At 72.7% G+C, this 43,822-nt stretch carries 35 protein-coding genes; 15 read left to right on the top strand and 20 right to left on the bottom strand.

The window, feature by feature from the left end; genetic code table 11:
* Nucleotides 1-79: 79 nt before the first annotated feature.
* The 4 genes from RM446_RS23185 to RM446_RS23170 form a co-directional block, all read right to left on the bottom strand.
* Entirely contained in the window at nucleotides 80-2,974 is a 2,895-nt protein-coding gene (locus tag RM446_RS23185) for a glycoside hydrolase family 9 protein (protein WP_311547551.1), read from the bottom strand.
* A 387-nt stretch (nucleotides 2,975-3,361) separates the two neighbouring features.
* The gene (locus RM446_RS23180) at nucleotides 3,362-4,510 is read right to left on the bottom strand and encodes a hypothetical protein (protein ID WP_311547550.1); all 1,149 of its coding nucleotides are present in this window, start codon (nucleotides 4,508-4,510) and stop codon (nucleotides 3,362-3,364) included.
* 628 nt (nucleotides 4,511-5,138) lie between these two features.
* Nucleotides 5,139-6,197 carry a hypothetical protein gene (locus RM446_RS23175; protein ID WP_311547549.1) on the bottom strand — a complete coding sequence of 353 codons (1,059 nt, stop codon included), beginning with the start codon at nucleotides 6,195-6,197 and terminating at the stop codon, nucleotides 5,139-5,141.
* A gap of 219 nt (nucleotides 6,198-6,416) precedes the next feature.
* Complete coding sequence (locus tag RM446_RS23170) at nucleotides 6,417-7,061, bottom strand: TetR/AcrR family transcriptional regulator (RefSeq protein ID WP_311547548.1); 645 nt, start codon at nucleotides 7,059-7,061, stop codon at nucleotides 6,417-6,419.
* A gap of 174 nt (nucleotides 7,062-7,235) precedes the next feature.
* On the opposite strand from RM446_RS23170, the gene RM446_RS23165 reads away from it, so the two are divergent.
* From RM446_RS23165 to RM446_RS23150, 4 genes are all read left to right on the top strand, one after another.
* A complete protein-coding gene (locus RM446_RS23165) occupies nucleotides 7,236-8,138 on the top strand; it encodes an ABC transporter permease (protein ID WP_311547547.1) in 903 nt (300 codons plus the stop codon).
* A gap of 1 nt (nucleotide 8,139) precedes the next feature.
* Nucleotides 8,140-9,048, top strand: coding sequence for an ABC transporter ATP-binding protein (locus RM446_RS23160; RefSeq protein WP_311547553.1), 909 nt, complete (start codon nucleotides 8,140-8,142; stop codon nucleotides 9,046-9,048).
* A gap of 121 nt (nucleotides 9,049-9,169) precedes the next feature.
* On the top strand, nucleotides 9,170-9,799 hold the full coding sequence (locus RM446_RS23155) for a TetR/AcrR family transcriptional regulator (RefSeq protein WP_311547546.1): 630 nt from the start codon (nucleotides 9,170-9,172) through the stop codon (nucleotides 9,797-9,799).
* 314 nt (nucleotides 9,800-10,113) lie between these two features.
* Entirely contained in the window at nucleotides 10,114-11,103 is a 990-nt protein-coding gene (locus tag RM446_RS23150) for a LacI family DNA-binding transcriptional regulator (RefSeq protein ID WP_311547552.1), read from the top strand.
* A 180-nt stretch (nucleotides 11,104-11,283) separates the two neighbouring features.
* Here RM446_RS23150 and RM446_RS23145 read toward each other — a convergent pair whose 3' ends face one another.
* Nucleotides 11,284-11,715: a PPOX class F420-dependent oxidoreductase gene (locus tag RM446_RS23145; protein WP_311547545.1), complete on the bottom strand. Its 432-nt coding sequence runs from the start codon at nucleotides 11,713-11,715 to the stop codon at nucleotides 11,284-11,286.
* 417 nt (nucleotides 11,716-12,132) lie between these two features.
* On the opposite strand from RM446_RS23145, the gene RM446_RS23140 reads away from it, so the two are divergent.
* Nucleotides 12,133-13,332, top strand: coding sequence for an MFS transporter (locus tag RM446_RS23140; RefSeq protein ID WP_398695765.1), 1,200 nt, complete (start codon nucleotides 12,133-12,135; stop codon nucleotides 13,330-13,332).
* A 333-nt stretch (nucleotides 13,333-13,665) separates the two neighbouring features.
* Entirely contained in the window at nucleotides 13,666-14,058 is a 393-nt protein-coding gene (locus RM446_RS23135) for a 3'-5' exonuclease (protein WP_311547543.1), read from the top strand.
* Nucleotides 14,059-14,161: 103 nt separating this feature from the next.
* On the opposite strand, the gene RM446_RS23130 is transcribed toward RM446_RS23135, so the two are convergent.
* Nucleotides 14,162-14,722 (bottom strand): TetR/AcrR family transcriptional regulator, encoded by a 561-nt coding sequence (locus RM446_RS23130; RefSeq protein ID WP_311547542.1) that lies wholly within the window; start codon nucleotides 14,720-14,722, stop codon nucleotides 14,162-14,164.
* Between the two features lie 86 nt (nucleotides 14,723-14,808).
* Between RM446_RS23130 and RM446_RS23125 the strand changes: the two genes are divergently transcribed.
* Entirely contained in the window at nucleotides 14,809-15,270 is a 462-nt protein-coding gene (locus RM446_RS23125) for a nuclear transport factor 2 family protein (RefSeq protein ID WP_311547541.1), read from the top strand.
* Between the two features lie 75 nt (nucleotides 15,271-15,345).
* Here the strand turns inward: RM446_RS23125 and RM446_RS23120 are convergent, their stop codons facing one another.
* From RM446_RS23120 to RM446_RS23105, 4 genes are all read right to left on the bottom strand, one after another.
* Nucleotides 15,346-15,861, bottom strand: coding sequence for a DUF6879 family protein (locus RM446_RS23120; RefSeq protein ID WP_311547540.1), 516 nt, complete (start codon nucleotides 15,859-15,861; stop codon nucleotides 15,346-15,348).
* A gap of 366 nt (nucleotides 15,862-16,227) precedes the next feature.
* Nucleotides 16,228-18,156, bottom strand: a complete 1,929-nt coding sequence (locus RM446_RS23115; protein WP_311547539.1) for a tetratricopeptide repeat protein — start codon at nucleotides 18,154-18,156, stop codon at nucleotides 16,228-16,230.
* Nucleotides 18,157-19,041: 885 nt separating this feature from the next.
* On the bottom strand, nucleotides 19,042-20,772 hold the full coding sequence (locus tag RM446_RS23110) for a DEAD/DEAH box helicase (protein ID WP_311547538.1): 1,731 nt from the start codon (nucleotides 20,770-20,772) through the stop codon (nucleotides 19,042-19,044).
* A 159-nt stretch (nucleotides 20,773-20,931) separates the two neighbouring features.
* Entirely contained in the window at nucleotides 20,932-21,903 is a 972-nt protein-coding gene (locus RM446_RS23105) for a LysR family transcriptional regulator (RefSeq protein ID WP_311547537.1), read from the bottom strand.
* Nucleotides 21,904-22,103: 200 nt separating this feature from the next.
* Between RM446_RS23105 and RM446_RS23100 the strand changes: the two genes are divergently transcribed.
* From RM446_RS23100 to fahA, 6 genes are all read left to right on the top strand, one after another.
* Nucleotides 22,104-23,402, top strand: a complete 1,299-nt coding sequence (locus tag RM446_RS23100) for an MFS transporter (RefSeq protein WP_311547536.1) — start codon at nucleotides 22,104-22,106, stop codon at nucleotides 23,400-23,402.
* A gap of 166 nt (nucleotides 23,403-23,568) precedes the next feature.
* On the top strand, nucleotides 23,569-24,531 hold the full coding sequence (locus RM446_RS23095) for an MBL fold metallo-hydrolase (protein WP_311547535.1): 963 nt from the start codon (nucleotides 23,569-23,571) through the stop codon (nucleotides 24,529-24,531).
* Between the two features lie 35 nt (nucleotides 24,532-24,566).
* On the top strand, nucleotides 24,567-26,270 hold the full coding sequence (locus RM446_RS23090; protein WP_311547533.1) for an FAD-dependent monooxygenase: 1,704 nt from the start codon (nucleotides 24,567-24,569) through the stop codon (nucleotides 26,268-26,270).
* Nucleotides 26,245-27,447 (top strand): homogentisate 1,2-dioxygenase, encoded by a 1,203-nt coding sequence (locus tag RM446_RS23085; RefSeq protein WP_311547532.1) that lies wholly within the window; start codon nucleotides 26,245-26,247, stop codon nucleotides 27,445-27,447. The genes RM446_RS23090 and RM446_RS23085 overlap by 26 nt, the downstream gene beginning before the upstream one ends.
* Nucleotides 27,444-28,415, top strand: a complete 972-nt coding sequence (locus RM446_RS23080; RefSeq protein WP_311547531.1) for a hypothetical protein — start codon at nucleotides 27,444-27,446, stop codon at nucleotides 28,413-28,415. The genes RM446_RS23085 and RM446_RS23080 overlap by 4 nt, the downstream gene beginning before the upstream one ends.
* Before the next feature lie 99 nt (nucleotides 28,416-28,514).
* On the top strand, nucleotides 28,515-29,744 hold the full coding sequence (fahA, locus tag RM446_RS23075; protein ID WP_311547530.1) for a fumarylacetoacetase: 1,230 nt from the start codon (nucleotides 28,515-28,517) through the stop codon (nucleotides 29,742-29,744).
* Nucleotides 29,745-29,883: 139 nt separating this feature from the next.
* Here the strand turns inward: fahA and RM446_RS23070 are convergent, their stop codons facing one another.
* The 7 genes from RM446_RS23070 to RM446_RS23040 all read right to left on the bottom strand — a co-directional run bounded on the left by RM446_RS23070 (nucleotide 29,884) and on the right by RM446_RS23040 (nucleotide 38,973).
* Entirely contained in the window at nucleotides 29,884-30,816 is a 933-nt protein-coding gene (locus RM446_RS23070; RefSeq protein ID WP_311547529.1) for a glycoside hydrolase family 16 protein, read from the bottom strand.
* A gap of 356 nt (nucleotides 30,817-31,172) precedes the next feature.
* On the bottom strand, nucleotides 31,173-32,444 hold the full coding sequence (locus RM446_RS23065) for a Gfo/Idh/MocA family protein (protein ID WP_311547528.1): 1,272 nt from the start codon (nucleotides 32,442-32,444) through the stop codon (nucleotides 31,173-31,175).
* A gap of 47 nt (nucleotides 32,445-32,491) precedes the next feature.
* Nucleotides 32,492-33,538 (bottom strand): ABC transporter permease, encoded by a 1,047-nt coding sequence (locus RM446_RS23060; RefSeq protein WP_311547527.1) that lies wholly within the window; start codon nucleotides 33,536-33,538, stop codon nucleotides 32,492-32,494.
* The gene (locus RM446_RS23055; RefSeq protein WP_311547526.1) at nucleotides 33,535-34,593 is read right to left on the bottom strand and encodes an ABC transporter permease; all 1,059 of its coding nucleotides are present in this window, start codon (nucleotides 34,591-34,593) and stop codon (nucleotides 33,535-33,537) included. Before RM446_RS23055 ends, RM446_RS23060 begins: the two co-directional genes overlap by 4 nt.
* 124 nt (nucleotides 34,594-34,717) lie before the next feature.
* Nucleotides 34,718-36,478 carry a sugar ABC transporter ATP-binding protein gene (locus RM446_RS23050; RefSeq protein WP_311547525.1) on the bottom strand — a complete coding sequence of 587 codons (1,761 nt, stop codon included), beginning with the start codon at nucleotides 36,476-36,478 and terminating at the stop codon, nucleotides 34,718-34,720.
* A gap of 64 nt (nucleotides 36,479-36,542) precedes the next feature.
* The gene (locus RM446_RS23045) at nucleotides 36,543-37,634 is read right to left on the bottom strand and encodes an ABC transporter substrate-binding protein (protein ID WP_311547524.1); all 1,092 of its coding nucleotides are present in this window, start codon (nucleotides 37,632-37,634) and stop codon (nucleotides 36,543-36,545) included.
* 151 nt (nucleotides 37,635-37,785) lie between these two features.
* Nucleotides 37,786-38,973, bottom strand: a complete 1,188-nt coding sequence (locus RM446_RS23040; protein ID WP_311547523.1) for an ROK family transcriptional regulator — start codon at nucleotides 38,971-38,973, stop codon at nucleotides 37,786-37,788.
* 496 nt (nucleotides 38,974-39,469) lie between these two features.
* Here RM446_RS23040 and RM446_RS23035 point away from each other — a divergent pair, with 496 nt between their 5' ends.
* Nucleotides 39,470-39,964 carry a hypothetical protein gene (locus tag RM446_RS23035; protein WP_311547522.1) on the top strand — a complete coding sequence of 165 codons (495 nt, stop codon included), beginning with the start codon at nucleotides 39,470-39,472 and terminating at the stop codon, nucleotides 39,962-39,964.
* Between the two features lie 32 nt (nucleotides 39,965-39,996).
* Complete coding sequence (locus RM446_RS23030; protein WP_311547521.1) at nucleotides 39,997-40,584, top strand: class F sortase; 588 nt, start codon at nucleotides 39,997-39,999, stop codon at nucleotides 40,582-40,584.
* 20 nt (nucleotides 40,585-40,604) lie between these two features.
* On the opposite strand, the gene RM446_RS23025 is transcribed toward RM446_RS23030, so the two are convergent.
* From RM446_RS23025 to RM446_RS23015, 3 genes are all read right to left on the bottom strand, one after another.
* Nucleotides 40,605-41,333, bottom strand: a complete 729-nt coding sequence (locus RM446_RS23025; protein WP_311547520.1) for a maleylpyruvate isomerase family mycothiol-dependent enzyme — start codon at nucleotides 41,331-41,333, stop codon at nucleotides 40,605-40,607.
* A 76-nt stretch (nucleotides 41,334-41,409) separates the two neighbouring features.
* Entirely contained in the window at nucleotides 41,410-42,159 is a 750-nt protein-coding gene (locus tag RM446_RS23020) for a YqjF family protein (protein WP_311547519.1), read from the bottom strand.
* Nucleotides 42,160-42,198: 39 nt separating this feature from the next.
* Nucleotides 42,199-43,626 (bottom strand): MFS transporter, encoded by a 1,428-nt coding sequence (locus RM446_RS23015; protein WP_311547518.1) that lies wholly within the window; start codon nucleotides 43,624-43,626, stop codon nucleotides 42,199-42,201.
* Between the last annotated feature and the right edge of the window lie 196 nt (nucleotides 43,627-43,822).

The raw sequence follows: 43,822 nt of genomic DNA, 5'->3' as shown, positions 1-43,822 counted from the left end.
GCCGGCGTGTTCCCCCCCCAACGCGCCCCGCCCCCCCCCCTCCCCCGGGGCCGGCCCGGCCGAGGCGGATCCGGGCCTGTCAGGCGCAGCTCTCGCCGTTGACGGTGAAGTCCTCGGGAGCGGGGTTGGAGCCCCCGTGGCTGCCGTTGAACCCGGCGCTGACCGAGGACCCCGGAGCGATGTCGGAGTTCCACGACAGGCCGGTGGCCGTGACGGCGTCGCCGTCCTGGGACCACTCGGCGTTCCATCCGTGCCCGAGCCGCTGGCCCTCGGCGAACGCGAAGCCCAGCCTCCAGTCGCGGATGGCCGAGTCGCCGGTGTTGGTGATCGTCACCGACGCGCTGAACCCGCCGTCCCAGCTGTTGGCGGTGTAGTCGACCTCGCAGGCGGCCCCGCCGCCGGTGTCGCCCGGCTCGGTGGTGAACGCGGCACTCGGTCCGGGCTCGGACTCGTTGCCCGCGCCGTCGCGGGCGACGACGTGGACGGTGTAGTCGGTGTCGGCCTCCAGCCCGGTCAGGGTGAAGGAGGTGCCCTCGGCGGAGCCGAGCTTCGCGGCGGAGCCGCCGTCCACCCGGTAGACGTCGTAGCCGTCCACCCCGCTGCCGCCTTCGTCGGTCGAGGCGTCCCAGGTCAGGCTCGCCTCGGACGAGGTGACGTCCGAGACCGCCGGTTTGCCCGGTGCGGAGGGGGCGGTCTCGTCGTCCGGTGCGTCACCGGAGCCGGTCTGGTCGGCGACGAAGGACGACACGAACGCCAGCGGCGCGTTCCAGTTGATGGTGAGCTCGTTGGTGGCCCAGGACTCGATGTCGTCGATGTAGCAGAACTGGGGAGCGCAGCCCTCCAGCTTGTCCTCCGCGACGGGGTCCCAGGTGCCCGGCTGCGAGTTGGGTCCGCCCGAGAGCGTGCCGTCGGGCGGGTTGGGCAGGTCCGGGTCGAGCTGGTGGGCGTACCAGCGGCTGTGCTGGTTCTGCGCGGCGTTCTCGCCGTAGCCGGTGACATAGGACTGGCCCAGGGCGTTGCGGCCCAGGATGTAGTCCATGCCCTCCAGCACGCCGTCACGGTAGGCGTCGTCACCGGTCAGGTCGTAGGCCGCGGCCATGACCACCATGTTGTTGAGCACCTGGCTGTTGGAGCCCCACACGAACTCGTTCTCCGGCGGAGCGTAGGGCAGGCCGAAGGGGTGGTCCCGCAGCGTGTCCAGGTAGCCTTCGGCGCCGGCGGTCACCGTGTCGGCCACGCGGTCGCGGTCGTCGAGCTCGTTGGGCACCAGCGCCAGGTCGATCCGGCCGAGCGCCGCCACGGCGCCCCAGGAGATGCCTCCGGCGGTGAAGACGTCCTCGGTGTGCAGCGGAGAGTCGAGCACCGCATCCTCGTAGGACTGCTCGCCGGTGGTGATGAACAGCTCGGCCGCGGCCCAGTAGAACTCGTCGGAGACGTCGTCGTCGTTGTAGGGCCCGCCGCCGACGCCCTCGGCCGGGGCGTAGACGTCCGGGTTGGCCTGTGCCGCCTGCCACGCCGTCTCGGCGGCCGTGAGGCACCGCGCGGCGAAGTCGGCGTCGTAGGACTCGAACACGCGGGCGCACTGCGCGCCGGTGGCGGCGAGGTTGAGCGTGGCCGCCGTGGACGGCGGCTGAAGGTAGCGCGGCTGCGGGTCGTCGGCCGGCATCAGCGGCAGGCCGGTCCACTCCGCGTCGTGGATCTTGTGGTGCGCCATTCCGGCGAGCTCCTCGCCCTCGGGCACCTGCATCTTCATCAGGAAGTCCATCTCCCAGCGCGCCTCGTCCAGCACGTCGGGGACGCCGTTGCCCTGCTCGGGGATCGGCAGCGTGCCGTCCTCCAGGCGCCCCGGACGCGCGGACTCGGCGTAGGAGGTGCGCTCCCAGACACTCATCACCTGCGCCGCGGAGATGCCGCCGTTGACCACGTACTTTCCGTGGTCTCCGGCGTCGTACCAGCCGCCGGAGACGTCCAGCTCGTAGTCGCAGCCGGAGTCGGGTGCGCACGGCACGCTCAGGTCTCCCTGGTTGGGCTCGACGCCGACGTGGCCGGCCGCGCGGCCGTAGCCGGGCATCAGGGAGTCGTCGATCTCGATGCCGCTGCGCTGTGGGTAGTAGAGCGAAAGAGAGTCGGAGCGCAGGGCCTTGTAGGCGCTGCCGGAGATGTCGAAGGGGTGGCTGGTGTGCTCGCCGACGGTGAGCGTGTACCCGGCCCCCTCGGTGGTGTAGTCGCCGAAGTCGATGGAGTGGACGTTCTGCCCCGAGCTCTGCTCGCTGCCCTGCGGCTCGGTCCGCCCCTCGGCGACCGCCTCGCCGTCGGCGTCGTTCAGCGTCCAGGGCCGAGCGGTGGCGGCGTCGGTGACCAGCGTGGCGTTCTTGGGCCCGTCCGGCAGGTAGCCGACCTGGTTGACCTTGATCGGCGGACCCGTGTCGGGCTCGTAGACGGGCGGATCGGCCCCGTCCTGGAGGGAGACGTCGTCCAGGCAGAACGTCCAGGCGTCGGCCTCGCCGCCGATCTGGAAGGCCAGCTGGGCGTCCTCGATGGTCGAGTCGGCGGTGAAGGCGTAGGTGAAGGTCTGCGCCTCTGCGGTGAGAGCCGGGTTCTCGGTCAGGTACGCCGTGTAGGGGTCTACCGGCTCCTGGATCAGCGCGCGGATCGTGGTCCCCGGTTCGGCGCTGGCGGTGAAGGTCAGTTCGTAGGACTCGCCGGAGGTGAGGGAGAGGCCGTCCTGGCCGACGATCGCGTCCCAGGCGTTGGCGGTGCCTCCTTCGACGTCGGCGCACAGCCGGCCGTCGACGACCTCGGCGGGAGCGTTCTCGGTGTTCCACCAGCCGGTCTTGCCGTCGTCGAAGGAGCCGTTGGCCACGAGCTCGGCCGCGTGCGCCGCGGGAGCTCCGGCCAGCAGGGACACTGCGAGAGCGGAGGCGGCCGTGACCGCCCCTGCGGCGAATCCGCCGCGGGATGGGGATGGGCTCATGAGAGTCCTCACGTTGGGGGATGTGGGGGATCGCGAAGAGAGAGGGGGCGGGGACTCGCCGATGTGCTGTTGTCGTGATGTGGGAGCGCTCCCACGCCTCATGGATCGTGACAGTGCGGCGGGGGTGTGTCAATGGACACACGCACCGCCGCCGCTCGGAAGGCCGCCTCGAACCGCTTCGATTCCACAGTCGTGCATCCGGCGTGAACTCGCGGTCCGCGGGGCAGCGCGGGCGCGCATAACGAACCGGTCTCGACTCGCGCCGTCCGGTCCGGGAATGAGGCCCGCGAGCGCACATCTCCGTCGATCTTGTAGCCATCGTCACTGGAAATCGTTTTCCTTCACGATAGCTACAAGATCAACGGGGGTCGGGTGCTCAGCAGGCTGTCAGTCGGGGGGCTCGGCGGGCACGGGGGGCTCGGTGGAAATCTCAGGCGGCCGGCAGCCGTGCCGCTTTGCCGACGCCTCGGCGAAGGTGCGCAGATCGGCGTGCTCGCTTCGGGTCAGCGGGGTGTCGATGAGGCCGCGATCGCTGTCCTCGACCAGCTCCGCCATGTACACGGCGTCGCCGAGGGCGCCGCCGCAGTCGGCCGAGCCCCACGCGCCGAAGTTCGTGGCGCCGGTGGCCTCGTCCCACTCCCCGTACCTCGCCTCGCTGTGGTCGCGCACGAAGGGGCCGTAGTAGGACCGCAGCACCAGCGAGCCTTCGAGAACGCAGCTCTCGGTCGGAGCGGTGCGGGCGGCCGTCTCCAGGACCCACGGCTGCGAGGTCACCCCCTCGCAGGTGCCGTCGGCGCGGTCGGCCGGCAGATGCTCAGCGGTGGCGTTCGTGGAGCCGACCTCGCCGATCCTGCCGCCGGGATCGCCGTCGCAGCCGGTGGCCTGCGCCGCCCGCTCCGCGGCCCCGGTGGCGATACGGACGAGGCCGCGCCGCACGGCGGGGTCGGCGGTGTCGCTGTCGGTGAGGCGGGCGGTCACCAGGATGCCGGAGCCGTGCCGGCGGTCCCAGGCCGGGCAGTCGAGCAGGACGGAGGTGCCGAGCTTTCCGTAGTCGTCTCCGTAGGCCGGAAGACCGGACTCGTCGGGAACGAGGAAGCCGGACCAGCCGCCGGGCAGCGGTACCGGCAGCGGGCCGTCGAGTCTCTGGAAGACGTAGTGACCGAGCGGGTCGCGGCTGCCGCTCGCCGACTCGATCTGCACGCTGAGGTCGTTGGCCTGGCAGACGGTCGCGAGGCCGTCCGGTTCCACCACGGTCGGTGAGACGTCGTAGGTGTTGCTGCTGAGGTCGAGGTCGTTGCCGCCGAATCCGCTCGCGGTGGTACCGGTCAGCGCCAGGACCTCGTCCACCGGCAGCATGCCGCCGCACGCCTCGGCCAGCCGGGCGCCGGGCGTCTGCTCCTTGATCCAAACGTAGGCGCCGCAGCCGCCGGCGAGGAGGGCGGCCGCGGCCGCGGCCGCCGTGATGCGCCTGGCCCGCACGCCGAGATCGCTCCAGCCCACGTCGCTCCTCTGCTGCTGATCCCGGAAACCGGCCAAGCGGACAGAGTAGTGGCACACGTCGCACTTCGTGCAACGCGGGGTTCCAAGCGGCAGCGGACGGTGAGGCGGGCCCGGGCGCTGGACCGCCTGGCCGCGGGCGGCCTGATCGAGGTCGACCGGGAGGAGACCGTCGACGGTCGGCCCGCCGGTACCTCCGCATCACCGGCGACGGGCGTGAAGCGGTCACCGCGGAGGCGCGGCGCATGCGGCAGGCTGCGGCCGTCGTCATCGGCGCGCCGGCCGTCCTCTGCGGGACGGCGACCGCATGAGGGCCGGAGGCAACGGCACCGGGCAGGCCTCCGGCGGCACCGGCCGCACCCGGCTGGAGCGCAGGTACGACCTGCTGCTGCGCAGCTACCCCGACCGCTATCGCGCCGCGCACGGCTCCGAGATCGTTGGCACCCTTCTGGAGGCCGCGGAACCGGAGCGCAGCCGCCCTACGCTTCGCGAGGCGCTCGCGCTGGTCCGCGGCGGACTGGCCGTTCGTGCGCGCCGGGCGGTAGACCATCCGCTCCGCGGTGGCTGGACGGCCTGCACCTGGGCGTGTTCCTGCTCGCCCTGTTCATCCTGGTTCGCGCCGCGCGAATCAACGCCGCCTTGGGCGGCGCATGGTTTCTGGCCGTCCTCAGCCGCGTGGCGGGGCGGGCAGTTCGGGAGGGGCGCAGCCGTGCCGCTTTGCCGACGCCTCGGCGAAGGTGCGCAGATCGGCGTGCTCGCTTCGGGTCAGCGGGGTGTCGGCGAAGCTGCGACCGCTGTCCTCGACGGGATGCACCGAGTACACGGCGTCGCCCTGGGCGCCACCGCAGGCCGCCGAGCCCCACACGGCGGTGGAGGTGGCACCGGTGGCCGACTCCCAACCGCCGTATCTCTGCTCGCCGGCGTTGCGCACGTAGGGGCCGTAGACGGACCGCAGCTCCAGCGCGCCTTCGAGCACGCAGGATTCGACCGGCGCGGTGCGCGCCGCCGTCTCCAGAACCCACAGATGCGATGCCACGCCCTTGCATGTGCCTTCGGCCCTGTGGGCTCGCAGGTGCGCGACGGTGGCGTCGGGGGAGTCGACCTCGCCGATCCTGCCGCCGGGCTCGGCTTCGCAGCCGGTGGCCCGCGCCGCGCGCTCCGCGGTCCGGGTGGCGACACGGGCGGTGTCGCGCAGTACGGCGGAGTAGTCCCAGGTTTCGACGTTCACCAGGATGCCGGAGCCGTGCCGGCGATCCCAGTTCGGGCAGTCCAGCAGGACGGAGGCGCCGAGGCTGTCCCCATCGGCGTCGCTGACGAGGAAGCCGGACCAGTCGGCGGGCAACGGGACCGGCAGCGGCTCGCCCGGGCCGTTGTAGTTGCCGGTGACAACAGGTTCGCCACCGCTGCTCGCGGTCTCGATCCGCACGCGGACAGAGTTGGCCTCGCAGAACGTCGGGAGGCCGTCCGGTTCATCCACGCTCGGCGAATCGTCGTAGGTGTTGCTGCTGAGTTCGAGGTCGTCGCCGCCGAATCCGCTCGCGGTGGTACCGGTCAGCCCAAGGACCTCGTCCACCGGCAGCATGCCGCCGCACGCCTCGGCCAGCCGGGCGCCGGGCGTCTGCTCCGCCACCCACGCATAGCCGCCGTAGCCGCCCGCAAGCAGCGCCGCCGCGGCGGATGCCGCCACGGCGCGTTTGCCCCACGGGTTGATACCGCTCCAGCCCATACAGCTCCCATGACGTTGCACCCGGACACCGGCGAGGCAAGCAGCGTAGTCGTACTCGTCGCACGTCGTTCAGCCCCGGGGTCTTCGTATGGCCGTGCAGCGAGACGCGGGGCGAGGGATTCGGCCGGGACCTGATACTGAGCTGAAGAGGCCGAAAGGCCGACGCCCCGGTTCGCCGGGCCGACGGCCCTTTCGGGCTCTCCGGTGTACCGGGAGGCCTCACTCGGCGGAGCGCTCCGGCGGGCCGTGCGCGCCGATCAGGGCGGCGGTGGCGCCCTCGGCCAGGCTGTCCAGGTAGTCGGCGGACGCGGGCCTGCGGGTGACGGCGACGCGCCAGTACAACGGTCCGAAGACCATGTCGAAGGCGAGTTCGGCGTCGGTGTCGGCCGGCAGGTCGCCACGCTCGACCGCGTTCTTCACGATCACCGCGCTGAGCCCCTGCTGGGTCTCCCGTAGTGCGTTCTCCAGAGTTTCGGCTATGTCGGGGTTCCGAGCCGCTTCGGCCAAAAGGTCGGGTACGATCTGCGATGCCAGAGGGTGGCGCATCGCCTGGGCGCCCGCGTCGAGCAGTTCGCGTATGTCGCCGCTCAGCGTTCCGGTGTCAGGCACCGGCATCACCTTCACCGCGGCCGCCGAGACGACCTCGACGACCATTTGCAGCTTGGAGTTCCAGCGGCGGTAGATTGCGGTCTTGCCGACGCCCGCCCGTCTGGCCACGGCCTCGATGGACAGGCGCCCGTATCCGTGCCTGGCGAGTTCGGTGAAGACGGCCGCCTGGATCGCCAGCGTGACATCCTTCTGCAGAACAGCGGCTCCCGCGGGTGCGCGCCGCCCTCGCCGGGGCTGGTTCTCTGCATTGGACACACGGCCATCCTAACGCAGGACGAAACGGTTGCGTTCTGTCCTCGATCGATCTACGCTGGCGGGGCGACGAAACGGTTGCGTTCTGACGTGATTTCGCAGGTGAAGCACTGGTCGGGAGCTGTCGCGGCGCCCCCATCCCTTAGTTTCTGAGAGCAACCCGAAGTGAGCAGAAGCGTGGCACAAGACGGAATCACCAGGGATCGGCCCGATCCCGACTCAGCGGACCTGGCAGCCAGGCACGGCCTGTCGGTCAGCGGCGCGCGGCCGGGCCTGGTCGAGTACATCCGCAGGTTGTGGCAGCACCGGTACTTCATCGGCGAGTTCGCGCGAGCGCGGTCGAGCGCCAAGTACACTCGTGCACGCCTCGGCGGGCTCTGGTTCGTCCTCACCCCGCTGCTGAACGCGGCCGTCTACTACCTGATCTTCGGCCTGCTCCTCGGCACCAGCCGAGGCGTGGCGGACTTCGTCTCGTTCCTGGTGACCGGCGTGTTCGTGTTCACCTTCACCCGCAACACGGTGACGAGCGGCGTGAAGTCCATCTCCGGCGAGCGCGGGCTGATCCGGGCCCTGCACTTCCCCCGGGCGGTGCTGCCCATCACTCAGGTGACCATCCAGCTCCGCCAGATCGCGATCTCCATGGTGGTGCTGATGGTGATCGTCGTCGCGCGGGGGAACTTCCCCGACTGGGGCTGGCTGCTGGTCGTGCCCGTCCTGGTCCTGCAGCTGCTGTTCAACACGGGGCTGGCCATGTGGGCCGCCCGGCTGGGCAGCAAGTCGACCGACGCCGCCCAGTGGCTGCCGTTCGTGCTGCGTGCCTGGATGTACGGGTCGGGCGTGCTCTACTTGGTAGAGGACCGGGCGGCGAACGCACCCGCGTGGGTGCTGAACCTGCTCGACATGCAGCCGGCCGCCGTCTACATCGACCTCATGCGATTCGCGCTGATGAACACCGAGAACTTCGGCACCGAGTACCTGCCGGCCCATGTCTGGCTGCTCGCCCTCGGCTGGGCGCTGCTCTCGCTGTTCGCCGGGTTCGTCTACTTCTACCGGGCTGAGGAGGAGTACGGCCGTGACTGACGTGTCCGAACAGGCCCAGCAGAGCGGGCAGGCCGAGGCGGAGCAGAACCGGCCGCCCACGGTCATCGTGGACAACCTGCACATCGTCTACCGGCTGCGCGGCTCCGCGGCCGGCGGTAAGGGAAAGGGCGGCGGCAAGGGCAAGGCCGAGCTGCGTGCCCAGGCTGCCGCGGCCCGGCAGGAGCAGCAGCAGGAGCGGCGGCGCAGCGGCCGCGGGCGCGCCTCCCGGGCGCTGCGCCGCCTGACGGGGCGCACCGACGCCTCGGAGAAGAAGGGCGGCCGCACGGTGCACGCCATCAAGGGCGTGAGCTTCACCGCGTACCGGGGCGAGGCCATCGGCGTGATCGGCTCCAACGGCTCCGGCAAGTCCACGATCCTGCGCGCGATCGCCGGGCTGATGCCGGCCGAGGCCGGTCGCGTCTACACCGAGGGCCAGCCCTCGCTGCTGGGCGTCAACGCCGCCCTGATGAACGACCTCAGCGGCGAGCGCAACGTCATCCTGGGCTGCCTGGCGATGGGAATGACGCCGCAGGAGGCCTACGAGAAGCGCGAGGACATCATCAAGTTCTCCGGCATCAACGAGAAGGGCGACTTCAGCTCGCTGCCGATGCGCGCCTACTCTTCGGGCATGGCCGCCCGGCTGCGCTTCGCGATCGCCTCGGCCAAGAACCACGACGTGCTGATGATCGACGAGGCGCTGGCCACCGGCGACCGCAAGTTCCGCAGGCGCTCCGAGGCCCGCATCCGCGAATTGCGCGGCGAGGCGGGCACGGTCTTCCTGGTGAGCCACAGCAACAAGTCCATCCGCGACACCTGCGACCGGGTGCTGTGGCTGGAGAGCGGCAGCCTGGTCATGGACGGCCCCACCGACGAGGTGCTGGAGGCCTACGAGGAGTTCATGAACGGCTGAATCCCGTTGATCTTGTAGCCATCGTGAAGGAAAACGATTTCCGTTTGCGATGGCTACAAGATCGACGGCGGTGGGCCGGGTGCAGCCGCGCCGCTCGGGCGCGTATGGGATTGTGGGCTCCATGCCACGCCCTTCGCCGACCAGGCAGGCGCCGCGCCGCGGGCGGCCCGGGTACGACCAGGAGACGGTCCTTCGCTGCGCCATAGACCTGTTCAACCGCCGCGGATACGACGGCACGAGCGTCGGAGACCTCGCCCGTGAACTGGGGCTGACCAAGTCGGCCATCTACCACCACTTCCCGAGCAAGGCCGACCTGCTGAAGGGCGCCCTCAGTGAGGCGCTGGACGCGCTGGCGGTGGTCATCGACACGGCCGCGGCCAGCGAGGACGGGGAGCAGGGGAGCGCCTACGACCGCCTGGTCTCCGCGGTGCGCCAGGCCGTTCATGTGCTGGTCGGCCACCTTCCGGCGGTGACGCTGCTGCTGCGCGTGCACGGAAACAGCGAGGTCGAGTCGGACGCGCTGCGCCGGCGCCGGGAGATCGACGCGAAACTCGCGGACCTGGTGCGCGCCGCGGCCGACGAGGGCTCGCTGCGCGCCGACATCCCGCCGGAGCTGACCAGTCGGCTGCTGTTCGGAATGGTCAACTCACTGGTCGAGTGGTACCGGCCGGACGGCCGCCACGACGCCGCGGCGATCGCCGACGCCGTGACGCGCCTGGCCTTCGAGGGGCTGGCGCCGCGCGAGCGGTAGGCGGGTTGCGAGCCGGTCCCCCCGGCTCGCCGGGGGGTGCGGGCGTATGTCGGCACGCACGTCAGGCGTCTGTCCGAGGCGGCCGTCCGGCGTCCAAGGGGCGGCTCGCCCGCCGCCGCCGGACGGGCGCTGAGGGGCGGTGTAGGGCCGGGTGGCGGGCTTGTCACGTGCTAGCCTCGAGGACGTCCCGCAGGCGGTTATCCTCGCGCGGGTAGCGGGGATCCTCCGCCCCGCTCGCAGCCGGCCAGGGAAGAGGCAGGGTGCCGGACTCGAAGAGCGCATCCGGGGCGGCAGCGCCCAAGCGGCGCCCCACCATGGGCGACGTCGCCGCGCACGTGGGGGTGTCCAGGCAGCTGGTGTCGCTGGTCATGCGCGGTCAGGCCGGTCCCAGCGACGAGACCCGCCGCAGGGTCCGCGAGGCCGCCGAGGAGCTGGGATATCGCCCGCACACCGCCGCACAGCTGTTGCGCCGCACCCGCAGCCGACAGATCGGGGTCCTGTTCGACATGGACCAGCCGCACAACGTCGAACTGGTCGAGGGCCTCTACGCCTGCGCCCAGGACGCCGGCTACGGGATCGCGCTCAGCGCCGACGTGCCCTGCCGCGACGAGCGGCAGGCCATCGAGGAGCTGCTCGGGCTGCGCAGCGAGGCCCTCATCCTCACCGGGCTGTCCTCCGACCCTTCGCCCGAGCTGGCCCGGGTGGCCGAGCAGGTGCCCGTGGTCGAGATGAGCCGCAGCGCGTCGGTACCGGGGGCCGACCTTGTGCGCACGTCCGAGGCGCCGGGCATGAGCAGGGCCATCGGCTACCTCGCCGACCTGGGCCACCGCGACATCGTGCACGTCGACGGCGGCGCCGCGCGCGAGGCCGAGGAGCGCCGCGGCGGCTACCGCGACGCCATGCGCCGGCACGGGCTCGCCGACCGCGCGCGAGAGCTTCCCGGCGCGTTCACCGAGGAGTCGGGCGCCCGCGCCGCCCGCGAGCTGCTGGCCCGCGACACGCTGCCCACCGCGGTGGTCACCGCCAACGACCGCTGCGCCCGCGGCCTGCTGGACGTTTTCGTGCGCGCCGGCGTGCGCGTTCCGCAGGACGTGTCGGTCATCGGCTACGACGACAGTCGGCTGGCCCACCTGTCGTTCCTCGACTTGACGTCCGTGCGCCAGGACTCCGCACAGCTCGCCGAGCTTGCGGTGCAGGCGGTGACCGAACGCCTCGACGAAGGGCGCGCGAGCGCCAAGGAGTTCGTGATCACCCCGACGCTCACCGTTCGCGGCACCACGGGCCCGGCCCGGGCCGAGCCGTAGGAGAGGCCACGGCGGGACCGCTCCGCCGGGGGCCGTTCGCGCCTTCGGCGCAGGCGGCTCCCCATGCGGCCCGCCCTCGCCGGGCCGCCGCGCCCGCCCTTCGGCACCCGTCGGCCCGCCCGCTGTGCCCCGTGTCGGAGCCTGTCGCCCCGGTTGCCGACGGCTGTCGGCGCCGGGGCGTCAGCGGATCCGCTCGCCGTACACCCGCTCGACCGCCATCGCCATGAGGACCCTGCGGTCGGCGACCATCACCGACCGGTACTCGTCCCAGTCCGGGTGCTCCCCGGCCGCTCGGCGGTAGTAGTCCACCAGCGCCTCGACCTCGGGGCCCGCGGGGTCGGTCCCCGGACCGGTGAGCTCCACCGGGCCCTCGGCGGTGGCCCATGCCCATCCGTCGGGGCTGGTGGCCTCCAGTGCGGCGCGCGGGTCGCGGCGCAGATTGGCGGTCTTGGCGCGGCCCTCGGTCATCGATACGTATATGACGCCGGACTCCCGGTCGTAGAAGGGCCGCACGGGCGAGAGCTGCGGGCGCCCGTCCGCCTTGATCGTCGCGAGGACTCCGAGCCGGCTTTCCGCGAGCAGGTCGCGCGGACTGAACGTCGTCTGTGTCATATCCGGGGCAAGCGCGCCCGGTCCCGCGCTATTCCCGCTGAGCGGCGAGGCGACTGCGGCGATCGCGCCCGCTCAGCGTGCGCCCTGCCCGCGGGACGACCTCGGCGGCCGGTGGGAAGCAGGTCTCACGGGCCCGTGACCGACCTCATCGACGTGGGCGGCAATCTCCGGATTGCCGCTCTTGGCACGTGCTAGGTATGCGTGGTTCTCTGGACGGGCGTACTTCGCGGCCTCCGCCGGTAGCGGAGCCGCGGCGGTGAACGGGCCTCCGGCCGCCCCGGGGCCGCAGTTCCCGGTGTCCCCGACGCCCCCCGCCCGCACGCCCGCGTGCCGTGCCACCGGCAGCGGGCCCCTGAACCGCGTGAATTCATCGCAAGCGAAAGGCCTAGCCCACCCATGCGCCTCGCCCTGCTCGCCATGGCAATCGGAGCCTTCGGCATCGGAACCACCGAGTTCGTCATCATGGGGCTGCTGCCCGAGGTCTCCGCCGATCTGCACGTGTCGGAGTCGACGGCCGGCAACCTCATCGCCGGATACGCCATCGGCGTCGTCATCGGCGCGCCGCTGCTCACCGTTCTGAGCACGAGACTGCCGCGCCGCGGCGCGCTGCTGCTGTTCATGGGCATGTTCGCCGTCGGCAACCTGCTCACGGCGCTGGCTCCGGAGTTCGGCGCCGTGCTCGGCTTCCGGGTGCTGACGGGGCTGCCGCACGGGGCCTACTTCGGCGCCGCGGCCGTCGCGGCGGCCCAGCTGGCCGAACCGGGGCGGCGGGCGCGCAACGTGGCCCGCGTGTTCCTGGGACTGACCATCGCCAACATCGTCGGGGTGCCCGTCGGCACCTGGCTCGGCCAGGAGCTGGGCTGGCGGGCCACGTTCGGGGTCGTCGCGGCCATCGGGCTCGTCGCCGTGGCCGGAATCGCGCTCTGCGTACCCAGGCTGGCCAAGCCGGAGGGCGTCCGGCTGCGCCACGAGCTGACGGGCCTGGGCAACCGGCAGGTCGTCCTGGGCCTGCTGACGATCGTGCTCGGCTGCTCCGGGGTGTTCGCGGTCTACACCTACATTGCTCCGACGATGAAGGCACTGGCCGACTACACCGAAGCGGGCGTGACCGGCGTGCTGGCCCTGTTCGGGGTCGGGATGACGCTGGGTTCGCTCATCGGCGGCCGGATGGCCGACCGCGCCCTGCGGCCCTCGGTCTACGGCACCCTCGCCTCGCTGGCGCTGGTACTGCTGGCGTTCTCCTTCCTGGCCCGCAACCCGTGGACGGCGGCGCTGGCGGTCCTCCTGCTGGGAATGGCCTGCTTCGCGACCGCCACGGTCATCCAGGTGTTCCTGATGGTCAAGGCCGAGCACGCGCCGACCCTCACCTCCGCGTCCCACCACGCGGCGTTCAACCTCGCCAACGCAATCGGCGCCTGGATCGGGGGCGCGGCCATCGGCGCGGGTCTGGGCTACGGCGCCCCCGCCCTGGCCGGTGCCGCGATGGCCGGGTTCGGGTTGTCGCTGGCCCTCGCCGCCGGACGCCTCGACCGCCCCCGCCCGCAGCACGCGGCGGGGGAGGACCCGGGCCCGCCGGAAGCCGACCTCGTCTCCGCCGGCAGCGGCTCCGCTCGCTGACCGCGCGCGGCGGCCGCTCCGGAACCGACCGGCGGCCCCCGGGCCCGGGCCCGGGCCCGGGGGCCGCCGGAGGAACCGGTGGCCCGTCGATCTTGTAGCTATCGTAAAGGAAAGCGATTTCCGTTTGCGATGGCTACAAGATCGACGGTGATGTTCGGTGGTTGCCGCCCTAGATCAGCGAATCCAACGCCTGCAGCGCGGCGTCTCGCCGTAGCCGGTCGTGGAAGTGCTGATTGCGGTAATTGCGGAGGCAGCTGTAGCGGGAGGTCTCCGGGCCGCAGTCGCAGTTGCGGACCCGTTTCTCCGCCACTCGTTCGGCGGGTCCGGGCGTGGGTGGACGCCGGCATCGAACCGGCCGACATCGCGGTCACGGTCCGCTTCCACGCGCCCGCTAAGAAGGTGAAGGAGGCCCTGAAGGAGGAAGGGCTCGCCTCGGTGCTGCTGAGCTCCGATCCGAAACCGGACACCGAAGGCGTGCGGGTGGGCTCCTGGTACGCGCTCAAGGGCCTGGAGTTCCGCTGCGTGGCGGTGGCCGGGGTGTGCGAGTGGGCGCTGCCCCTGGCCAAGGCCGTCACCCCGCAGGAGGTCGATCCGATCCAGCACGCGACCGACATGATGAGTGAACGCTGCCTGCTGTTCGTCGCCTGCACACGGGCGCGCGACCGCCTGCACGTGTCGTGGCACGGCACGCCGAGCGAGTTCATCGAAGAGGCGGAGATCGCCTGAACTGCGGGCAACAGCGCCGGGCGGTGGCGTGGCCCGCCCGGCGGCGAAGAGCACGCCCCCTCCGCGCGGGGATCCGCTCTGCCCCGGAGCGGCCGCCGGAGGTTCAGCGCAGGAGGGCCTCGGCCGCTGCTCGCGCGTCGCGGGCGGACGCGGCGTCGCCGGTGATGCCCGCGGTGACGATGGCGCCCTCGGCGAGGAGGTACACCGGCTCGACGGCCGTGCTGCCCGCCGCCTCGACCCAGGCCGCGATCTGGTCGTGGAACGCCCGCTTGTGCGAGCGGACCTCGTCGAGGACCGCCGGGGAGGACGAGCCGAGCTCCCCGTGCGCGTTGACCCAGGCGCAGCCGCGAAAGCCCGGCTCCGCGAACCACCGGCCGAGCCAGTCGAAGACCGCCAGGACCCGGGAGCGCGGGTCGTCGAGCCGCTCCACGTGCTCGGCCAGGCTCGCTCGGCACCGCCGGTCGCGCCGCCGGAGCATCGCGACGACCAGGTCCTCCTTGGTGGCGAACAGGGAGTAGATCCGCTTCAGCGGCAGACCGGCCGCCGAACGGATCTCGTCCATCCCGACCGCTCGGACTCCCCGCTCGTAGAAGAGCGACTCGGCGGCGTCCAGCAGGGCCTCGCGGTCCAGGCGGTGCTGCTCCGCGCTGATCGGGGCCGGCATCACAGACTCCTTGACATCGAGAACGACCGTTCCCTAGCGTAGCCGCACCTGTCGAGAACACTTGTTCTCCATCGTGGGAGGCTGCCGTGCCCGAGACCCGTCCTCCGTACCCGCCGTTCGACGACGAGGCCGCGGTGCGGAAGGTCCAGGCCGCCGAGGACGCGTGGAACACCCGCGACCCCGAGCGCGTGGCCCTGGCCTACACGCCGGACTCGGTCTGGCGCAACCGCGACCGGTTCCTCACCGGACGCGAGGAGATCGCGGCGTTCCTGAGGGCCAAGTGGGAGCGGGAACTGGACTACGCCCTGCGCAAGAGCCTGTGGAGCTTCCACGGCAACCGCATCGCGGTCCGCTTCCAGTACGAGTGCCACGACGCCGCAGGCCAGTGGTGGCGCAGCTACGGCAATGAGCTGTGGGAGTTCGACGGCAACGGCCTGATGCGGCGCCGGGAGGCGAGCATCAACGACATCGCGATCGCCGAGGCCGACCGCAGGATCTTCGGTCCCCGGCCGGAGGGTGAGCAGGGCCTCGACATACCGCTCCAGTGAGCGGTTCCGCCCTCCGGCTTCGCCGACGGGCCGAGGGACACCGGGTCCGCGGGCCCCGAGCGGCCGCGCCGAGTTTCACGCAGGCTTGTACTCCTCGTGCGGAACGGCGCGCGCCCATACCGCCTCGAACGCCGAACGGACCAGGGACAGTACCTCCGGTTCGGTGCGCACTTCGCGGTCGACCACCTCGCCGACTCCGGAGAAGTACGTGAAGGATATCGTGGAGTCGTCGAACATCCACAGGTCGGAACCGGGAAGTGCGATGTCGGCCGCATTGCGCCGAGGAAGCCACCGCACCAGTTCCCCGGCAGCGACATTCGGGAACGTGACGTCGTATTCGTACTTGATGTAGTCGGTAACCGGTTCCGATACGATGCGCGCCCGCCGCATCACCACGCCGCGCCCCGTCGTCTCGGCCACAATGTCCAGAAACGGATTCCACCACGATTCCCGGTCGGCAGAGGGGTCGAGGCGCTTGCCGCTCTGCCACGCGATGAACTCCGGGTCGCTGGGCTGGTACGCGTCACGCATCTCCAGATGGACGGCGGAGTGCTGGGCCTTTGCCAGGCCGTCAAGGACGGGATGTGCCATTTCTACTACTCGCTGCCGGGGTTCGGGATGTACTGGCGCATTACCTCCGGAAGGCGGACGATCTTTTCGTGGCTCGGTACCTCTGTGGAATGTCCGGGGATCGAACCGATCTCCTGGCACGCCTGCGTCTCTTCGTCGGTGGCCCTGTAGGACTGGATCATCAGATCTCCCGTGTCCTCGTCCAGCCAGATGGTGGGTGAGTCTGTCGCCGGAGTGCCCGGAATTATCCCGAGAAACCGCAGTCTCATGGCTACCCGCTCCCCATGTTGATCCGATCGAAGTCACCTTCTCAACTTTTACCCAGGGCGAGTCGGCCGTCAACAGCGCGCATAGGCCGACTCGTTTTTCGGCTAGGCGAAACGAGCTTCAGAGGGTGTCTCCAGTTTCCCCAGTGTCCTCAGGGGCGCCGAGGCGGCCGATCGCGGTTTCGACGTCGGCGGCACGGGGGTCCTCGAAGGAGCGCAGGATGTCCAGAGCCGCGCCGAGATGGTGCCGCGCCTTTCCGTTGTCGCCGAGCGTCGCGTAGGCCCTACCCATTCCGGTCAGCGCGGCGGCTTCGCTGTCCCGGTCCTCCAGGGAACGGAACACCTCCAGCGCCTCCGCGTAGGCGCCGACCGCATCGGTGTGCGACCCGGTGTCGGTCAGGACTCGGGCCAACGAAGAACGGCCGTAGGCGCCGCTCAAGGGCTCGCCGGTCTCGGCGAACAGGGATATCGCGGTGCGGCAGTGCTCCAGGGCCGCATCGGTTCGGTCGATCGACCGCTCGTATTCGGCGAGGCTGAGCAGCGCCATACCCTCGCCCCGCCGGTCGTGCGCCGCGCGGAATGCGGCGATCGCCCGGTCGATCAGATCCAGGCCCTCGGTGTCGCCGTCCCGCTCCCAGCGGAGCGCACCGAGTCTGCGCAGCGCGAAGCCCTCGATCCAAGGCGAGCCCGCCTCGCGTGCGAAGTCCTGTGCGGCCGTGTAATGCTCCAGCGCAGCTTCGGCGTCGTCGAGTAGGAGGTTGACTGTGGCGCAGGCGAGGTGGTTGCGCGCCTGTCCCTCGCTGTGGCCCAGGATCCGGGCTGATTCGAGGCCGACCTGCTGGATCCCGCGCCACTCGTGCCAATGCCGGTGAATCTCGAAGAGGCCGGAGGTGTTGGCGGGGATCCGCCACGCGAGATCGTGCATACCGCGGTCGAACGCGGCCTGTACCGCGCGCACGAGGTTGGGGCGTTCCTGCTCGAACCAGGAGAGCGCGGCTGCGGGTTCATCGAAGTTCGCAGCGTCCACTGACGAGTCTTCTCCGGGGATCTCGACGGGTCGGAACGCGGGGGCCCACGCCAGTACCGCGTTGGTCGCGGTGCGCAGGTACCACCGGGTGACCCGCCCGAGGACCGTGTCGGCTTCGCCGACCGGTTCCTCGTCGTCGAGGCGCTCGGTCGCGTAGGCGCGCAGGAGATCGTGTATCCGGTAGCGCTCGTGGCCGGTGCGCTGCACCAGGTTCGCCCGGGCGAGCCCGTCGACGATCGTGCGCGCTCGGCGCAGGGACAGGGACGCCCCCGCGGCGCACGCCGCTACCGAGAAGTCGGGCCCCGGATGGGCACCCAGAGAACGGAACAGCCGCGCGGATTCGGTAGGCAGAGCGGTATAGGAGGCGGCGAAGACCGCGCGGATGTCGCTCAATTCGTCCTCGGGGGTGATGAGAGTGTCGAGGCGCTCGTGCTCGGCCGCAAGTTCTGCGGCGACGTCGTTCAGTGCTGAGCCGGGACGACTCGACAGCAGTTCGGCCAGCACACGCAGCGCTAGCGGCAGGTGCGCGCAGTGGGACACCAGGGCCAGTGCAGCCTCGGGCTCGGCGTCCATTCGGGCGTCGCCCAGATTGGCTCGGAGCAGCGCGAGGGATTCCTCGGCGGTGAGCGTGCTCAGGTCCATGCGTCGCGCTCCCTCCCGCGTCACAAGGCCGGCAAGCGTGCTGCGGCTGGTGATCAGGACCCGACAGGATGGTGAACCCGGCAGAAGCGGACGGACCTGGGCGGGCGAGACGGCGTCGTCGATGAGGACGAGGACGCGCTTGCGGTCGAGCAGGGTGCGGTATAGGGCCGCCCTGCTGTCGAGGTCGAGCGGGATTCCGTCCGCCGGTACGCCCAGCGCCTGAAGAAGCGCTCCGAGGGCCGCCAGGGCGTCCAGCCGCGGGCCGGGGCCGTGGCTGCGCATATTCACGTACAGGTCGCCGTCCGGGTAGTGGGAGCGGACCCGGTGTGCCCAGTGGAGCGCCAGCGCTGTCTTGCCGACTCCGGGGGCTCCGTCGATCATGGAAACACTCCCTGCCCCGTCCGGCTGGACGGCCGCCGCCGCGCCCTGGCCTGGGAAGGCCGCGGCCGGGGCATCGAGCCAGGCGATCTCCGGCCTGCGGTTCACGAACCCGGTGAGCGCGAGCGGAAGTTGGCGGGGTACGGATACGCCCCGGGGAGCGCCGGTTGTCACATGAACGTCGCCGTGAACGGCGTGTGCCTGGACCACGGCGCCCGTGTCCCCCCGGACGTCGTTGCGGACCTCCGCAGCGGCTGCGTTCGGGACATCGAGGGGGGACGGTGCGTCGCGAGTGTCGTCTTCGCGTTCCATCGCTCGCTATCCGGGGGTGAGCGGACTGCGGTGGGGTCCGGTGGGTCGGACGCAGATCGGGTGTGCGGGCGTTTGCCTTTCAGGTTTCCCCGTGGCGGCAGCGCATACCGTCCTGGGCGCGACCGGAAAGGGAGCGCCCGCACTGGGCGCCGGGGTCGCGGTCACGCCGACCGGGGTGCGCGCCGGTCTGGGCGCGCTCTTCTTCTCGGGGGCGGTGTTGGCCGGGGTCGGCTTCGGCGTGGTTCCTGGGGGCGCTTCGCACCGTGCTCCCGCCGGTCGGCTCCGGCGAGGGCGCGGGCCTGACGTCGGCCATCTGCATCCTCAGCCACCTCGCGCTGTGCCTGCCCGCCGTGACCGACGCCTGCGGCGCCGCGCCGCGCCGAATGTCGTACCCGCATGGCACGCTCGTCCCGATCGTCGGCCGCAACGCGGACCGGCGCGCGGTCGGGGCCTGCCGGCGGGGGACGGATCCGCCGGCGGGTGCCCCGCGGCCCGGCCCGAAACCCGGCCCGCTGGCCCCGCCACCCGCGACCGGCCCGCCTCCCGCTGTTCGCCTCCGGCGGCCTGTCGGCCGCCCTACTGCTTGGCGTCCTTGTCGCGCCGCACGATCGTCTTTCGGCCCTTGATGGTGGTGTTCTTCAGCGCCGAGATGACGTCATCGGCGGCACCGTCGGGCACCTCCACCAGCGAGAAGCGCTCGGCGATCTCGATGTGGCCGATGTCGCGGCCGCGCAGCTCGGATTCCCCGGTGATCGCACCCACGAGGTCCTGCGGTCGCACCTTCGCGCCGCGGCCGGCCCCGATGAACAGGCGCGTCATCCCGCCGGCGGGCCCGCGGCCGCCCCGCTGTCCGTCGCGCTCGCCGCGCCGTCCCCCCTCGCGGCGGGCGCCGCGGCCCTTGTCCTTCTGCTCCGGCTTGATGCTGACCTCGGGGATCTCCTCCTCGTTGTCCACCGCGCCGCCGGTGGACTCGTGGGCGAGCTTGACCGCCGCCAGCGCCACCTCCATCACGTCGAACTCGTCGGCCAGCGTCTCGACCACCACGCGGAAGTGCTCGCGGTCGTCCTCGGCGTCGTCGTCGAGCAGCGACTCGCGCAGCGCCCCGCTGGTCAGCTCCAGGCGGCGGGCCCGGATGTCGGCGACGGTGGGGATCTTCTCGACCGTGATCGTGTAGTCGGTGGCCCGGCGGATGCTCTTGAGCATGCGGTGCTCGCGCGGCTCCACCAGCGTGATGGCCACGCCCTCGCGGCCCGCCCGGCCCACGCGGCCGATGCGGTGCACGTAGGAGTCGGGCGCCGAGGGCACGTTGTAGTTGACCACGTGCGACAGGTGCTCGATGTCGAGCCCGCGCGCCGCCACGTCGGTGGCCACGACCAGGTCGGTGGTTCCGGCGCGCAGCCGCCCCAGGGTGCGGTCGCGCTGCTCCTGGCTCATCCCGCCGTGCAGTGCCTCCGAGCGGTGCCCGCGCCCGTTGAGAACCTCGGTGAGCTGGTCGACCTCCTCGCGGGTGCGGCAGAACACGATCGCGGCGGTGGGCGACTCGACGTCCAGCAGCCGCCCGATGGCGGCGGGCTTGTGCGCCCGCGGCACCACGTAGGCACTCTGGCGCACCAGCGGCGCCTCGCCGACCTCGCGGGTCTCGCGGGCGATCTGGATGCGCACCGGGTCGGTGAGGTTCCCGCTGGCCATCTGCTCGATGCGCGGCGGCATGGTCGCCGAGAACAGCACCGTCTGGCAGCCCTTGGGAATCTCCTCCATGATCGCTTCGATGTCCTCGGCGAAGCCCATGTCGAACATCTCGTCGGCCTCATCGAGCACCGTCATGACCAGGTCGCCCAGGTCGAGGGTCCCCCGGCCCAGGTGGTCCAGCGCCCGCCCGGGGGTCGCCACCACGACGTCGACCCCGCGCTCCAGCCCGCGGATCTGGCGGCCGATGGGCTGCCCGCCGTAGACGGGCAGCACGCGCACGCCCATGTCGCGGCCGTAGCGGTGGACCGCCTCGCAGACCTGCACGGCCAGCTCGCGGGTGGGCACGAGCACCAGCGCCATCGGAGCCGCACCCTCGCGCCCCTCCGGCCGCTCGGCCATGCGCTGCAGGATCGGCAGCGCGAAGGCGGCGGTCTTGCCGGTGCCGGTGGCGGCCTGGCCGAGCAGGTCGCGCCCCTCGACCAGGTGCGGGATGGCCTCGCGCTGGATGGGAGTGGGCTCCTCATAGCCGAGCCGCACGAGCGCGCCGAGAAGCTCCTCCCGCAGCGGAAGGTCGGCGAAGCCGGGAACGGCGTCGGCGTCGGCGTCGGTGGTGGCCATGATGGGACTCCTCGTGCGGGCTACGGCGTGAACTGGTCGGTGTCGGCGGCAGACGCCGCCAGGGAATGTTCCCACTTCCCGGGCGCTTCGCGGACCCCGGGCGGGCGCATGCGGCCGTGCGATCGCCCTCACCGTGCCGCTTCCCGCGGCGGCGGCCGCCTACGCCTCGGACTCCCGCGACTCGAACGGCTCCGGCCGGGCGCCGGCGGGCAGCGCGGCCCGGCGGCAGTAGCGCAGGAACTCCTCGGCGCGGCGGTTCAGGGCCACCGCGCGCGGCCAGGCCAGCAGCACCGCCTCGGTGCGAACGGGCTCGGCGATCTCCTTGATGGCCACGCGGAACCCCTCGTAGGTGCGGTCGTTGGAGGGGCGCTGAACCAGGATACTGAAGCCCATCCCACGCCCGACCAGCGCGCGGGCGACCTCGTAGCTGGTGGGGCGGTAGCGCACGCGCGGCACCAGGCCGAAGGAGTGGCACAGCCCCAGCGCGTGGTGCGAGCTTGGCGCCGCGTCCAGCAGCACCATGGGCTCCTCGGCCAGCTCGTGCAGCGACACGGACTCCCGCTCGGCCAGGGGGTGGTCGGCGGGGAGCAGGATGTGCGGGCGCATGGTGAACAGCTCGGCGCGCTCCATCTCCGGCAGTACGTCCATGTCGTAGATGACCGCCAGGTCCAGCTCGCCGCTGAGCAGGCGCCGCTGGAGTACGTCCTGGGTGTCCTCGGCGAAGTCCACGGTCAGACCGGGGTGCAGCGCCGAGAACCCCTGGAGCAGCGGAGGCAGCACCGTGGGCGCCAGCGTGACGTAGCACCCCAGCGACAGCACCCCGGCCAGTGCACCCTCGCCCGCGCCCGCCTCGCCCTCCAGATCCTCGGCCTGGCGCAGCAGACGGCGCGCGCGGTGCAGCACCTGGGTACCGGTGGGGGTGAGCGTGACGCCGTGGGCCTTGCGCCGCACGCACAGCTGCACTTTGAGCGCGCGCTCCAGGTCGTTGAGCGCCAGCGACACGGCCGGCTGGGAGATGTGCAGGCGCTGGGCCGCCTCGCTGATCGTTCCGGCCTCGGCGATCGCGACGAAGTAGGCCAGCTGGCGCAGAGAGAACCGCGGAGCACCACTCATAAGTTCCACTGATGCCACTCCCAAGTTTCCTATGCTTTACCAATGCAGTGATGGGGATCACCCTAGAGGGAGAGCGGTGGCCCGAGGCACACCGGACGCGCCCGAGCGCGCCCGGATCCGCCGATCGGGCACCGCGGCAACCGGCAAGTCCGGACCGTCGACCCGCTAGCCGGCTCGCCCGCACCGGGCGGACCGCCGAGTTCTGCGAGGTGCCGCCCATGACCCCCGCCCCCTCCGCGCCCGCGGCCGCGAGCACGGCCCCCGTCCGCCCGCTCAAGGTCGCCGCCGCCAGCTTCATCGGCACCGCGGTGGAGTGGTACGACTACTTCATCTACGGCAGCGCCGCCGCGATCGTATTCGGACCGCTGTTCTTCCCCGAGTTCTCCTCGGCGGCCGGAACCCTGGCCGCCTTCGCCACGTTCTCCGTCGGCTTCCTGGCCCGCCCGCTGGGCGGAATCGTCATGGGCCACTTCGGCGACCGGGTCGGCCGCAAGTCCATGCTGGTGACCTCCCTGATCATGATGGGTGCGGCCACCGTTGCCGTCGGACTCCTGCCGACCTACCAGGACATCGGCGTGTGGGCGCCCGTGCTGCTGGTGGCGCTGCGCTTCGTGCAGGGCCTGGGCGTGGGCGGCGAGTGGGGCGGCGCCGTGCTGATGGCGGTCGAGCACGCCCCGCCCGAACGGCGCGGCTTCTACGGCAGCTTCCCGCAGATGGGTGTGCCCGGCGGGCTGATCCTGGCCAATCTCGTGTTCCTGTCGACGTCGGCGGTCGTCAGCGACGACGCCTTCCTCGCATGGGGCTGGCGGGTGCCGTTCCTGCTCAGCGCCGTGCTCGTCGCCGTGGGCCTGTTCATCCGCTTCCGCATCACCGAGAGCCCCGACTTCGTCGAGGTCAGCCGCAGCGGCCGGCGCGAGCGCATGCCCATCGCCTCGGTGCTGCGTCACAACCCCAAGCAGGTGCTGCTGGCGGCGGGCGCGTTCATCGGCAACAACACGGTCGGCTACATCTTCATGGCCTACGCGCTGTCCTACACCACCACCGTGCTGGGCCTGGACCGCAGCCTGATGCTGGGCCTGACTCTGGCGGGAGCGGTGGTCTGGCTGGCGGCCATCCCCTGGGCGTCGGCCATGAGCGACCGATTCGGCCGGCGCCGGGTGCTGCTGTCGGGATCGGTGGGCCTGGCCGCCTGGGTGCTCGTGTTCTTCGCGCTCATCGACACCGCCGGCACCGGGCTCATCCTCGTCGCGATGGTCGGCACCGCGTTCTTCCTCGGCGCCACCTACGGGCCGCTGGCCGCACTGTTCTCCGAACTGTTCAGCGCCCGGGTGCGCTACAGCGGCGCGTCGCTGGGCTACCAGATCGGCTCGATCCTGGGCGGCGGCCTGGCGCCCACCGCTGCCACCGCCCTGTACGCGGCGTGGCAGTCGTCCTGGCCGGTCACGGGCTACCTGTTCGCGGTGTGCCTGCTCAGCCTGGCCTGTCTGGCGGCGCTGATGCGACCGGCGCGCCGCTGAGCCCGACGCGCCCCGATCGGCTCCAATCGAACCCGTACCCGCATGCGGATCCGAAGACCCGCCCGAACCCGGGACCCGCACCCGGCACCGATCCGACCCGCACACACCGACCGCCGTGCGCGGCCCACCGGCCCGCACCGGCACCGCAGCAGGAGGAGAGATCCCGATGGCAGCCAAACCCTTCGCGTCCTCGGCCGACCTCGGCGAGAAGGAGCAGACCCTGGAGGTCCTCGCGGACGGCGTCTACGCGCTGACCGCCCAGGGCGACCCCAACATCGGCGCGATCGAGGGCGAGGACTTCCTGGTCTGCTTCGAGGCCCTCGCGACGCCCACCGCCGCACGCGAGTGGCTGGCGCGGCTGCGCGAGCACACCGACAAGCCGGTGCGCTACCTGGTGCTCTCGCACTACCACGCGGTACGTGTGCTGGGCGCCAGCGCCTTCGGCGCCGACGTGATCGTCGCCCACGAGAAGACCCGCGGGCTCATCGCCGAGCGCGGCGAGGCCGACTGGGCCAGCGAGTTCGGCCGCATGCCGCGCCTGGCCAAGGACCCCGACTCGGTGCCCGGCCTGACCTGGCCCACCATGACCTTGTCCGACCGCGCCTCCATCGAGCTGGGCGGCGACCGCGGGCGGCTGGAGCTGCGCTACCTCGGCCGCGGCCACACCGAGGGCGACATCGTCGCCTGGCTGCCCCAGCAGCGCATCCTCTTCGCCGGCGACCTGGTCGAGGCCGAGGCCGCGCTCTACACCGGCGACGCCTTCCACTACGACTGGGCCGGCTCCACCCTCGACGGCGTCGCCGCTCTGCGGGCCGAGGCGCTCGTCGGCGGGCGCGGGCCCGTCACCCGCGGACGCGAGGCGGTCGACGCGGCCGTCGCCCAGACCCGCGACTTCCTCCGCACCATGATCGTCGAGGTGGGCGCCGTGCACGCGCGCGGCGGCACCCTCAAGGAGGCCTTCGCCGCCGCGCACGCCGCCCTGGTCGACGGCTACGGCCACTGGCCCATTTTCGAGCACTGCCTGCCCTTCGACGTCTCGCGGCTGTGGGACGAGCTGTCGGGGACCGAGCGCCCCGTGGTCTGGACCGCCGAACGCGACCGCGAGGTCTGGGACCGGCTCCAGAGTTGAGCGCCCGCCGGAGACAGCGAGCGAACGGAGGCGACATGCCCGAGCCACCCGTCCCGCCCCCCGCTCCGCCCGCCGACCCGGGCGCGGCGCCCGAACCCGTGCTCGTGCTGGGCGCGGGGCCGGTCGGCCAGACCGCGGCGCTGCTCCTGGCGCGCTGGGGCGTGCCGGTCACCGTCGTCGACGCCCGCCCCGAGCGCGCCGCCGCGGGGTCCAAGGCCATCGTCCAGCAGCGGGACGTGCTCGACGTCTGGGCGACCCTGGGCGCCGACGCGGTCGCCGAGGAAGGGCTCACCTGGGACACCGCCCGCACCTTCTACCGCGACCGCGAGCTGTTCAGCGTCCGGCTGCGCGACCGCGGCGCCTCGCCGCTGCCGCCGTTCGTCAACCTCTCGCAGTCCCGCACCGAGCGCATTCTGGACGAGCGCATGGCCGCCGCCGGGCTGGCTGTGCGCTGGAACCACGAAGTCACCGCCATCGACCAGGACGCCTCCGGCGTACGGGTGCGGTGCGCGGCCCCCTCCGGCGACGTCGAGCTGCGGGGCTCCTACGCGCTGGCGTGCCTGGGCCCGCACGGGCGGGTGGCACGCGAGGCGGTCGGCGCCGACTTCGGCGGAGCCAGCTTCGACGACCGCTTCCTCATCTGCGACATCCGGGCCGACCTGCCCGGCTGGGAGCGGGAGCGGCGGTTCTACTTCGACCCGCGATGGAACCCGGGCCGCCAGATCCTCATCCACCCCTGCCCCGACTCGGTCTTCCGCATCGACTGGCAGGTGCCGCCCGACTTCGACCTGGAGCGCGAGGAGGCCCAAGGCGGGCTCGACCGGCGCATCCGCCAGATCATCGGCGACCGCCCCTACGAGATCGTGTGGCACTCGGTCTACCGGTTCCACACACGGGTGGCCGATCCGATGGGCGCCGGCCGGGTGCTGCTCGCCGGCGACTGCGCGCACCTGGTCGCCCCGTTCGGTGCGCGCGGCCTCAACTCCGGGGTGCACGACGCCGAGAACGCGGCCTGGAAGCTGGCGTTCGCCCTCAAAGGCTGGGCCGACCCGCGCCTTGTCGAGACCTACGCCGCCGAGCGGCTGGCCGCCGCCCGCGACAACGCCGAGATCACCGGCGCGACCATGCGCTTCCTGGTCCCCCGCACCCCCCGGGAGCACGCGCACCGGCTGAGCGTGCTGGAGAGCGCGGCCGCCGACCCGCGGGCGGCCTCGCGGGTCGACTCCGGGCGGCTGTTCGAGGCCTTCTACTACACCGAATCGGCGCTGACCACCCCGTGCGCGAGCCGGCCCTTCCCCGGTCGCCCGCCGCGCGGCGAACCCCCGGTGCCCTGTCCGGGCGTGCTCGTGCCCGACGTCCCCCTCAGCCTCGCGGGGCGGCCCGAGATCACCCGGCTGCGCACCCTGGCGCGCGAGGGCGTCACCGTGCTCGCGTCCAGCGCGCGGGGCGCGCGGGCGGCCCGAGCCGCCGCGCAGCGGGCCACACCCGCCCCGGTCAGCGCCCTGGTCCTCGCCGAGGCCGACCCCACGGGCGCGCTGGCCGCCGCACTGGACGCCCGTTCCGGCGAGGTGTGGCTGCTGCGCCCCGACGCCCACATCGCCGCGGTCTGCGACGAGGACGACACGGCGGCCGTCACCGCGGCCGTCGAGACCTGCCTGGGCGGGGCCGCACCCGTCCCCGGGCGGGTTCGGCAACCAGGAGAGGAGCAGGACGGTGGCGTACTACCGGCGAGTGGGTGAGGTACCGCCCACGCGGCACACCCAGCACCGCACGCCCGAGGGCGGGCTGTACTACGAAGAGCTGATGGGCGAGGAGGGGTTCTCGTCGGACTCCTCACTGCTGTACCACCGCAACATCCCGTCGGCGATCGTCGACGCGCGCCCGTGGGAGGTGCCCGACCAGGCGCGCACGCCCAACGCGCCGCTCGTGCCGCGCCATCTCAAGCTGCACGGGCTCTTCGGCGAGGATTGGAAGTCCGCCGACGCGGTGACCGGGCGCCGCCTGGTGCTGGGAAACGACGACGTGCGCATCAGCTACGTCGCGGCCGGGCAGCCCTCCGACCTCTACCGCAACGCCATCGGCGACGAGTGCGTGTACGTGGAGTCGGGCCGTGCCACGGTCGAGACCGTGTTCGGGGCCGTCGAGGCAGGGGAGGGCGACTACGTGGTGCTGCCGCGCGCCACCACGCACCGGTGGGTCCCCGAGGGCGGCGAGCCGCTGCGCGCCTACGCCATCGAGGCCAACAGCCACATCACCCCGCCCAAGCGGTACCTGTCGCGGTTCGGCCAGTTCCTGGAGCATGCGCCCTACTGCGAGCGCGACCTGCGCGGCCCGTCCGAGCCGCTGCTGGCCGAGGGCCGCGACGTCGACGTGCTGATCAAGCACCGCGGCAGCGGCGCCGGCGGCATCGCCGGCACCCGCTACACCTACCCGGCCCACCCCTTCGACGTCGTGGGCTGGGACGGCTGCCTCTACCCGTACGTGTTCAACGTGGCCGACTTCCAGCCCATCACCGGGCGCGTGCACCAGCCGCCGCCCGTCCACCAGGTCTTCGAGGGGCACAACTTCGTCGTCTGCAACTTCGTGCCCCGCAAGGTCGACTACCACCCGCTGTCGATCCCGGTGCCCTACTACCACTCCAACGTCGACTCCGACGAGGTCATGTTCTACTGCGGCGGCGACTACGAGGCCCGCAAGGGCTCGGGCATCGGCCGGGGATCGATCTCGCTGCACCCGGGCGGGCACTCCCACGGGCCCCAGCCCGGCGCCTACGAGGCCAGCGTGGGCGTGCAGGCGTTCGAGGAGCTGGCCGTCATGGTCGACACCTTCCGACCGCTGGATCTGGGCGAGGGCGGCCAGGCCGCCGAGGACCCGGGCTACGCGTGGACGTGGGCCGGCGGCCGGAGGCCGCAATGAGCCCGGGACGCGCACAGGGCGGCGGCCGAGCGGGTGAGGCGGCGGCCGCCGGGGCGGCCAGGGCGGCCGCACCCGCCGGCCCGCCTCCGCTGTATACAGCGCTGCTGGACGACGCCGCGCTGTTCCCGCCGGGCGAGGCACCGATGGCCGAGGCCGTGGGCGCGCACCTGCGCTACCGCCTCGGCCCGCAGGCGCCGCTGACCGGGCCGTTCGTCGTGGCGGCCGGGCGCCTGGCCGAGCTGGGCCGGGCCCTGCGCGAGCACCCGGGCACGCCGCTGGCGGTGTGCGTCACCGTGCCCGAGGGGCCGGGCGGGCTGGGGCCGGCACTGGAGGCGGCCGCGGCGCTGCCCGCGGTCGAGCCGGTCGCGGTCGAGGTCGCCTCCGCTTCGGCCGCCGCCGGCGGCCGAAGCGGCGCCGACGGAGGCGGGGCCGCCGCGGCCGTGGCGCGCGCGGCCGCCGCGCTCGACCGGCACCTGCCCCGGCACGCGACCGGCTACGTCGAGCTGCCGCGCGGCGCCGACCCCCGCCGGTGCTTCGACGCCCTCACGGGGACCGCGCACCGTGCCAAGCTGCGCACCGGCGGCACCCGGGCCGACGCCTTCCCCGGCGAGGACGAGCTTGCCGGTGCGCTGTGCGCCGCCGCGGAGCGTGGCCGGGCACTCAAGTGCACCGCCGGGCTGCACCACGCCGTCCGGCACACCGACCCCCGCACCGGATTCGAGCACCACGGGTTCCTCAACGTGCTGCTGGCAGTGCACGCCGCGCTGCGCAGCGGCGACCGCGCGGAGGCCGCCGGGGTGCTGGCGCTGCGCGACGGTGCGCGCGCGGCGGCAGCGGCGGCCGCGCTCGACGCGCACGAGGCCGGCACCGTCCGCGGCCTGTTCTCCTCGTTCGGTACCTGCAGCGTGTTGGAGCCGCTGGGCGACCTGGTCGCCCTCGGCCTGCTCTCACCCGCGGTACTGGAGTGATCATGCCGCCTCCGCCGGAGTGATCCCCCGCCCGCGCCTCCCCCGCAGCGGGTGCGGCGCGGCCGCCGACCGCACCTTCGACCCGAGAGGACCCCATCCGTGCGCGTTCCCCAGACCTGGCTCGGCGTCGCCCCCGACGACCCCTTCGGCCCGGCCACCCTGCCCTACGGCGTCTTCAGCCCTGCCGACGGCGGCCGCCCCCGCGTCGGCGTGGCCGTCGGCGAGTGGGTGCTCGACCTGGCCGCGGCCGCCCACGCGCTCGACGCGCCCTTCGCCGAGGCCGCCGACGCCCCGGTGCTCAACCCCCTGATGGCCCGGGGGCCCCAGACCTGGCGCGCGGTGCGCTCGACGCTGACGGCGTGGCTGAGCGACCCCGCGTACGAGGAAGCGCTCCGCCCGCACCTGGCCCAACGTTCGGGCGTGCGGCTGCACCTGCCCTTCGAGGTGGGCGACTACGTCGACTTCTACTCATCGGAGCACCACGCGGCCAACCTGGGCCGCATCCTGCGGCCCGGCCAGCCGCCGCTCACCCCCAACTGGAAGCACCTGCCCATCGGCTACCACGGCCGCTCGGGCACCGTGGTGGTCTCGGGCACCGAGATCGTGCGGCCCATGGGCCAGCGCAAGCCGCCGTCCGCTGAGCGGCCGGAGGTCGGGCCGTCGGCGCGGCTGGACGTCGAGGCCGAGGTCGGGTTCGTCGTGGGCGCGCCCGCTCCGCGGGGCGGCCGGGTGCCGGTGTCGGCCTTCGCCGAGCACGTGTTCGGGGTGTTCCTGGTCAACGACTGGTCCGCGCGCGACCTGCAAGCTTGGGAGAACGTTCCGTTGGGGCCGTTCTTGGGCAAGTCCTTCGCCACGTCGGTGTCGCCGTGGGTGGTTCCCCTTGAGGCCCTGGAGGACGCCCGCGTGGCGCCGCCGGAGCGCGACCCCGAGCCCCAGGAGTACCTGCGCGACGCCGCGGGCGAGCCGTGGGGGCTGGACCTGCGGCTGGAGGTGCGGCTCAACGGCCACACCGTCTCGCGCCCGCCGTTCTCGGCCATGTACTGGACGCCGGCCCAGCAGCTCGCGCACCTCACGGTCAACGGCGCATCGCTGCGCACCGGCGACATCTACGCCTCGGGCACGGTCAGTGGCCCGGGGCCCGGCGAGCAGGGGTCACTGATCGAGCTCTCCTTCAACGGCGCCGAGCCGCTGGAGCTGCCCGGCGGCGGCACCCGCGGGTTCCTGGAGGACGGCGACACCGTCTCCATCTCGGCGAGCGCGCCGGGGCCCGGCGGCGCGGTGATCGGGTTCGGCGAGGTCGTCGGGCGTGTGCTGCCCGCGCAGGGCTGAGCGGACAGCACGCGGCCGCGACGCGGCCCGGGCCGGGGCGCACGCGCGAGGCGAGGCGCCCCGGCCCGGGGACGCGGACACGGTATCGGGGGTCGCCCCGGCTGATCCGGGGCGTCCCGGATCAGCTGAGGCGTCCCGATCAGCCGAGGTCGTAGACGCGCACGTAGTCGACCTTCATCTGCTGGGGGAACTGCGTGCTGGCGTCGGGGGCGCCGGGCCAGGAGCCGCCCACGGCCACGTTCAGGATCATGAAGAACGGGTGGTCGTAGACCCACGGGTTGCCGCGGGTGTCGGCGGGGGTGAACGTCTGGTAGGCGTTGCCGTCGACGAACCAGGTGATGCTGTTGGGGCTCCACTCCACGGCGAACGTGTGGAAGGTGTCGGCGAAGGCCCAGCCCTGCGGGTGGTAGTAGGAGCCCGTGATGGGGTTGCCGCCGGAGTAGCCCGGGCCGTGCAGCGAGCCGTGCACGTCGGCGGGCTGGCTGCCGATGTTCTCCATGATGTCGATCTCGCCGCTGTTGGGCCAGCCGACCTGGCCGAGGTCGTTGCCCAGCATCCAGAAGGCCGGCCAGATGCCCTGGCCGATGGGGATCTGGATGCGGGCCTCGAAGCGGCCGTAGGCGTGCTCGAACTTGCCGGCGGTGTTCATCCGGCCCGAGGTGTACTGGCAGTATCCGTAGTGGCACTGGTAGTCGCCCGGGTTGCCCTTGCGGGCGGTGATGACCATGTTGCCGTTGCCGTCGTGGGCGAGGTTGTCGCGCCGGTTGGTGTAGTACTGCAGTTCGCCGTTGCCGCCGCCGTCGCCGTTGACCTCGACGTTCCACTTGCCGCCGTCGGGGGCGGTGCCGGCCGGCCGGTTGAACTCGTCTCTCCAGATGAGCGCGCCGGCGCCGGCGGCCTTGGCGGCGTTTCCTGCGGCGGCGGGCGCGGCCTCGGCGGTGCCGGCGCCGCCGTCGGAGGTGTTCAGGGCGATGAGCCCGGCCGCGGCCGTCGCCGCTGCGCAGGCCACCGCGGCCGCGCTGATCAGCGGACCGCGACGGCGCCGGCTCTTCCGGGGGGTTTCGGTGTTCATTCTTCAGACCGATCCGGACGCCGACCGGCCCGCGCGCGGCAGTGGCCGCAGCGGGGTGACACGGACCGGGGCGCCCTTGTCGACAGGGGGCGTGGGGGCACCCGCTCGTCGGGGGATGACCGACCGGCCGGCCGCGAGGGAGGCGGACGACCGCGGAGCGGGTCTGACGTGCACATCACTGATATGCGCACATCTGTCACCCTATGTAGTTGGCAATGAACTTTACTAAAAACGCGCAAACCCCCGCAAGGGGGTTCGCGCGGCGGCGCCGATCTTGTAGCTAGCGCAAATGGAAATCGTTTTCCTTCACGATAGCTACAAGATCAACGGGATGTGGTGCCCGGTGCCGCCGGGGTTCAGCGCCCCGGGCGCCAGGTGCCCTGCGCGACCTGCGGAACGAAGGAGTCCAGCTTGGCCGCCTCTCCGCGGGCGGTGAGGTCGATGCGGCGGCCCTCCTGCGCCGACAGGTAGGCGGCCATGAGCAGGCGCGTCACCTGCAGTCCGTCGTCCAGTCCCTCGTCGGGCGCACGGCCGTCGAGGAACCGGGTGACCATGTGGCGGTTCTCCTCGGTGTAGCCGTAGGCGCCCGCCTCGTCCGGCAGCACCGGCATCAGCCCGCCCTCGGCGTTCTGCTTCTCCACCAGGTCCTCGCCCTGTCGGCCTGCGACCTCGCGGCTGAGGAAGACCTTCGCCTCGGTGTCGAGGCTGTTGACCTGCATCGCGTACTCCGGCCCCAGCAGCTCGAAGCTCAGCCGCAGACCGGCGCCGACGTAGCTCCACGAGGTGGTGCCCTCGGCCACGACCTCGTCGCCGTCGCCGTTGCGGAACACGATCGTCGAACGGGCGTAGTCCTCCGCGGGGCGGGTGCGGTAGTCCACCTCCGGTCCGTAGCGGCGCATCAGCTCGTCGGCGTAGGCGGGCCGCGACCACTTCAGGCAGGCGATGGTGGCGTCGACGCTCACCGGCGTCAGCCACTCCGACGCCGAAACCCCGGGCGGGGTCAGCAGATAGCGCCCGGCCTCCACGCTGTGGCACATCATGTCGTTCAGGACGCCGCCGCCCTGCTTCTCCCCCTGCCAGAACCAGCCCTTGTGCGGCCCGCTATGCTCCTCTGCGCAGCGGGCGAGATACGGAGAGCCGGCCGCCGCGGCGCCGCGCGACCACACCAGGTCGTGCGCGCGCACCACGCCCGGCGCGAAGACCTGGTTCTCGAGGTATCCGTGCAGCAGCCCCGCCTCCTCGACCAGCCGCTTGACCTCCGCGGCCTCGGCCACGGTGCGGCCCAGCGGCTTCTCCACGGCGATGCCGCGCAGCCGCGCGCGCCCCGAGGCGACCTCCTCGGTGATGGCGCGCACGGTCTCCAGGCGCACGTGGTTGGGGGTGGTCACCCAGACCGCGTCCACGGCCGGGTCGCGCACCATGTCGCGGACGTCGGCATAGGCGGCGGGTGCGCCGACGCGCTGCTCGCGCGCGAGGTCGCAGATCCGGTGCACCGCGGACTCGGTGCGGCCGCAGACAGCGGTCACGTCGGCGTGGCGCACGCCGCGGAACGCGCGGGTGTGGAAGTCGGCGATGAAACCGCTGCCGACGATTCCGACTCCGAGCCGGTCGCTCGCCTGTGCTGTCACGTTGGTCTCTCCAAATCCGTGAATGGGTGCCGCGGGGCGATCGCCGATCACTGCCGCAGCCTCTTCTGCCTGCCGTAGGCGGTCAGGACGATGACGAGCACCACGCCGTAGATGATCTGGCGCGGCGCGTCGCCCCACTCCCCGCCGCCGATCTGCATGATCCGCAGTAGGGAGTCGAGCACGGTCAGCAGGATCGCGCCGATGACGGTGCCCAGGTAGCCGCCGACGCCGCCGACCAGCGCGGTGCCGCCGATGACGGCCGCCGCCACGCTGTTGAGCATGTAGTCGGTGCCCAGGCTGGTGTAGACGTTCTGGGAGTAGCCGAGCAGCAGCAGCCCGCCCACGCCCGCGAACAGCGACGAAAGCACGTAGGCGGAGAACTTCACCGCCGAGGTGTTGACGCCGGAGAGGTAGGCGGTCGTGGGGTTGGCGCCCACCGCGTACAGCCGCCAGCCGTAGGGGCTGCGCCGCAGCAGCCACACGACCAGGACCGACAGCCCCAGCCAGAGCCACAGCACCCCGGGGATCCCGGCGACGGTGTCGCCCGCGACCAGGGTGCGCAGCATCGGCGCCGCGGAGCCCTCGGGCCGCCCGCCGGTGTAGAGCCGGATGAACCCGGTGACCACCGCGATCATGCCCAGCGTCATCACCAGCGGCGGCACGCGGAAGACCAGCACGCCCACCGCGTTGACGACCCCCACGACGCAGCAGGCGCCCAGCGCCAGCAGCACCGCCGTGAGGATGCCGTCGTCGGAGCCGGCCATGAACCGGGAGGCGACGATGGCCGACAGGGTGGCGGTGGCGCCCACGGACAAGTCGATGCCCTCGCCGCCGGCGATGATCACCAGCGTCTGGCCGATCGCGATCACGCCGAGGAACGATGCGACGGTCAGGAGCGTGACGAACTGGCCCCAGCTCGCGAACGCGGGTGAGACCAGGGCCGCGGCCACCCACAGCAGTACGGCCACCGAGCCCGAGATCACCACGGGGTCGCGCGCCAGGCGGAGCAGGAGCGGCGTCCGCGCCGGGGCGGGCGCCTGCTCGGGAGCGCCGGGCGCCCCGGGGGCTCCCGGCCGGGCGGTATCGACGTTCATCGCGTCCCTGCCTTTCCGCGCGTGAAGGCCGGCCGCCGCGCGCCGCCGCCGGCCGTCAGCAGCCCGGCCAGCGCGATGGCGGCGATGATGATGCACCCGTAGACGAACTCGCGGGCATCCGTGGGCACCCCGGCGAAGAACACCAGGCTCTGGATCAGCGACAGCACGATCGCCCCCACCAGGGCGCCGCCGACCCCGCCGGAGCCTCCTTTGAGCCGGGTGCCGCCGATGACCAGCGCCGCGATCGACCCCAGGGTCAGTTCGGTGCCAAGCGTCGGGTCGCCGGCGCCGGAGTCCGCCAGCAGAGCGACGCCGGCCAGCGCGGCCACCGTGCCGCCCGCGACGTAGGAGAAGACGCGCACCGAGGAGACCGGGACGGCGGAGGTGTAGGCGGCGTCGGCGTTGCCGCCCACCGCGTAGAGGTACTGGCCGAACCGGTGCTGCCGCAGCAGCCGCCAGGCCAGCCACAGTGCCAGCAGCAGCACGGCGGGGATCGGGATGTACAGCGCCAGAACCATGCCGAACACCTGGGTGAGCGCGGGCGATGCGGTGCCGCCCGGTTGCGGCAGCACGAGCAGCGCCAGGCCGCCGAAGACCGAACTGGTGGCGAAGGTCGCCACGATCGGCTGCAGCCGGAGACCGGCCACCACCAGGCCGTTGACGAGTCCGCACGCGGCGCCGGTGGCCAGACCCGCGGCCAATGCCAGCGGCAGCCGGGAGTTGTCGCCGTCCATCAGCACCACCGACACCGCCGACGCGAGCGTCACGATCGTGCCGATGGACAGGTCGATCCCGCCGCCCAGCACGATGATGGTCTGCGCCGCGGCGATGGTGGCCACCGGCAGGAACGTCGCGAAGCTCGCGCTGAGCGAGTAGGGGGAGAAGAAGGCGGGCTGGAGCGCAACCGAGGCTGCGAGGGTGATGGCCAGCAGCGCCGCGACGGCCAGCGTCGGCATGCGCGCCGACGCCGCCGACCGCGCCACCTGGGCCAGCGACCCGGGTACGGCCGACGCCGGCCCGGCGCCGGGGGAGCGGGTTGGTGTGGGCGTACTCATCGCCTTCCTCGGTGTGGGAGCGGCGGCTTGCGGCGCGGCTCGGGAGCCGCGCAGGCGGGCTCGGCGGCGGTGCGGGTGGGCTCGGCGGCCGTGCGGGCGGCGGGGCGCCGCGCCGCCGACGCGGTCACGCGCCGTCTCCGTTGTCGGCGGCCTCTCGGGCCGACGCGCCGGGGCGGGCCCGGGCGCCACCGGTGTCCCGGCCCGGCCGGGCGCCCGCGGCCTGCGCCCCCGTCGCGGTACCGGCCGCAGAGGTGCCGTTGGCTTCGGTGACGTGCATGGCGCTGGCGATCAGGGTGTCCTCGGTGAGGCGCCCGCCGGCGACCTCGTCCACGACGCGGCCCTCGAACAGCACCAGCACCCGGTCGCAGACCTCGACCAGCTCGCGGTCGTCGCTGGAGCCCAGCACCACTGCCGCGCCGGCCGCCGCCAACTCCGCGACCACGGCGAACATCTCCGCCTTCGCGCCCACGTCGATGCCCTTGGCGGGGTCGTCCATCAGCACGACCCGGGGGTCGGTGGGGAACCACTTGCCCACGACGATCTTCTGCTGGTTGCCGCCCGACAGCGTCGAGACCGGGTCGTCCAGCGAGCCGTAGCGGGTGCCGATGCGCTCGGCCACGGAGCGCGCCTCGGCGGCTTCGCGGCGCTTGGACAGCGCCACGCCCAGCGCGGCCCGCCGGCCCACCGAGGGCAGCGCGAAGTTCTCCAGGATCGGGCGGCCCAATGCGAGCCCCTGCCCGCCGCGGTTGCCGGGCACGTAGGCGAAGCCGGACCGCACCGCCTGCTTGGGCGAACGCGGGTGAACGGAGCGCCCGCCGAGCCGCACCGTGCCGCCGGAGCGCCGGCGAGCACCGAACAGGGCGGCCAGCAGTTCCGACTGCCCCTGTCCCTGCAGCCCGCCCAGCCCCAGCACCTCGCCCGGCTCGACCTGGAAGGAAATGCGGTCGAGCCGGTCGCCGGAGAGGTCGACGACCTCCAGCAGCGGCTCGGCTTCGGCGGTGCCGGAAGCAGCGGCGCCTGCGGCGCCGCCGTCCCCCGGACCGCCGGTCGCCGGTCCGCCGTCCCCCGGACCGCCGGTCGCCGAACCGACGGCGCCGGCCGCCGCACCGCCCGGGTGCGCGGCCGCCGGCGCCGAGTCTTCCGACATCAGCTCCACCAGTTCGGCCTCGGCGGTCTCGCCGACCGCGACCGTGGTGACGGCGCGGCCGTTGCGCATGATCGTCGCGCGGTCGCAGACCGCCCGGATCTCGGCCAGCCGGTGTGTGATGAAGAGGATGAGCACGCCGCGCTCGCGCAGCTCCGCGACCACATCGAAGAGTACGTGCACCTGGGCGCGGCGCAGCGAGGCGGTCGCCTCGTCCAGCACGAGCACGCGCGGCTCGCGCACCAGCGCCTTGCAGATCTCCACGACCTGGCGCTCGCCGGGGTCGAGGTCGGCGACCCTCTCCTCAGCGGGCACCCGGCCGCCGAACGCCGGGGCGAAGCGCTCCAGCCACGGCCGTGCGCGCGCCCGGGCCGCGCGGCGGTCGCGCAGTCCGAACCGGGTCGGCTCGACGCCCAGCACCAGGTTGTCCAGGACCGTGAAATCCTCGATCAGCGACAGTTCCTGATAGACGGCAGCGACCCCGGCGGCCAGCGTGTCGCGCGGGCCGCGCGGGCGCAGTCGGCGCTCCTCCAGCACCACATCGCCCGCGTCGGGCCGCACCACGCCCGTCAGCACCTTCAGCAGCGTCGACTTGCCCGACCCGTTGGGACCGAGCACGGCGTGCACACTGCCCGCCTCGGCCCCGAAGTCGGCGCCGGCCAGGGCGGTGACGCCCCCGTAGCGCTTGCGCACGCCGCTCATCCGCAGAAGCGGCGGCGTGTCCACAGCTGTCGTGCCCACAGCTCTCTCCCTGCTCCGCCCGACCGGAGCCGGGGCGCGGGTACACCCGGCCCCGGCGCCCGGGTCACTTGAAGTAGCTGTCCGCCTTCTCGGCGCTGATGCTGTGGTCGACGGCGTAGGCGTCCGGCTCGTCCTCCACCTCGGCGAAGCGCTCGTCGAAGTTCTCGTCGGTCACGGTCTCGGGGATCGGCAGGTAGATCGTGTTGCCGTCCTCGATCGCGCCGTCCGCGAACTCCTCGCCCTGCAGCATCCGCACGACCACGTGCAGCGCCGACACCGACACCGACGGAGGGTTCGGCACGCCGATGCTGGAGAAGTCCCCGTCGGACTCGCGCAGCTTGTTCCACTCCTTCATGTAGCCCACGCGGGCCTCGCCGGTGATGGCGACCTCGTCCTCCAGGCCCTCGGCCTGCAGCGCCTGCATGGCGCCCAGAGCCATGCCGTCCTGGACGAAGACGCCGTCGACGTCCGGGTTGCTGGCCAGCAGGTCGCGGGTGACGGTCTGGCCCTTGCTCTGGTCCCATTCGGCGAAGTCGTTGGCCGCGACCTCCACGCCGGCCTCGTCGAACACCTTCTGGGCGCCGGACCAGCGGGCCTCGTTGGCCGGGTGGCCGTCGATGCCGTTGACCGCGATGACGCGGCCGCCGTCGCCGACCTCCCCGGCCAGCCACTCGGCCGAGATCGAGGCCCACTCGGCCTGGTCGATGACCACGTTGGTGACGTGCTCGGACTCCACCGCCTGGTCGATCGCCACGATCTCGATGCCCTGGTCGGCAGCCTCGGCGAAGACCTGGTCGAGAGCGGTGGGGGAGTTGGGGTTCACGATGATCGCGTCCACGTCGGAGCGGATCAGGTTGCGGATCTGCTGGATCTGGCCGTTGACGTCGACATCGGCGCTTTCGACGACGAGTTCGTCGACGACCCCGTCGGACTTGTAGTCGGCGAAGGAGTCCTCCAGGACGGAGAGCATCTGCTCCCGCCACTCGCTGCCGATGAAGCCGTTGCTGACGCCGATGGTGAAGGGGCCCTCGGACTCCCCGCCGCCGTCGTCGGTTGCTTGCGGGTTGCTGCACGCGGTCGCGGCGAGGACGATGCCCGCCGCGGCGAGCGCGCCGAGGGCGCGGGGGCCGAAGCGCCGGCGCGGATTCCAACCCATGGTGGGCCTCCAGGTACCTGAGAAGGGGGATCGGTGGGTCAGTGGATGGGGGATTGGGCGATGGGAGTGGGGGTGGGGGACTGGGGAACGGGGACGGGGGCGGAAGCGGCGAGGAGCCGGGGTCGGGGTCGGGGTGCGCGGGGACGAGCGGCTAGGGCGCCGCCGCCGTGGCGCCGGCCGCCTGCGCGGCTGCCAGGGAGCGGTCGATCTGCTCGGGGGCGAGGACGTGGTCGATGGCCAGGCGGCCGGCACCCAGTGCGCCGCCCGCCTCGCGGGTGCCGGTGGGAATGACCGTGAGCCGGTGGGTCGCCAGCGGCAGCGACCGCTGGTAGATGACCTCGCGGACGCCCGCCAGGAGGGGCTCGTGCGCCGCGGCGAGCACGCCGCCCACCACGATGGCCTCGGGGTTGAAGAAGTTGACGAGCCCTGCGAGCACGTCGCCGATTGCGCGTCCGGCCTCGCGCACCAGGCGTACGGCCAGCGGGTCGCCGCTGCTGACCAGTTCGACGACCGCGCGGCCGTCGGCCGCCGTCACGCCCGCCTCGCTCAGCCGGGCGGCGAGCGCGGCCCCTCCGGCCACCGCCTCCAGGCAGCCGGAGTTGCCGCAGCGGCAATGGGCGTCGTCGGCGCCGGGTACCCGGATGTGTCCGATGTCGCCCGCGCTGCCCTGGGCGCCGCGGTGCAGTCGGCCGCCCGCGATGATGCCGCACCCGATGCCGGTGCCGACCTTCACGAAGAGCAGGTGGTCCGCACCGGTTCCGCCGTGGCGGACCTCGCCGAGCGCGAGCGCGTTGACGTCGTTGTCCACGAGCACTTCCAGCTGGTAGCGCGAGGTGAAGTACTCGGGTACGGGGTACTCGTGCCAGCCGGGCATGATCGGTGGATTGACGGGCCGCCCGGTGGCGAATTCGACGGGACCCGGCACGCCGATTCCGATGGCCTTGACCGCCGCCAGGGGGCGCCCCGCCTCGGCGATCAGCTCGTGCATCCGGGCGTCGATATGGCTCAGCACGTGTTCGGGTCCCTCTGCTATGTGCAGCGGGGCTTCGGTGTCGGCCAGCACCGCGCCGCCGATGTCCATCAGCGCGACACGGCAGTGCGTAGCGCCGAGGTCGACGCCGAGGACGCAGTTGGACGCGGTGTTCAGCCGGAGTACCCGGGGCGGCCGCCCTCCGGTGGAGGCGCCGCTCTCGCGCTCCTCGACGATCCCGTGGGCGATGAGCGTGTCGACGCGCTGTGCCACCGTCGACCGCGCCATCCCGGTCAGCCTGGCCAGCTCGGCCCGGGTGCCGGCGTCCCCTCGGCTGATGATCCCGAGGACGTCGCCCGGAGAGTTCACGGGGTCTCCGTTCTCCTGATAGAGCCCGCCGCGCGCGATGCGCCGCCGGAAAGTCGAAGGGTCGAGGGTCGGGGGATGTCGAGGGCGGTCGGGAGGTTCGGATGCGGCCACCGGCCCGGCTCCGAGCAAATGGAGACAGGTTGTGACCCAGGACACGAACGTACGCATGCTTATGTCGCGCGTCAATACCTCTTCTGACGAAAATCGTTAGAAGTTCCGCAGAATCAGCCATGCGGTAGGCAGAAGGAGGGCGGGGGCGGACACGCCGGCGTGAGGGAGCGGGTGCCGCGGCTGTGTCGGTCTCGTGCGCCTTGTCCGGGGAAGGTGAAATTCATTGGCTTTGCTACAAAGGGCATCTTATCGACCTCATGGGGTAATTGTCCCTGGCGGCGGCCCTAGGCATCCGGTCACGGCCGGTAGGTGCATCTCTGTTGCGGCACGCCCAATCGGAGGGCTGCTGCGGGCCGCCGATCCGACTGCACGAGGAGCTGTTCGCATGGATCTCTGGCGTACGACTACTGCGACCACTGCCGGGCTCACCCTGGGAGTCGCGCTCGTCATGGCGGCACCGGGCATCGCATCCGCGGAAGATCCCGTGCCTCCACCGCCGCCGGACATGGACTGTCCTGATGTCGAGGAGGACAGCTTCCAGGTGAGCGAGGGCGATCCGCACCGCTTCGACGCCGATGGCGACGGCATCGGCTGCGAGGACGACGAAGGGGGCGGCGACGGGGACACCGGCGGTGGCGGTGCCGACAACGCCGACTCGACCTCCGACTCCGGTTCCGACAACGGCGGCGCCGGGACCGGTGGCGGCGGCAGTGAATCCGGCGGCGGCATGCCCGCGGGCGGTGTCGACACCGGTGGTGGCGCGGGCTCCGGCGGAGACACGGCAGGGGTGCTGACCGCAGCGGCGGCGGCACTGCTCGCCGGCGGCGCCTTCGTGTTCAACCGGCGGCGCCCGGTCGGCGCGCGTGGCTCGCGCCGGTGAGTGAACGCCGCATCCGCCTGACGGGTCCGTGCGTGTCAGCGCGAGCCCTGGCGGCATTGGGGGTGGCCGCGCTGCTCATCGGCGCGGTCACTCTCGACACCGAAGCCGGCCTGCCCGGCCCGGTGCCCGAACCGCCGCCTTCCGCGGGGAGGCACGGGCCGCCCATGGACCGGGCGAAGCCGGTGTCGCTGGCGGTGCCGGCGTTGGAGCTGCATACCCGCAGCCTCGTCCGGCTGGGGCTGACGGACACCGACCGGCTTGAGGCTCCCGGCCCCTGGCAGGCCGTCGGGTGGTGGTCGGGCGGAGCGGCTCCCGGTGAGAAGGGCGCGGCGGTGCTTGCCGGACACGTGGATTCCCGAACCGGCCCGGCGGTCTTCTTCGGTCTCGACCGGCTGGAGCGCGGGCACCGTATCCGCGTCGGGCGCGCCGACGGCACGACCGCGCGCTTCGCGGTGGAACGGGTTTCCCTGCACGCTAAGGACGACTTCCCCACCCGGCGCGTGTACGAGGCCGAACCGGGGCGGGCGGAGTTGCGGCTGATCACGTGCGGCGGCGCGTTCGACGCCGCAAGCGGTCGCTACACGGCCAACACGGTCGTTTACGCCCGTCTCGTGGGCTGACGGCGGCGGTGGGCGGGGCCTCAGGCGGTGGGGTCGGGGGGCCAGGGCGCCAGGGGCGGGAGCCGCGAGGCGGATGTTTCCAAGTCGCCGTCGGTGCGGCGGCCGGCCATCCAGGCCGCGAGGTCGCGGAGCGCGCCCGCAACCTCGACCGCAGTCCCCGCGCCCATGGTTGTACTGAAACCGGTGTCGGTCGCCCGGAGGGTGAGCCGCAGCCCCGGGGGCGTCCGCGGGGCGAGGAAGTCCAGGGCATGCAGCGCGAAGGGCAGCGGCCAGTGGCGGGGCCGGTAGCCGGCGGCGAGGTCGACCGCGTGGATCTCCGCCTCCCGCCAGCGCGCCAGGGCGGTGTCCAGCACCGTTGCGTTGCGGAACCGGACAGGGCGGTGCCAGTCGTCGGCGCTCATCCGCGCCCAGACGTCCTCCAGGTCCCGCTGGGCCGAGTCGAGGTCGCCGCGCAGGAGCGGCAGTGGGCGGTGGGCGCCGTGTTCGAGGGCGAGGTCGCGTCCCTGCTGCCCTCCGTCGTACATGTCGACGAGCCGTCCTTCGAGCGCACAGCGGGCCTGCCGCTCGAAGGCGCGGGCGTTGTCCGCCAGGTGCTGGAGCACGTGCCCGCGGGACCACCCGGGCAGCTCCGCCGGCGCAGCTGCGGGCGCGTCTTCCCCCTCCCAGCGGTCGAGCAGGTCCAGCACGCGGGCGTGCGCCGCGGCGACCCGCCGGGTCAGCTCCCGGGGAAACGTCGGTGATCCGGACACCGGGGCAGCCTACGCCCCGCCCGGCCCGCCCAGCACGACGCCGGCGCGGGCATCGGGCCGCAGCCGGCCGGGGCGCCTACGGTCTCACGCGTTGCGGCAGGTGGAAGGCCGCGGTGGTTCCGGGGGACCACAGGACCGAGGCCGGCGGTGCCGGCGGGTGGGTGATCCCGGCGGCGGGGAGGAGGTCGCCGCGGTAGGAGCGGAGTTCGGCGCGGTGAAGGGACCAGGGCGGGTGGGATACGGGGAGCCAGACGGTCCTGCCCCGGCGGGCGGTGTGCAGGCCCCAGCGGGCGGTGAGGAAGACCTCCAGCCGGGAGGGCTCGGGGATCGGGCCGCCGACGGCGACGTGCCAGCGGGCGGACGCGGCCGGGCAGGGCCAGCGGCGGCGGACGGCGCCGGCCGAGCCCGCGGGGCCGTAACGCAGGGACACGTCGGACCACATGTAGGGCACCCCGGTCAGGCCGCGGGCGGCGAGGACGCTCGGCAGCGCGTCGGCGTCCATGGTCAGGAACACCACGCCGCGGCGCCCCTGCGGGTCCACGGAGTACAGCCGCACGTTGACCTCGTCGAACCCGCCGGTCGGCAGGGTGCCCAGGGCCCGCGGCGCGGTCACGCGGAATGCCACCAGCCCGACGTAGGTGCGTCCCGCAATCGTGTCGGGGCGCGTGCCGGCCGGCAGGAGGCGCCGAACGGCGCGGATATCGGCCGCCCAGTGCACGAACACCACGTCGCGCCAGTGCTGGGTCAGCGGGGCGGGCCCGGCTCGCGCCCGCGCGCGGGCCGACGGCGGCGCGTCGTCGGGCTGTTCTCGCGGACCCTGCTGCACGGCCCACCTTCCAGCGGATTGGGGCGCGGCGCCCGTCCGTCACCGCCGCGCCTCCGCCAGGACCTTCTCGGCATCGCCGTCGAAGGTCCAGCGGGACAGCAGCATACACACACCGCCCAGCAGTTTGGGCACGGTGAGGATGAGGAAGGCGGTGCGCAGCGAGCCCGACGCGTCGGAGGCGACGCCCACCGCCAGCGGGCCGATCGCGGCGCCCAGGGTGAGCAGGAAGTTCAGCGCCGCGAAGCCGAGCCCGCGCGAGTGGGCGCCCACGACGTCGGCGACCGAGGCCATGACGCAGGGGATGGCCAGGGCTCCGAGGAACGACGAGAGCAGCAGCAGCCCGGCGAAGAGCGCCAGCGAATCGGTCAGCAGGGCCCCCGCCAGTGTCGGCGCGCCCAGGAGGGTGCCCGCAGCGGCGACGGTCACGCGGCCGCCCCGCACCGCCTCGTGCGCCCTGCGGCCCAGCCACGCACCGGCCAGGGTGCCGGCGACGACGCCGACCACTGAGGATCCGCCGGAGAGCGGGCCCGCGACCGCGGTGCCCACGTCGAAGGCGCGGGTGATGTAGGTGGTCATCCAGTAGGCCGTGCCCAGCAGCCCGGACGTCAGCAGCATCAGTCCCACCGACAGCAGGACCAGCGTCGGCACGGCCGCCACCTGGCGCAGTTGCCGACCGAAGGGCGGCGCGGTGGCGGTCGGCTCCGCCTGCGCCGCTCCGGCGCACTCCCCGTCGGCGGTGCCCCCGGCCGCGGTGGATTCCGGGGCCTCGCGGGCGCCGCCGCGGGCGATCACGGTGTCGAGCCGGCCGCGCGCGGGCTCGGCCAGCCGCCGGCAGACGAGTGCGACTGCGATGCCCGGCACCGCCATGATCAGGAACGTGGCCCGCCAGCCGACCAGTTCGCCCAGGACTCCCGCGAAGACCGTGCCGATGCCGCCGAGGTAGGTCGTCATACGCGTCCACCCGTACACCTTCGGGCGGCTGGCGGGCGGATAGTAGTCGGCAAGCAGGCTGTTGGCGGCGGGGTTGTCCACCTGCTCGGCGCCGGCCAGCAGCACCCGCATCGCGTAGAAGACGGCGAATCCCAGCGCCAGCCCGGAGCCCACCGTGGCCAGAGCCCAACACAGGACCACGACCGCGATGATCCGGGTGCGCGTGTAGCGGTCGGTGAGGTAGCCGGCGGGGATCGCCACCAGCGCCGACGCGAGGGCGGCGGCGGTGGGGATGCTGCCGCCGACGGTGTCGCTGAACCCCCACTCCGCCTGGATCAGCGGCAGCGTGCCCTGGAGCAGCGCCGCCTCGACCCGATCCACCAGCCCCACGAGGAACAGGACCACCAGCGGTGCCCAGCCGTGGGGGGCGGCGTCGGTTGCGCTGACGGCGCCGCCGCGCGGTTCGCCCAGCCTGCGCCGCGTGCCCGACGGTTTGCTCTCCCGGGTGCTCGGTCGAGTGCGCGGGGAGGAGGCCATGGCATCCCATTCTTAGAACCGAGTTCTAGTAATGCGTTTTAGAGTGCCATGGGTCATATACGCGCGCCACCCCCGTTATGTTTTTGGTGGCCCTGCAACAGGGCCACCGGCCTCTGGGCCCGGCATGACTGTGTCCCCCTGTCGAACCCATGACCCGGGGGGTGGTGTCACCGGGCCCGAGAGGTGCCGTCGGAGA

The sequence above is a fragment of the Streptomonospora wellingtoniae genome (assembly GCF_031845375.1).
GTDB lineage: Bacteria > Actinomycetota > Actinomycetes > Streptosporangiales > Streptosporangiaceae > Streptomonospora > Streptomonospora wellingtoniae.
The sequence above is the reverse complement of the archived record's forward strand: the minus strand, read 5'-3'. Positions and strand labels throughout refer to the sequence as shown.

Coding starts and splice junctions, on each gene's coding strand:
- RM446_RS23185 (WP_311547551.1), bottom strand. CDS start 2,974: ATGAGCCCATCCCCATCCCGCGGCGGATTCGCCGCAGGGGCGGTCACG.
- RM446_RS23175 (WP_311547549.1), bottom strand. CDS start 6,197: ATGGGCTGGAGCGGTATCAACCCGTGGGGCAAACGCGCCGTGGCGGCA.
- RM446_RS23155 (WP_311547546.1), top strand. CDS start 9,170: ATGCCACGCCCTTCGCCGACCAGGCAGGCGCCGCGCCGCGGGCGGCCC.
- RM446_RS23150 (WP_311547552.1), top strand. CDS start 10,114: ATGGGCGACGTCGCCGCGCACGTGGGGGTGTCCAGGCAGCTGGTGTCG.
- RM446_RS23145 (WP_311547545.1), bottom strand. CDS start 11,715: ATGACACAGACGACGTTCAGTCCGCGCGACCTGCTCGCGGAAAGCCGG.
- RM446_RS23140 (WP_398695765.1), top strand. CDS start 12,133: ATGGCAATCGGAGCCTTCGGCATCGGAACCACCGAGTTCGTCATCATG.
- RM446_RS23130 (WP_311547542.1), bottom strand. CDS start 14,722: ATGCCGGCCCCGATCAGCGCGGAGCAGCACCGCCTGGACCGCGAGGCC.
- RM446_RS23120 (WP_311547540.1), bottom strand. CDS start 15,861: ATGGCACATCCCGTCCTTGACGGCCTGGCAAAGGCCCAGCACTCCGCC.
- RM446_RS23115 (WP_311547539.1), bottom strand. CDS start 18,156: ATGATCGACGGAGCCCCCGGAGTCGGCAAGACAGCGCTGGCGCTCCAC.
- RM446_RS23110 (WP_311547538.1), bottom strand. CDS start 20,772: ATGGCCACCACCGACGCCGACGCCGACGCCGTTCCCGGCTTCGCCGAC.
- RM446_RS23100 (WP_311547536.1), top strand. CDS start 22,104: ATGACCCCCGCCCCCTCCGCGCCCGCGGCCGCGAGCACGGCCCCCGTC.
- RM446_RS23095 (WP_311547535.1), top strand. CDS start 23,569: ATGGCAGCCAAACCCTTCGCGTCCTCGGCCGACCTCGGCGAGAAGGAG.
- RM446_RS23090 (WP_311547533.1), top strand. CDS start 24,567: ATGCCCGAGCCACCCGTCCCGCCCCCCGCTCCGCCCGCCGACCCGGGC.
- RM446_RS23080 (WP_311547531.1), top strand. CDS start 27,444: ATGAGCCCGGGACGCGCACAGGGCGGCGGCCGAGCGGGTGAGGCGGCG.
- RM446_RS23070 (WP_311547529.1), bottom strand. CDS start 30,816: ATGAACACCGAAACCCCCCGGAAGAGCCGGCGCCGTCGCGGTCCGCTG.
- RM446_RS23060 (WP_311547527.1), bottom strand. CDS start 33,538: ATGAACGTCGATACCGCCCGGCCGGGAGCCCCCGGGGCGCCCGGCGCT.
- RM446_RS23055 (WP_311547526.1), bottom strand. CDS start 34,593: ATGAGTACGCCCACACCAACCCGCTCCCCCGGCGCCGGGCCGGCGTCG.
- RM446_RS23045 (WP_311547524.1), bottom strand. CDS start 37,634: ATGGGTTGGAATCCGCGCCGGCGCTTCGGCCCCCGCGCCCTCGGCGCG.
- RM446_RS23035 (WP_311547522.1), top strand. CDS start 39,470: ATGGATCTCTGGCGTACGACTACTGCGACCACTGCCGGGCTCACCCTG.
- RM446_RS23015 (WP_311547518.1), bottom strand. CDS start 43,626: ATGGCCTCCTCCCCGCGCACTCGACCGAGCACCCGGGAGAGCAAACCG.